Below are 40,533 nucleotides of genomic sequence, written 5' to 3' on the forward strand. Positions count from 1 at the left end.
GGGAAGTAAAGATTGCCGCCCACGTACATGTCGCCGTCGGTGCCGCAGTTGCTGTTCTTGAAGTGGACGTCGCCCTTGACGTAGATGCTGCCAGGCACCTTGGTGCCGGCGTCACACGCGAGGTTGCCCTTGGTGAAAATGGTCGCGTCGTCCTCCTCGGAGGCGATCGACTGGATGGCGTTGGTGCCCACGAAGGTATCCGCGCGCACGGCGTGGTTGAACGTGGGCGGGTCCTCCGGCTTGGTCCACAGGGCCGTGACTTCAGCCTGGTCACCGGCCTCGTAGCCGCCCACGCCGTTGCTCTGCGCGGTGCCGGTCGAGACGACCTTGACGAAGTCGGGCCAGTTGTCCTTGTCCTCGAGGTCCGGGCAACCCTCTGTCCACGATCCGGTGCCGTCCTGGTCGTAGAACACCTGGGCGTCGTAGGCGGGCACCGCGCTCGACTGAAAATGGCCGTCAAGCGCCACACAGGCCGCGGGATCGGAATCCATGGTCGCGTATGCCACGTCCACCCCGGCGTCGGCAGCGGACTGCGACTCGACCGAGGCACGACTCTGCGTGGTGAAGTACGAGCCGAATACCGTAGTGCTGGCCACCACCATGAGGACCCCGGCCATCACGATGACCATGCCAAGCACCAGCACCAGGGCCTGGCCCTCCTCGCTACGGCCCTCGATGCGGTTACGAAGAATGCGCACTACCAACATGTCACCCCTGCCTCATCTGCCTGCGGCCGCTGCAACACCGTGGTGTCGATGCGCGTGCCATGACCCCAGACATCGGGATCGCCATCGATGAACACCTTGACGGTGCCCGCTGATTCGTCGCGTACAAATGCCTTTGTCCCGGTGGGCACCACGACGTCACTCACCGCGATGGTCCACGACGAGGAACTCGACGCCGTGGCCGCCACGACCTTCGCAGTATCCGTGGTCCGCCTCAGTTCGCCTTTGGCTGCGTCGTAAATCCAGGCGCGGCAGGTGTATGCCCCCGCGTCGGGGTCCCCCACCCAGGTTTTGGTGCGCAGCAGCGTGCCGTCGGTCGACACCTTGACGTCCTTGGCGTAGCGCACGTCGTAGGCGATGCCAGACGCGGCGTTCTGCATCTCGCCGGTGTTCTTCACGGTGCTGGTCACGACCGCCTGCGAGCGAAGCCCGTTGATGACCAGGACGGCGACCATGCCTCCGAGGATCAACAGGAGAAACATGTAGACCATGAGGCTCGACGAGGGTGAATCCTCCCTCGGAGTCTCGGTCCTGGAGCCTTGAATGCAAGGCGCGCATCATCACAGTCACCCCAGTCCGGGCACGGCGATCATGGTGGACACGTCGGCAACGTCGGGGTTGTCCGTGTCGAGAGACGTGACCTCCACGCGATAGGTCACCAACACGGTGGCCGCGTCCGGGTCTGACTCGTCCTTGCACCACGAGGTGTCAGCCTCGGTCTCGGCGACTGTCAGCCCCGGGACCTGGAAAGACTCGGTCAGCGAGTAGCGCGCCCCACGGGTATCCGTGTAGTCGTCGGCGGGTTCGCCCGCGATAAAGATGCGGAAGTCCGCGCACAAGGCCGCGGCGACGCGGGCCTGTTCAACCCGCTCCTGCGCGACCTCCTGGGCCGATGCGATGGTGGTGGTCTTCGCGGTCACCTGGAGCGCCAGCAGGATGGGCGGCACCATCGCGACGGCAAGGATGCCGAACAGCAGCATCGCGACGATGACCTCGATGATGCCGAGTCCATCGTCGTCGGTGGTGCGCAACCTGTTCGCCACGTGACCGGGCCCCTTTCCGCGGTGGTGAGTCTGATACAGCGACGCGGAGCCGCGGGTGGGCGCGAAGGTCCGAGGACCGTGCGGCCCACCCGCAGCCCGCGAGTGGAGAGACTTAGGCTCTCGGTGATCGCGCCGTTGGCGTCCATCGTGAACACGGTGCCGGTGGGCGAGGTGATGGTGATCTCGACGGTGTCGGGGGCGGACATGTCAACCTCACCCTCGGCGAGGATGTTGCCGTCCGAAACCGCAACGGTCGAGGTCTCGGTGCCAGCGGTGATGGTGCTGGTCGAAGGGCCGGTCGCCGCGGTCCAGGACACGGCGTCCGCCTGCGGGTTCTCGGTCATGGCCGAGACCACGGCGGTACGCACGGTGTTCAGGTCGGCCTTGGCCGCCGAGTCCTTCGCCTTGTTCTGCTGGTTCAGGTACAGCGGGATGGCGATGGCGGCGAGGATGCCGATGATGATGATGACGACGAGGAGCTCGACGAGCGTGAAGCCCTTCTCAGCGCCCTCAGCCTTCTCCTGCATACGCTTCTGGATCATCTTGATCATTCTGATTCCCTCATATTTCTCATGTGATGTGTCAAGATCCCGGTCTCCCGGGATCCCCCGGCGCCTGTGGCGGCGCCGAAGCCTATGTCAGCCAATCAGGTCGAAGACCTTGAAGATCGGCATGTAGAGCGCGATGACCATGCCTCCGATGACCGAGCCGAGCACGGCAATCATGAGAGGCTCGATCAGGCTCGTGAGCCTGTTCGGTGGTGGACTCCACCTCTTGGTCGTAGAAGTCCGCGATCTTGTCCAGCATGGAGTCCAGCGCACCGGTGTCCTCACCGACCGCGATCATCTGCACCACCATGGGCGGGAAGACCGTGTGCTGGGCCAGCGGCTTCGAGAGCGAGTCGCCGCGGCGCACGGACGACTGCACGTCCTTGACTGCGTCCTCGACCACCACATTGCCCGAGGACTGGCCCACGATGTCCAGCGCCTGGAGGATCGGCACACCCGAGCGGACCATCGACCCGAAGTTGCGGCTGAAGCGCGACACAGCGATCTTCTGGATCAGGCCGCCGAACACCGGCGCCTTGAGCAGTAGCGGCTGGTACCTCCGCCGCACCGACTCCTTGTGCTTGTTCTTGCGCCACCACACCACGAACACGATGATGCCGACGATGAGCGGACCCACCGCGATCTTGAGGATCGCGGACATGGTCACCAGGATTTGCGTGGGAAGCGGAAGGCTCGCCGCCGAGGCCCTCGAACATGGTCGCGAACACCGGCACGATGAAGATCAGCATGGCCGCCACACCAAGGATGGCGATGAACAGCACCACCACGGGGTAGGTCATGGCGGACTTGATCTTGCCGCGCAGGCTTCACTTCTTCCTCGAAGTTCGCCGCGATGGAGACCAGCACCTCGTCGAGGAAACCGCCGACCTCGCCGGCCTTCACCATGTTGATCATGAGCGGCGGGAATGTCTCAGGGTGACGGCCAAGGGCTTTCGAGAAGGCCGAGCCGGTCTCCACGTCGCTACGGACCTCCATGACCACCTTCTGGAGAGCCTTGTTCTCCGTCTGGTCGGCCAGAATGGTCAACGCGCGCAGGAGCGACAGGCCGGAGGAGATCATCACGGCGAGCTGGCGCGACAGAATCGCGATGTCCTTGAGCCCGATGGTCTCGCCGAAACCGGGGATGGTGATGTCCGCGTTGAGGCCCTTGCCTCCCGCTTCCTCCACCATCAACGGCGTGAGTCCACGCTCCTGCAGGCGCGACGCCACCACCGAGGAGGACGGCGCCTCCATGGTGTTCTTATGAATCTTGCCCGAGGCATCGCGCGCGGTGAACGCGTACTTCTGGGTCTGAATCGCCATCGTTTACTCCCCTACGCGCGTCCGGCCCGGCCGCACAGGCGGTTGAACTCTTCGTAGGAGTGGCACATCTCTACCGCGTCGTCAAAACCGACGGTGCCGGCCTTGACGAGGCTCCGCGAGGTGCTGGTCCATGGACTGCATTCCCAGCGAGGCACCCGCTTGCATCGACGTGTGAATCTGGTGCGTCTTGCCCTCGCGCACCAGGTTCCTGATGGCAGGCGTCGCAACCATCAGTTCGACGGCGACCGCACGGCCGGGGCCATCGGCCCGCGGCAGAAGCGTCTGACAGACCACGCCCTGGATGGCGGCGGCGAGCCTGCGTACGCACCTGGCCCTGCTGCTCCGAGGGGAACACGTCGATCACGCGGTCCATGGTCTGCGCGGCATCCTGCGTGTGCAGGGTGGCGAACACCAGGTGACCGGTCTCTGCGGCGGTCAGCGCGACCTGGATGGTTTCCAGGTCACGGAGGCTCACCGATCAGGATGACGTCGGGGTCCTGACGCAGCACGTGCTTGAGCGCGTTGGCAAACGACTTGGTGTCGGTTCCCACCTCGCGCTGGTTCACGAGCGAACGCTTGTGGCGGTGCAGGAACTCGATGGGATCCTCGACCGTCATGATGTGACCACTGCGCGAGCGGTTCGCGAGGTCCACAAGCGACGCGAGGGTGGTCGATTTTCCCGAACCCGTGGGGCCCGTCACCAGGACGAGACCGCGCGGCAGGTAGGCAAACTTGGAGACGGCCTCGGGAACGCCCAAGGCCTCGAGCGCCTTGATCTCGTAGGGAATCACACGGAAGGCGGCACCGACGGCGTTGCGCTGACGGTAGATGTTCACACGGAAGCGCGCCTCGCCGATGAGCGAATAGGAGAAGTCCAATTCGAGGTGCTCGTCAAGGCTCTCGCGCTGCTTCTGCGTGATGATGCCGAAAATGGCCTTCTGGATGCCCTCAGGGGTGAGGCGATCGAAGCCTTCGACCGCCTTGAGTCCACCGTCGACGCGAATCATCGGAGCGGCGCCGGACGTGATGTGGAGGTCCGAGGCCTTGGCGGCGAGCATCGCGCGCAGCGCCGACTGGAGGTCGAAGTCGCCCTCCTGCTTCTCCTGGCCCATACCGAGGCGCGAGCCGCCCACGGGTGCGCTCGCCGCGGGACGTTGCGCCTGCGCGCCGGCGGGACGCTGCTGGCCCGCAGGGGCGGAAGGCTGCGCAGGCGCGGACTGCTGACCCATCATCGGCTGACGCTGGACGGGCTGCTGGCCAGACATCGGCTGACGCTGCACCGGCTGCTGACCGGACACGGGCTGCACGGCCGTCTGCTGCGCAAGGGCGGCACCGTACTGACCGGCCGCCGCCTGCGCCGTGGCCGCCTGCTGTGCGGCGCTCGGCTGGACGGCAGTCTGCTGGACACCGAACGGCTGACGCTGCACGGGCTGCTGGCCCGTGAGCGGCTGCGGGGGCGACGCGGGCTGCGGCGCCGAAAACTGCTGCGGGGCGGCCGCGGGCTGTCCGCCGGCAGGCGTCTGAGGAGTGAAGTGACCCATCGGCGGCTGCGCGGCGGAAGCCGACGAGGCTGCCTGACCCGGAACCTGCTGCTGACGCGCAGGCTGCACCGGGAAGTCCTCGGGCCGCTCAGGCAGGCCCTCGGGCATGAATGACGTCATCGTGTTTCCCTCGGCTTTTCGGCGGCACCCCTCGCACCACCGGTGGACACCTTATCGGCAGTTCTTTGCAGGGACGTTAACCGCAACGCCCTATTTCGCGACACGAAGCAGGCTCCTCAATCGAGGTGGTGCCATCCAGCACCTTGGCCCACCCATCCATGAGCAGCGTCTCCATGCCGTTGTCCTGTGCCGCACGGGCAATTTCGGCCGCCGAGGCCCGCGCCACGGCGAGACGTTCGATCTCCTCGTTCACGGACATCACCTCGTGCAGCGCGACACGTCCCCGGTAACCCGTGCCAGAGCAACGCTGGCAACCCGCCGGCCGCAGCACCGTCGGGAGCGGCGATCCGGACACAAAGCCCACATTGGCGGGAATCTCCGCCTCGTCTTCCACCACGTACTCGACGGCGCAGTGGGAGCACAAGCGGCGCGCCAGTCGCTGGGCCACCACGCAGTCCACCGCGGAGCCCACCAGGAACGGCTCGATGTCCATCTCGATCAGACGCGTGAGCGCCGACGGGGCATCGTTCGTGTGGAGCGTGGACAGCACGAGGTGACCCGTCAGTGCCGCCTCGATCGCGATCTGCGCCGTCTCGCCGTCACGGACCTCACCCAGCAGCACCACGTCGGGGTCCGCACGCAGAATCGACCGCAGCGCGGCGGCAAATGTCAGGCCCGCCTTCGGGTTCACCTGCACCTGGTTGATGCCGGGGATGCGGTACTCGACCGGGTCCTCGACCGTGATCACGTTGATCTCGGGGCGGGAAATCTGGTTCAGCGTCGCGTACAGCGTGGTGGACTTGCCCGAACCCGTGGGGCCCGTCACCAGGATCATCCCGTAGGGCTTGCGGAAGTTGACCGAGTACGCGGCGTAGTTCTTCTCGCGAATGCCCAGGTCCTCGAGTTCCAACGTCGCCGTCGAGTTGTCGAGGATACGCATGACGACCTTCTCGCCCCACACCGTCGGCAGGGTGGCCACACGGAGGTCCACCTTCTTGCCGTTGTGGGTGACGGACAGACGGCCGTCCTGCGGCTTGCGGCGCTCGGCGATGTCGATGTCCGCCATGATCTTGATGCGCGAGATCACGCCGCCCTGAATCGCCTTGGGGGCGTTCTGCATCTCGTGAAGCACGCCGTCGATGCGGTAGCGCACGCGGACGTCTCGCTCGGCGGGTTCGATGTGGATATCCGAGGCGCGGTCCTGAATGGCCTGCGTGATCAGCAGATTGACGAAGCGCACGATGGGCGCGTCGTCTTCCACGGCGGTCGACAGGTCGGCGAGGTCGGTGGCCTCCGCCTCGTCGTTGATCGCGCCCTGCAGGCTCGTCCAGTTCGGCGTCCGAACGGCAGTAGCGATCGATGGCGTTCAGCACGTCATCGTGCGCCGCCACCACCGGCAAAATCTGCATGCGGGTCAGCGTGCGGATGTCATCGACCGCGACCACGTTGCCAGGGTTGGACATGGCGATCTTCAGGATGTCGCCGTCGATCTGGATGGGCAGTGCGGCGTGACGCCTGCACACCGTGTCCGGCACCAGTGCCACCGCGGCACGGTCGACAGGGAAGTCACCGAGTTCGACGAACTCCATCCCCACCTGGCTGGCGAGCGCGCGCACCAACTGACCCTCGGAGATCATTCCCATCTCCACGAGGGTGCGTCCCAGCGACTGCCCACGACCGTGCTGCTCGTCGATCGCGTCCATCAGCTGGTCTTCTGTGAGGATGCCCTCCTCCATCAGAATGGTGCCCAGTTGCTTCACAAACGTCCCCTCATGCTGTCCAACCCCTGAGTAACGTATATCGGCTCGCCCTTGAGCCCCCTAGGGAGTGTGACAATTCCGACACACGGTCAGGCGTCGGGCAGGACCTTCGCCATGGCGTCGAGGGGCGCGGCCATGCCTGTCATGAGGCGGACCTGCTCTCCTGCCTGGTGCAACAGCATGCGCGTCCCGGGAACGAACGTTCCGCCCGCGGCGCGCCAAGCGGCCCCCAGCGGCGTCACCAGGGGCGAGTAGACCGCGTCCAGGAGCACCGCCTGGGGTCGCACAGGCCCCAGCGCCGGTACCAGCGCGGCTCCCGCCTCGGCCGGCACCGTGGACACCACGGCCTCGGCATCGGCCAGGTAGTGCGGCGCATCCTCGAGGGCCACGAAGCGCGGCTCCACGCCCATCTTGGTGGCGGCCCGCATCAGCCCACCGGCGCGGGCGCGGTTGCGCACCACGACCACGGGCCTGGTGACGCCGAGGCGTCCCAACGCTGCGAGCGCGGACGTCGCCGTCGCTCCCCCGCCGATCACGACTCCCTCGGTCGCCGCGCTCACCCCGCCCTCGGCCAGAGCCGCGACCACACCGTGAACGTCGGTGTTCGCGCCCACGAGTTGGAGGCGCGTGCCCACGGGTTGCACGAGCACGGTGTTGATGGCCCCGACCAGGCTTCGCCATGGGCTCGATGAACTCCACCAGCGGCATCGCGGCCACCTTGAGCGGCATCGTCAGCGACAGGCCGCCCCACGTGCCGTCCAGCGCCGCCACGAAGTCGGGCAGCGACTCCTCGGTCACGTCATACGCGTCGTACGTCCACGCGAGCCCGAGCGCCTTATACGCGGCACCGTGCAGCGCAGGCGACAGCGAGTGGGTGATGGGGTGCCCCAGCACCCCCGCCCGCCGAGAGGCGCCGGCCCCCGAAGGGCCGGCCACCGCATCGGGCATCGCTACTCCTCGTCGTCGGACGACTGGTTCTCCGCCACCCACTGGTTGAGGATCTCCACGTTGGCGAGGTGGTCCTCAAGGTTGGTCGCGTAGGCCGTCTCACCCGTCTCCAGGTTCACCGTGACGAAGTACGTGTAGTCGTGGTCGGCCGGGTTGACCGCCGCCTCGATGGAGGCCTCGCCCGGCGCCGCGATGGGCGTCGGCGGAAGGCCGGTGTACATGTACGTGTTGTACGGCGAGTCGATGAGGCGATCCTCCTCGGACGTCCACACGCCCTCGGATGGAGCGATGTACTTCACCGTGGAGTCGAACTGCAGCATCATGTCGATGTCGAGGCGGTTCATGATGACGCCCGCGATCATGGGGCGGTCCTCATCCTTCTTCGCCTCCTTCTCGACGAGCGACGCGATGGTGAGGATCCGCTCACGGTCCTCCTCCGCCACGTCGTACTTGTCGAGCATCTTGATGGTGGTGCTCACCATCGTCGACAGCATCTCCGCGGGCTCGACATCGGGGTTGAAGGTGTAGGTCGAGGGGAACAGCCAGCCCTCGAGATTGCCCTCCGCCTCGGCGGGAAGACCGAGCGCGTCGGTGTCCTCCGCGATCTCCGCCACCTCGTCCGCCGTATAACCGGTGAGGTTCGCGATGGCCTGGAAGTACGCGTCGACGGCCTTGCCCTCGGGAATCGTGATCTTCAGGCTCGTCGCGGTTGGAGGGCTCGAGCAACGCGTCCATCGCGTACTCCGCCTTCATCTCCTTCTGCATGAAGTAGTAGCCAGCGGTAATCGACAGCGACTCATCGGGGCGCGAGTTGAACTCCTGGATGAACGCCTCCGGCGACGCGATCACGCCCGCCTCGTACAGCGTCTGCGCCATGTCCGCACCGGCGTCGCCCTGCTCGATGATGACCTGCACCACGCCCTGGCCAGCGCCGTCGTAGTCAGCGACGGACGACTCGTCGCCACCGCCGGCGAAGGACTTGATGAAGTTCCAGCCGAGGGACACGCCCACGGCCACCAACACCAGTCCTACGGCCGACACGATGGCCGTCCACTTCCGGCGCGCAGCGCGCCGCTTCTGACGCTGCAAGCGCCTCAGGTCCAGCGACGTCGTCGTGTCGTCGGCCTCGAAAAAATCAGTCATCTCCACCCTCACGCGGGATCGTCTCAGTCACCTTACTCAGATTCCCCCGGCGTTCAATGTCCAACGCGCTCTCCAGGATCACCACTGCGGCGGCCTGGTCGATCACCTGACGCTGCTGCTTGGCGTTGCGTCCCGCCTGCCTCATCGAGGCTGATGCGGTGGCGGTCGAGAATCGCTCGTCGACCAAACGGACGACCGCCTCGCAACGTTCCGCGACCGCGGTCGCGATCGCCCGCGCGTCCTCCGCGGACGCACCCTGCGCGCCCGACAGGCTTGCGCGGCAGGCCCACGTAGACGGCCGTTGCCTCACGTTCGGCGACGATACCGACCAGGGCGTCGACCGCATCGGCCGTCGCGGTGTCGCCCTTGCCGCGCTGCACGGTGGTGACGGGGAACGCCATGAGGCCGTCGGGGTCGGATGCCGCGACGCCGATGCGGACCGAGCCCACATCGACGCCGAGGCGTACTCCTCTATCCACGCAGGCGCCTAGCCACGGGCCTCGATGGCATCGCGCACAGCGACGAGCGCATCGGCCACCTTGGCCGGGTCCTGGCCACCGCCCTGGGCGAGGTCCGGCTTGCCGCCGCCACCGCCACCGAGCGTCTGGGCCGCCACCTTGACCAGGTCACCGGCACGCACCCCCAGGTCACGGGCGGGACCGTTGGTCGCGATGACCACCTGGGGACGGCCACCGACCACGGCCGATGCCGCGACCACCACGGGCTTCGCGTCGCCAAGGCGGGTGCGGACGTCCGTCACGAGCGTGCGCAGGTCGTCTCCGTCGGCCGCGGTCGCCGACTCGTGCGCCACCAGGCGCACCCCGTTGACCTCGGTTGCGGTCTCCACCAGTTGGCCCGCCACCTGCTGCATCGCCTGCTGGCGGTACTGGGCGAGTTGCTTCTCCGCGTCGGACAGGCGCGTGAGCAGTCCGCCGATGCGGTCGCTCAGGCTCCTCGGGACGCGCCTTCAGCGTGCTTGTGAGCTCCGCCACGATGGAACGCTCGGCGGCAAGGTGGCTGAACGCATCGGCGCCCACGAGCGCCTCAATGCGGCGTGCGCCGGAGCCCACGGAGCCTTCGCTCGTGACGGTCAGCAGGCCGATCTGGCTCGAGTTCGCGACGTGCGTACCGGCGCACAGTTCGCGCGAGAACGGGCCACCGATCTCGACCACGCGCACGCGGTCGCCGTACTTCTCGCCAAACAGCGCCATGGCGCCAAGGTTCTTCGCCTCATCGAGGTTCATGACGTTGGTGCTGACCGGGAGTTCCTCGCGGATCGCACGGTTCGCGATGCCCTCGATCTCCTCACGGGCCATGGCGGTGACCGGGTTCCTCCACGAGAAGTCCAGGCGCATGTAGCCGGGCTTGTTGTACGAGCCGGCCTGGTTCGCGTCCGTGCCGAGCGTCTCGTGCAGCGCGGCGTGAATGAGGTGCGTCGCCGAGTGCGCCTTCGACGCCTGGTGACGGTTCACGCGGTCCACCTCGGCCGAGACCTGGTCGCCCGCGGCCACCTCACCCTCGGTGACGGTGACGGTGTGGACGATCACGTCGGCAACGGGCTTCTGCACGTCGATCACGTGCAGCGTCGCGTTTGCGCCGCGAATCTCGCCGGTGTCCGCGTCCTGGCCGCCGGACTCCGCATAGAACGGGGTCTCGGCAAGGATCACCTCGACGGTGTCGCCAGCGGTCGCCACGGGCACCGCGACGCCATCCTTGATGACAGCGGCGACGGACGTGGTCAGGGCAAGGCTCGTCGTAACCACGGAAGACGGTGGGCTGGAGGGCCTGGTAGACGCCCACATCGGCGTGGCCACCCTTCTTGGCCTTGGCGTCCGCGCGGGCGCGCTCCTTCTGCTCCGTCATGAGCGAACGGAAGCCCGCCTCGTCGACGGTCACGCCCTGCTCGGCCGCCATCTCCAGCGTGAGGTCAATGGGGAAGCCGAGGGTGTCGTGGAGGCTTGAAGGCATCGGCGCCGGACAGGCTGGTGCGGCCCGCCTTCTTCGCGCTGGCCACGGCCATGTCCAGCACCGTAGTGCCCTGCACCAGAGTGCGGCGGAACGCGTCCTCTTCGGTGGCGGCCACGTTGACGATCTTCTCGATGCTCGCGTCCAGGTCCGCGTACGAGGGCCGCATGGCCTCATACGAGGTGCGCACCAGCGACTCGATCGCGGGGTCCTCGACGCCCATGAGGCGCAGCGAGCGGACGGTGCGACGAATCAGGCGACGCAGCACGTAGCCGCGGCCCTCGTTGCCGGGGACGACACCATCGTGAATGAGCATCATCGACGAGCGCACGTGGTCCGCGACCACGCGCATGCGGACGTCGTCTTCCTCGTTGGCCTTGTACTGACGGCCCGAAAGGCTCCTGCGTGCGCGCGATGACGGGGAACACCTCGTCGATCTCGTACATGTTGCCCACGCCCTGCTTGAGGTACGCAATGCGCTCCAGACCCGCGCCGGTGTCGATCGCCTTCTGGTCGAGTTCGCGAATGAGCGGGTAGTCCTTGCCCGAGCCCTCGCCGCGCAGGTACTGGTCGAAGACCAGGTTCCAGATCTCGAGGTAACGGTCGCCTCCGGGGTCAACGATGCCGCCCACGGCGTCAGGACCGAACTCAGGGCCACGGTCGTAGTGCCACTCGGCACACGGACCCGCGGGACCGGGCTGGCCCGTGTCCCAGAAGATCTCCTCGCGCGTCAAGCGCACAATGTGCTCGGGGTCCACACCCACATTGGTGAGCGCGCTGAACGCCTCGTCGTCCTCGTTCCAGATGGTCACCCAGAAGCGCTCGGGGTCAAAGCCGTACTTGCCCTCGGACTCGGGTCCCGTCAGCAGGTCCCACGCGAAGTCGATCGCGCCTTCCTTGAAGTAGTCGCCGAAGGAGAAGTTGCCCAGCATCTGGAAGAACGTGCCGTGACGGGTGGTCTTGCCGACCTCTTCGATGTCCTTGGTGCGGATGCACTTCTGGACAGAGGCGATGCGGGGGTGCGGCGAGGTCTCCGTACCGATGATGTACGGGATGAACGGCACCATGCCTGCGACGGTGAACAGCAGCGACGGGTCGGGCGAGACCAACGAGGCGCTGGGCTCGATGTGGTGGTCCTTCGACTCGAAGTAGTCGATCCAGCGCTGCCTAATGTCAGCGGTGCGCATCTCAGTCCTCCGTCGCGGGGGTGCGGGCGGTCTCGCCCGGGTGAGGGAAGCATCGGCCATATGCCCGATGCCGGGAGTCAAGTCCCAAGTATGACAAAGCCGCTGGGCCCGGAAGGACCGGGACCCAGCGGCAAAGTGTGTCTTGCTGGTACTGCGCTCGCTTAGCGGGCGTAGTACTCGACGACGAGCCTGAACCTCGCAGGTCACGGGGACCTCGGCACGCTCGGGACGGCGGACCAGGCGGCGGTCAGGCTTCTCGAGGGTGACGTCGAGGTAGTCCGGGACCTCGGGGAGCACGTCACGGTGCGCGCCAGCGGCGGCAGCCATGTAGGGCTCCATGGTGACAGCCTTGGGCTTGACCTGGATGGTCTGGCCGGGCTTCACGCGGAACGAGGGGCGGTCGACGATCTGACCGTCCACGAGGATGTGGCGGTGCAGAACGGCCTGACGGGCCTGCAGGATCGTGCGGCCGAAACCGGCACGCAGGACCAGCGCGTCGAGACGCATCTCGAGCAGGCTCGACGAACGCGTCACCGGTACGGCGCGAGTCCTTGCGAGCCTCCTCGAAGACGCGGGTCATCTGCTTCTCACGCAGGCCGTACTGGGCGCGAAGACGCTGCTTCTCGCGCAGACGAACGGCGTAGTCGCTTTCCTTGCGGCGGGCGGTACGACCGTGCTCGCCGGGCGGGTAGGGACGCTTCTCGAAGTGCTTCACGGCCTTCGGCGTCAGGGCGAGGCCGAGGGCACGCGAGAGCCGCACCTGGCGGCGTGCCTTCTGAACTGAAGTCATTCTTGGTGTTCCTTGCTTGATTGCCTCTGAGTGCGGGCGCGGTCGCCCGAACTCAGATCACGAGAGATGTCGCGGCGACAGCAGCCAACCGTCCGCGAGGGCTCGACAATCCTAGCAGGTCAGGCGGGGGCGCGGCGGAGAAGCACGGGGTGTCGCTGCGGTCAGGAACCGTCGCGTCCGAGCATGTCCCTGATTCGCGCCATGCGGTCCGTCACGGTGCGTTCAAAGCCGTACTCGGTGGGCTGGTAGTAGCGGCTGCCGCGCAGCGAGTCCGGGAGGTACTCCTGGTGCGCCACGCCGCCGGGGGCATCGTGACTGTAGACGTAGGACTTCCCGTGGCCGATGCGCTCGGCACCCGCGTAGTGCGCGTCACGAAGATGCTGGGGCACCACGCCCGCCTTGCCCGCGCGCACGTCCGCGATCGCGGCGTCGATGGCGCGGTAGGAACGGTTGGACTTGGGGGCCGTCGCAAGATACGTCGTCGCCTCGGCGAGCGGGATACGCCCCTCGGGCATGCCAATGAACGTCACGGCGTCCGCCGCTGCTTGCGCGATCACGAGCCCCTGAGGGTCAGCCATGCCGATGTCCTCACTCGCGAGGATCACGAGGCGCCGCGCAATGAACCGGGGTCCTCCCCGCGACCACCATGCGCGCCAAGTAGTGCAGCGCGGCATCGACGTCCGAGCCGCGCACCGACTTGATGAAGGCGCTGATGACGTCGTAGTGCTGGTCGCCCGACTTGTCGTAGGCGACAAGAGCGGCGTCCATGGTGCGCTCGGTGATCTCCCCCGTGATCTCCGGCAGCGCGTCCTGTGTGCTGGAGCCCAGGCCCAGGGCGGCATCGGCCACCGCTTCGAGGAGGGTGAGTGCCTTGCGTGCGTCGGCGCCGGCAACCCGCAGGATGTGTTCGCGGGCCTGGGGCGCGAGGTTCACCCTGCCGTCGAGTCCTCGTGGGTCCGCCACGGCGCGGTCGAGGAGCGCGCCGACGTCCTCGCTGGCAAGCGGCTGCAGGGTGAGCAGCAGGGAGCGCGACAGGAGCGGCCCCACCACGGAGAAGGCGGGGTTCTCGGTGGTCGCGCCGATGAGCGTGACCCAGCGGTTCTCGACGGCGGGAAGCAATGCATCCTGCTGGGTGCGCGTGAAGCGGTGGATCTCGTCGACGAAGAGGACGGTCTCGCGCTCCCCCGTGGCGATGCGACGTTTGGAGTCGTCGATCACCGCACGCACGTCCTTGATGCCCGCAGTCACTGCGGACAGTTCGACGAAGCGCCTGTTGCCCGCGACCAGGTACGCGAGGGTGGTCTTGCCGGTGCCCGGCGGACCCCACAGGATGACCGAGGTGGCAGGAGCGGCCTCCCCCACGAGCCGGCGTAGCGGCGCGCCGTCGTGGAGCAGGTGCGCCTGACCCACGACCTCGTCGAGCACGCGAGGCCGCATGCGCACTGCGAGCGGCGCGGTGGGTCCGGGCTCTGGAACGCCGCTTCCCGTGCGCTCGGTCGACTCGAACAGGTCCATGTGGCCCACCCTAGTTGCCCGGGGTGACATTCTGGTTCGCTATTGAAAGATTCCTTTCGAAAGGATACTTTCAAAGCATGACAGACTCACCGGCCCCGCAGCAGACGGCCCCCACCACCCCTGACGCGCCGTGGCCCACCCGGGAGATCACGGACCCGAGCGAACTGCGCGCCCTCGCGCACCCCGTACGGTTCGCGCTCCTCGACCTGCTCGCCGCCGGTCCCCTCACCGCCACCCAGTGCGGTGAGCGCCTAGGCCAGACCCCCGCTAACTGCTCGTACCACCTGCGTCAGGCTCGAGCGCTTCGGGCACGTCACCCGCGCCGAGGGCGGCGTGGGGCGTGAGAGACCGTGGAAGATCCGCTCCGAGGGGATCACCTGGGACACGTCAGGCCAGCCGGGAGCCGCGCAGGACCGCGCCGCCGACGCGCTATCCGACGTGATCGAGGACTACCGCTTCGGCGCCTGGAGGTCATACCGCGCGCGCCGACGCGACGAGCCCGAACAGTGGCGCGCCGCGGACATGTCTACCGACGTTGTCGCATGGATGACGGCCGCAGAACTGACCGAGGCTCAAGGGGCAGATGATGGCGCTCTTCGCCCCCTTCGTGGACCGCGACCAGGCCCCCGAACGCCGCCCGGACGGCGCCCGCGCGGTGCGCTACTTCGGCTACGCCTACCCAGGCGACGAACGATGACCTCCCCCACCACAGTGGTGCGCCGCCGCTTCGTCACCCTCACCGCCCTGCGCTGGCTCCCTACGGGTCTCGTCGCCCCCACCTTCGTGCTGCTCCTGAGCGCACGTGGGCTGTCGCTGGCCACCATCGGTCTCCTCACTGCGCTCTACAGCGCCACCACCGTGCTGAGCGAACTTCCCACCGGCGGCCTCGCCGACGTGCTGGGACGCCGCCCCGTCATCGTCGCCGCCGCACTCGTCAGTGCTGCATCGGCCATCATGCTGGCCGTATCGACGACGCTGCCGTGGCTGATCGCCGCCGCCGTGGTGATGGGGTTGGCGCGCGCCCTCGACTCGGGCCCCCTCGAGGCCTGGTACGTGGACGCGGTGCATGCGGTCGAGCCAGGGGCAGACCTCACGCCTGGCCTCGCGCGCGCCGCGATGGCGGAGTCGGTGGCGTTGTCCGCGGGCGCACTCGCCTCTGGCGCGGTCGTGGCCTGGGCGCCGATGCCGACATCGGACGCGCTCGTCATCGCACTCTCACTGCCCTTCCTTCTGAAGGCCGCTCTCACCCTCGTGCAGTTGGTGTTCGTCGCACGCTGGGTGCACGACGACGTGGCCGCCACCACCGCCAGCGAAGCGGCCGACGCGACCGCGGGTGGTCGCGTCGCACGCATCGTGGCGAACGCCACCGCCACCTCGCGGGACGTGCCCCACGCCATCGGACGCGGCGTACGGCTCGCGGTGGCGCGCCACACGCTACGCCGGCTCCTCCTCCTGACCGCAGCCTTCGGCGCCGCTCTCGCCGGCATCGAACTCCTGGCGCCGTCCCACGCCGCCAACCTGCTCGGCGGCACAGCCAACGCCGCCGGTCCCTACGCCGTCCTCGTCACTGCGGGCTTCCTGGGCTCCGCCGCCGGGTCGGCGCTCGCGCCCCTGGCAGGTCGACTCGCGCGGCGCTCGTCCCGTGCCGCCGCGCTGGCGGTCGCGGGCGCCGCCGTCTCCCTTGCCGTGGTCGCTGCGCCGTTCGCGGGCATCGCCGCCGCGGCTTTCATCGGGTTCTACGTGCTGCTGGGAGTCGCCTTCCCGCTGACGCAGACGCTGATGCATGCCGAGGTCACCGCGACCGAACGCGCCACGATGCTGTCACTGAACTCGATGGCCCTCCAGTCCACCGCCATCGTCATCACCGCGACACTCGGGGCGCTCGCGGTCGCCACGTCGACCGCCCTTGCGTTCGCGGTGATCGCGGTGGTGCTCGGGCTGGGCTCTCTCACCCTGGTGCGGTGGCCGCACGACCCGGCCCCGGCATCGGCCGGGACCACGTCGGCGACTACCGCCGAGGCATCGGCCTAGTAGACGGCGTCGTAGTAGTCGCGCGGGTCGAACACCGCATCCATGTAGTAGAGCGAACGCCACCGGTGGAAGACACCGCGGTCGGAATTGGTGCCCGTGCCGTCCGACGTGTTGCCCTCGTAGAACCAGGCTCCGGAGGCTCGTGACGCGGTCCACGATGGCCGCGTGGCTGGTGCCGTCTCCGGCATGCCAGTTCATGAGCACCACGTCGCCGGGATCCAGGTCCGAGAGGCTGACGTTCCAGTCGAGCACGCCCTCGGACTGCAGGCTGCTGACGAAGGACGGCGAACCGTAGGCTCGAGTCGAAGTACTTCTCCTTCGGCACGTAGCCCGGGTAGCCCGCGGCCTCAAAGACCCACGACACGTACACGGAGCACCACGCGCTGCTGCCGCCGATCCAGTCGTTGTACTTGTTGTTGCGGAAGGACGGCTCGCGGTAACCGACCTGCGAGCGGGCGGTCGCGAGAATCTCGCTCGGCTTCCACGTCACCTTTGGCGGCACGTAGGTGGGCGCCTTGTACGAGGACTTTCCGTAGCCGCGGAAGAGGAACGCGGCGGTCGCCGCACGCGAGGTGCCGTCGTAGGGACGGAACGTGCCGTCAGCGAAGCCGGTGGTCATACCGGTGGAGGCGAGCCACGAGACCTCCTTGTAGAACTTCGACGACGTACGCATGTCCTTGAACCGAGACGACGACGGCGGCGAGTAGGACGGCGAACCCTTGAAGCGATAGAGGAACGCGGCCATCGCCGAACGTGAGATGGGCTCGTCGGGGCGGAACGTGCCATCCGACCAACCCCGAGAGATCCCCTTGCGGTCCAGCCACACGATCTCCCGGTAGAACTTGTCGCTCTTACTGACGTCCTTGAAGGGCGACGAGCCGGGCAGGGAAACCGACGGCTTACCCGCCAGACGGTAGAGGAACGCCGCGAAGGCCTCGCGTGAGACCTCCCAGTTGGGGCGGAACGACTTGTCCGCGAATCCGGTGGTGATGCCCTTGGAGGTCAGCCACGAGATCTCGCGATAGAACTGATGCGAGCCGGTCACATCCCTGAAGCCCGTGGTCGCGGCCTGCGAGGGTTGAGGGGTCACCGTCACGAGGGCCACCGCCATGGTGGTGATGACTGCCCAGACGGCTACTTTTCTGCTGGCGCTTCGCTGCACGTCGACTCCTTGCATGGTGCTCCTGCCTGCACCCCGGGGCGAGCGCATTCCGCCCACCGTAACCCGCCACATATGAGAATGCCCCTCAGAAGCGCGGGCCCGCCCTCAGGAGGTGCGCGTGGGTGCCGTGGACGTACGGGCCGGCCGAACGCGCTCCTCGAGAGTTGCCCCCACCTCGGCCAGAAGGTCCACCACGGCACTCACGGCGCGGCGCTGCGCACGGTCTCGCCGCGCCAGCGCCACGATGCTCCTGGTTGCGCGCACCCCGGTGAGCGGCAGCAACACCAGTCCGGCGCTCGCAGGCGTTGAGAAGCGAGGGAGAAGCCCGACCCCGTGGCCCGCCTCCACCAGAGACTCCACCAGGCGGTTGTCCCGCACCCGCGCGATGCGGTTCAGGGGCACCCCGCTCGCCGCCTCGATCGACTCGTGAATGGTGCCGAAGGGATACCCGGGCGGTACCGCCACCCAGGGCTCATGACAGACGTCCGCAGGCCCGACGGCATCCCTCGAGGCGAGGCGGTGGTGTGAGGGGACGGCGACGTCGATGGGCTCGCGCAACACCACCCGGGACACGAGCCCGTGCGCGCCCGCGGGAACATCGGCGCTCAGACTGTGCGCGATGACGAGGTCGGCGTCCGCGGTGCGTGCGGCGTAGTCAGCCTCGGCGAGATCGAAGTCATCGAGGACTACGTCGATCAGGGTGTCGGCAAGCCGCGTGAACAGGCCCGGCATGAGGGCGGCGCCCGCGCTGGGAAGGGTCCCGATCTTGACCGTGCCCGCGGGCGCTCCCCTGCCGGCGTCCAGCCTCCCCTGGACTCGCGCGACAGCGGTCAAGACATCGTCGGCGCCATCGGCGAGGATCTGACCGGCCCACGTGAGTCGTAGCCCCCGCGAGTAGGGCTCCACCAGCGCCACCCCCAGTTCGCGCTCCGCGGTCTTCAACTGCTGCGACAGCGCCGAGGGCGTACGAAAGGCTCGCCTCTGCGACGGCCGCCAACGTGCCCCTGTCTCGCAGGTCCCGCAGCAGTTCCAGGTGGCGCACTTCCATGAAGGCTCCCTACATAGTTAAGGCCTTCATTATTGCTGGTGCATTCACACTCCACCAGCGAGACTCGGGCCATGCCCACCCGCCACGTCCTCCTCGCCTTGACCGTCGCCGTGCTCTGGGGCCTCAATTTCCTCGCCATCCACGCCTCGCTTGAACAGTTCCCGCCGCTCTTCCTCGTGGCGCTACGGTTCGGGATCATCGCCATCCCCACCGTGCTCTTCGTCCCGCGCCCCCGTGTCCCGTGGAAGTGGCTCATCGCCTACGGGCTCGGCTTTGGCACCCTGCAGTTCCTGTTCCTGTATGCGGGCATGACCGCAGGGTTCCCCACGGGACTCGCATCGCTCGTCCTCCAAGCATCGGCCCCCTTCACCGTGCTCCTCGGCGCAGCCTTCCTCGGCGAGCGCCTCGGGCGCCGAGCCCTGACCGGCATCGGCGCCGCCAGCGCGGGCCTCGTGGTGGTGGGCCTTTCGTACGGCGATGCGGCACCGCTCGGGCCCTTCTTGCTCGTACTGTGCGGGGCGCTTGGATGGGCCTTAGGCAACATCGCCAGCAGGCAGGCCCGTGCCGACAAGCCTCTGAATCTCGTGCTGTGGATGAGCATCGTGCCGCCGCTGCCGATGCTCGCACTGTCGCTTGGCGTCGAGGGTCCAGCCCGCATCGGGGACGCTATCGCTACCTCGCTGAGCCCGGCCGCGATTCCGGCGTGGATCGGCCTCGCCTACACGATTGCGCTGGGCACGCTGCTCGGGTCAGGGATCTGGGTGTGGCTGATGGCACGTCACCCCGCGGGGTCGGTCGCACCGTTCTCGATGCTGGTTCCGGTCGTCGGCATCGCCGCCGCATGGATCGTCCTCGACGAACGCCCCGCGTGGCTCGAGGCTCGCGGGCGGCGTGCTCATCGTGGGCGGGGTGCTGTGGGCCTCACGGCAGCAAGGCTCGGGACTCCAGCCAGCCGCACCCTGGGCAGCCCGCCACCGCATCGGCGCTCCCCTAGATGCACCAAATGGATCCATTTGTCTCATGTCAGCGCTTAGACGAGACAAATGGATCCATTTGACGGAAAGACGGTGGGTGCTGCGGAAGGGTTAGGCGGTGGGAGCCTCCGCGGCCTCGTCGTCCACCTCGGCGACATAGTCCACGCCAGCCTCCGCGCGCTGCTCGTCCGTAATGGGAGCGGGCGCCGAGGTCAGCGGGTCGTAGCCGCCACCCGACTTCGGGAACGCGATGACGTCGCGGATCGAGTCCGCGCCCGTCAGCAACGCCACGATGCGGTCCCAACCGAACGCGATGCCGCCGTGCGGAGGCGCGCCGAACGAGAAAGCCTCGAGCAGGAAGCCGAACTTTTCCTGAGCCTCCTCCTCGCCGATGCCCATGACCTTGAACACGCGCTCCTGCACGTCCTGGCGGTGGATACGAATCGAACCGCCACCAATCTCGTTGCCGTTGCAGACGATGTCATACGCGTAGGCGAGCGCGTTGCCGGGGTCGGACTCGAACGAGTCGAGCCACTCGGGCTTGGGAGAGGTGAATGCGTGGTGCACGGCGGTCCACGACGAGTGGCCGAGCGCCACGTCGTCATCGTCCGCGTCGACAGCCTTGAACAGCGGCGCGTCGACCACCCAGCAGAACTCGAAGCGGTCGGGGTCCATCAGGCCCAGACGGCGTCCGATCTCCAGACGTGCGGCGCCGAGCAGGGCGCGTGACGCACCCGGCTTGCCGGCCGCGAAGAACACGCAGTCGCCGGGGTTCGCACCCGTGGCCTCGGCCAGTCCCGCGAGTTCTGCCTCGGAGAGGTTCTTGGCCACCGGCCCGGTCAGGGTGCCGTCCTCCTGCACCAAGACATACGCGAGGCCCTTGGCACCGCGCTGCTTGGCCCATTCCTGCCACGCGTCGAGGGTCTTGCGCGGCTGCGACGCGCCTCCGGGCATGACGACCGCACCGACGTACTCGTTCTGGAACACCCGGAACGGGGTGTCCTTGAAGTACGCGGTGAGTTCGGTGAGTTCGAGGCCGAAGCGCAGGTCGGGCTTGTCCGAACCGAAGCGAGCCATAGCGTCGTTGAACGTGATGCGCGGGATCGGCGTCGAGATCTCGACACCGATGAGGCTCCACAGTTCCTTGACGATTTCCTCGCCAAGGGCGATGACGTCGTCCTGGTCGACGAAGGCTCATCTCGATGTCGAGCCTGAGTGAACTCGGGCTGGCGGTCTGCGCGGAAGTCTTCATCGCGGTAGCAGCGAGCGATCTGGTAGTAGCGCTCCATGCCGGCCACCATGAGCAGGCTGCTTGAACAGGCTGCGGCGATTGCGGCAGCGCGTACCAGGACCCCGGCGCAAGGCGCGCGGGCACCAGGAAGTCGCGAGCACCCTCGGGCGTCGAACGCGTCAGCGTCGGCGTCTCGATCTCGAGGAACTCGTGGCGGTCGAGCACGCGGCGTGCCGCCTGGTTCGCCTTGGAGCGCAGCACCAGGTTGGCGCGCGGCTGCGGACGGCGCAGGTCGATGTAGCGGTACTTGAGGCGAGCCTCCTCGCCGACGGTGACGTGCTCATCCACGGGCATCGGCAGCGGCGCGGCCTCGTTGAGGATGGTCACCTCGGAGACGACCACCTCAATCTCACCGGACGGGAGGTTGGGGTTCGCGGAACCTGCGGGGCGCTCGCGCACTTCGCCCGTCACCTGCAAGACGTACTCGTTGCGGAGGCTGTGGGCCACCTCCTCGCGGATGACGACCTGGGCGAAACCCGAGGCGTCACGCAGATCAATGAACGCCACGCCGCCGTGATCGCGGCGACGCCCGACCCATCCGGCCAGAGTGACGGTGGTGCCCGCGTCGGTGGCGCGGAGGTTTCCTGCGAGGTGGGTGCGAAGCACGATCAACCTTTCTGGGCACGCTAGACGGGCGTGCCGGTTCGCTTGAGGGTTGCGGTCAAGTCTAGGGCCCACGCTGTGGGCCGGTGGCGTCAGCCTTACGGGCGGACGATGCCGGGACGGGCGTCCTCGGCGGGCGGCACCCAGGCATCGGCATCAGCAGGCGCCTGGTCACCCGAGCGGATGTCCTTCACCTCGCCGTCGCCGTCCGCACCTGGGAACCACACGAAGGGAATCGCGCGACGGTCCGCGAACTGAATCTGCTTGCCGAACTTCGCGGCGGTGGGCGACACCTCACAGGCGATGCCACGGGCTCGCAGGCGGTCGGCGATGGTCGCGGACTGCGCTCGCGAGTCCTCGTCGATCACGGCGACGAGGACGGCGCTCGGGACACCACGATTGGCCCTCGCGAGGCCCGCGCCCAGCATGCGGCTGAGCAGACGCGAGACGCCGATCGACATACCGACGCCGGGGAAGCCCCCACCGGCGACGAGCGAGTCATACCGGCCGCCCGAACAGATGGACCCCAGGTCTTCGTGCCCCTGCAGGAACGTCTCATAGACCGAGCCCGTGTAGTAGTCGAGTCCGCGTGCGATCCGCAGGTCCGCCACCGCGGTACCCGGCACGGCCGCGTTCACACCCTCGACCAGCGCCACCAGGGCCGCGATGCCTGCGCTGAGCCTGCTCCTGCGCATCGGCCACATCCTCGATGGTGGTGGTCGTCGCCCACAGGTCCTCGATCGCAGTGGCGAACGAGCCGTCGGTCGCGCTGATGCGCGCAAGGCTCCAGGATTGCATCGGTCGCCGTGACGGCGATGCCCTTCTCGGTGAGGCTCAGCGCGCACCCCGTCGGGGCCGATCTTGTCGAGCCTTGTCGACGCTTCGGAGCGCACCAGCGACGTCCTCGATGCCCACGCCGCGGTAGAAACCGTCGACGAGCCGGCGGTTATTGACGTGCATCGTCACCGCGGGCAAGGGCAGCGATGCGAGCGCGCGCGCCATGACGACGGCCACCTCGACCTCGAGGTGCGCGGGCAGGTTGTCCCGGCCCACGATGTCGATGTCGGCCTGATAGAACTCGCGGTAACGACCCTCTTGCGGCCGCTCACCGCGCCACACCTTCTGAATCTGGAAGCGACGGAACGGGAACGCCAGGTCGTTCTGGAACTCCTCCGTGTAGCGCGCGAACGGCACCGTCAGGTCGAAGTGAAGCCCCGGCTTCGCCTCGGAGTCCTGCTCCGCCCCCAGCCGGCCAAGCGTGTAAATCTCCTTGGCGGCATCGGACTTGCCTGCGAGGCGGTCCAGAGTCTCGACCACTCGCGTCTCGATCTCGGCGAAACCGTGAAGGCGGAAGACCTCCTTCAAGGAGTCGATCACCTGCGCCTCCACCACGCGGTCGGCAGGGGTCCACTCGGGGAATCCGGACAGGGGTCGCACTCGGGCCATGACGGCCATTGTTCCATCCTGACTGGTGGAACCCTGTCCACTCACGACCCCACCCCTAGACTGACGCGCGAACAGCCACTGAGACGTTGAGGTGACATGACCACCAAGAAGCAGGCCAAGGCCAACGCCAAGCGCCAGCACTCCAAGGCTCGAAGCGCGTCAGGCCGCGAAACGAGCCGCGCACGAGCGCCGCATCAGGATCGTCGCAGCGATCACGGTCGCCGCGCTCGTCCTCGGTGCCGCCTCCACCCTCATCGTGATGGCCGTCATCAACAGCGGGAACGACGACGTGGCCGCGACGCCCACGCAGACGGCCGATGCCTCGGCGAGCGACGACGCCATCAGCACTTCCTCAGGATGGGCCAACTCCCCCGAACCCCCGGACCCCTCGACGGCCGAGTCCAGGCAATGGTCCGCGACCATCGCGACCAACCTCGGTGACATCACCGTGACTCTTGACGGCGAGAACGCTCCCCAGGCCACCGCAAGGCTTCATCGCGTTGGCCCAGGACGGCTACTTCGACCAGACTGAATGCCACCGCATCACCACTAGCGGCATCTACGTGCTCCAGTGCGGCGACCCGACGGCCACAGGAACGGGCGGTCCCGCCTACTCGTACGGACCCATTGAGAACGCTCCCGCGGACGACGTTTACCCGGCTGGCACCCTCGCGATGGCACGGGTGGGCGGCGACGGCGAATCCATGGGAAGCCAGTTCTTCATCGTCTACGACGACTCCACCATCCCCTCCGACTCGGCCGGCGGCTACACAGTGTTCGGGCAGGTCACGGAGGGTTTGAGTATTGTTGAGGGCGTTGCCAGTGCCGGAACCATCACAGGCGAGTCCGACGGACAGCCGGCACAGTCCGTCATCCTGAACGAGGTGTCTGTATCGTGACCACCCCCAAGCCCAAGCCGACCCCCAAGCCCGGCCCCCGTCCCGGAACCCCCAGCCCCGTCGTGCTCGCCCAGCACGCGACCCACCCCGTGAAGGTTCCGGTGGTTGCTGAGGTCACCGACGAGCAGGTCGAGACTGCGAAGGGCTTTGGTGCCATCGAGGGCGAGTCCGTTGTCGTCACCATCGGCGACGAGAAGGTGACCGTGGGAGCCGCCACCGGCGACGACCCGCTGGCCCCGTACGCGAAGGCGTTCTACGAGCTCTCGGCGTCGATCGAGCGCTTCCACGCACGCCTCGCGTCCGCGGAGGCTCAGCCCCAAGGACATCGACGACTCGATCGGCGCGCTCTCGCCGCAGTTGGAGACCCCGGCCGTGGTGGGCGACGTCGCCGCGTTGCGTACCCGGTTCGCGGAGGTCGAGAAGGAAGCGCTGGAGACGCGCGAGCGGATTCAGGCCGAACGTGACGCCGCACGCGCCGAGGCGCTCGCTGCCCGCGAGGAGATCGTGGTGAAGGCCGAGGCCATCGCCGCGAAGCCCGAGTCCCAGGTGCACTGGAAGAACGACACCGCCGAACTGCGTGCCCTGCTTGACACGTGGAAGGAAGCGCAGCGCAGCAACGCGCGCATCGCGAAGGATGCCGAGCGCGAACTGTGGAAGCGTTTCACCGCCGCCCGCTCGGGATTCGAGAAGGCACGCAAGCACCACTTCGCGCAGGCTCGACAAGGACAACGCTCAGGTCGCCGGCCGCAAGGAGGACCTTGTCGCCCAGGCCGAACGCCTCGCAGAGTCCTCCGATTGGGACCGCACGGCGCGCGCCTTCAAGGACCTCATGGGCGAGTGGAAGACCGCTGGCCGTGGTCGCCGTAGCGTCGACGACGCGCTGTGGAAGCGGTTCCAGACGGCCCAGGACGCGTTCTTCGACGCGCGCCGCTCCGCCTCGGACGCCGAAGACGAGGCCCTCGCGGGCAACGTCGAGGCGAAGGAGGCCGCGGTGGTCGAGGCCGAGGCTCTGCTGCCCCTGACCGACCTCGACAACGCGAAGCGACAGTTGCGTGCGATCCAGGACCGCTTCGAGGACGCCGGCCGGGTGCCGCGTGCCGACGTGGCTCGCCTCAACAAGCGCATGGGCGTGGTCGAGAAGGCCGTCCGCGACGCCGAGGACGCCCAGTGGAACTCCCGCAACCCCGAGCAGAGCGTCGCGCCACGGGTGCCGCCGCCCAGGCTCGAGGCCGCGATCGGCGAACTCGAGGCCGATCTCGCCGCCGCGAAGGAGGCCGGAGACAAGCGCAAGGTGAAGGAGGCCGAGGAGGCCCTCGCCGCCCGCCGCGCCTGGCTTGAGCAGATCCAGGGAGTGGTGTCCTAAGACACCCACCCAGCCACCAGGGGCCGGGGATGCCGCACTGGCGTCCCCGGCCCCTGTGCTGTCTCCCGTGCTGCTTGTCCACAGCGTTGCGGCCCGCAGCACAGCGGGCGCGCTCGCTGAGCACAATGGAGTGATGTGGCTCGTCGACTCCTCCCAGGTAGGCCAGGTCGCGTTCCAGCGCATGGTGCGTGACGGCGACCTGATCGCCCTGATGGGGACCGGGGCACGGCCGGTCGACATCCCGGACAGCGCACCGCTGCGCACCGCGGCCCTCGCGCCCCTGGTGAGGCCGGGGCTCACGCTGACAGGCTTGGGAGCGCTGTGGGCACACTTCGGCGGCACACCGCCGACCTCACTCGACGTCCTGGCGTACGAGCATCGCCACTGGAGGTCATGGTCGCCGCCGATGCCCACCAGGATGCACACCACGCCGGTGCGCCACGGCGCCGTCGCCACACCAGGTGTCGCGCTCGCGGATGCGTTGCGGTGGGCCGACCTGCGCCGGGCGATCCCCGTCGCCTACGCGCTCCTCAGCAGTGGCCGAGTAGCAGCGGCCGATGCGCTCGGCGCGCTCGACGCCATTGCGGCGCAGGACAACTCGTGGCGTCGCGCGTGGTCCGCGTGGGCTGCGGTGCGCGACGCCCAGGGAGCGGCGCGACGGGTCACAGCGGCCGCTTCGCCCCGGTAATGCGGCGGGCGTCGTAGACGCCGTCGATGCGGCGAATGGCGGAAAGCACCGCACCGAGGTGGGACGGGTCGGCCATCTCGAACGTAAAGGTGTTGAGCGCGACGCGGTCGCGGTTGGTCGAGACGTTCGCGCCCAGGATGTTCACGTGATAGTCCGAGAGCGCCTTCACCACGTCGGACAGGAGACGGTTGCGGTCGAGCGCCTCCACCTCGATCTGCACCAGGAAGGTCGCATCCGACTGACCGGTCCACTGGACGTCGATGAAGCGTTCGGCCTGCGTATCGAGGAGGCGAGATTCGCGCAGTCCGCGCGATGCACCGAGACGCCATTGCCGCGGGTCACGAACCCACGGATGGGGTCGCCGGGCACCGGCGTACAACACTTCGCGAGCCTTGACCACCACATCAGACAGCCCGTGGACGGACACGCCCACGTCCCCACGGCGTGCACGCTGGGCGGACGTGCCGGGACGCGTGATCTCGGTGACGTCCTCGTCCGCACCCTCGTCACCGCCGACGGCCTCCACCATGCGACTCACCACATCGGAGGCCTGCTCCTTGTGCTCGCCGATCGCGGCATAGAGCCCGTCAACGTCCTCGTAGTGCATCTCCTTGGCCAAGGCCAGGAGCGTCGACTTGGACATGAGGCGCTGCATCGGAAGGTGCTGGCGGCGAATCGCCCGCGCAAGCATGTCCCGACCGGTCTCGATCGACTCCTCGCGGCGCTCACGGGTGAACCACTGACGGATCTTGTTGCGGGCACGCGTGGACTGCGCAAAATCCAACCAGTCGCGCTTCGGGTGTGCGTTCTGGTCGGACGTGGTGAGGACCTCGACGGTGTCGCCGTTCTCCAGCGTCGAGTCCAGGGGCACCAGCCGCCCATTCACCTTGGCGCCGATGGTCTTGTGGCCCACCTCGGTGTGCACGGCGTAGGCGAAATCGATGGGGGTGGCGCCCTGCGGCAGGGCAAGCAACCTGCCACGCGGCGTGAAGACGTACACCTCGGCGCGGGAGATCTCACCGCGTAGCGAGTCGAGGAACTCGGTGGGATCGGCGGTCTCCTGCTGCCAGTCGGCGATCTGACGAAGCCAGCCCATGTCATCGGACTTACCGCCGCCGGCGCCCTTGACCGTCTCCTTGTAGCGCCAGTGGGATGCGAGGCCGTACTCGGCTCGTCTGTGCATCTCCTGCGTGCGGATCTGGAGCTCGACGGGCTTGCCCGACGGACCGATGACGGTGGTGTGAAGCGACTGATAGAGGTTGAACTTGGGCATCGCGATGTAGTCCTTGAAGCGACCGGGCACCGGCTGGTACCTCGCGTGCATCGCTCCCAGCACCGCGTAACAGTCGCGCACCGTCTCGACCAGGATCCGGACCCCGACCAGGTCGTAGATGTCCGCAAGGTCGCGACCTCGCACAATCATCTTCTGATAGACCGAGTAATAGTGCTTGGGCCGGCCGGTGATCTCGCCCTTGATCTTCATCTGCCGCAACTCCGCGGCGATCTCCGTACGAATCTCGGTCAGATACTTCTCGCGCTCCGGTGCGCGCTCCGCGACCACGTCGACGATCTCGCCGTAGATCTTCGGATACAGCGTCTTGAAGGACAGGTCCTCAAGTTCCCACTTGATCGCGTTGAGCCCCATGCGGTGCGCGAGCGGCGCGTAGATCTCGAGGGTTTCCTGCGCCTTGCGGCGGGCCGACTCGACGGGCACATGCTCCCAGGTGCGGGCGTTGTGAAGGCGGTCGGCAAGGCGAGGAGCAGGACTCGGATGTCCTTCGCCATCGCGACGACCATCTTGCGGACCGTCTCGGCCTGCGCCGCATCGCCGTACTTGACCTTGTCGAGCCTTGGTGACGCCGTCGACGAACTCGGCGACCTCGTCGCCAAACTCCTCGCGGAGCGTCTCGAGCGGATACGAGGTGTCCTCGACTACGTCGTGCAGCAGCGCCGCACAGATCACCGACTCTGGTAGCCCCATCTCTGCAATGATCTGCGCGACCGCGATGGGGTGGATGATGTACGGCTCACCGCTCTTACGCTGCTGGCCGCGATGGGCCTTCTCCGCGACCTGATAGGCGCGCTCGATGAGCGTGGTCTTGCCCTTGGGGTACATCCGTCGATACGTGTCGAGGATGCCGTCAATCGCGGTGACCTCGCGCGGCGCGCGGCGCAAGAACGCCAGCGGCCCGAGCGCGGACGACGTGGGTCGAGTGTCCGTCATGTCGCCTCCTCGGGTGGAACCGCTAGAAACACCAGTCTACGGGCCATGACAGTCACGCAAGCACGCCCTTCGACCCACGCTCACGCCCCAAGGAACGGGACGCGGATGGCCGCATGTGCGGCGTGTCGCGCCTCCAAGTGCCGCACATGGGGCAATCTGCGGCACTGAGCGGGGTCATGCGGGAGTGCGGACCTGGGAAGGTGCAGGGTTGCGGGCACGCGGGACCGCGCTGGGCCCAGGGCCGGATCGAGACGATGCCGGCCCTACGCCGCTACTTGCGGCGCTTGCGCTTGGGCTGCGACGACTGACCGAGGTGCTCCCCCGGAGTCAGCGCGCCCACGTGAACGGTGCCGTCCTCGCGCACCACGTCGCTCGAACCGCCTGCACGCAGCGCCAGCACCTTCGCGGTGTGCTCCTGGATGCGCGGCTCACGGCCCCGCAGCGCCACCTCGAGGGGTGTCGCCACGAAGATCGACGAGTACGTGCCAACCGCCATACCGACGAACAGCGACAGCGAGATATCCATCAGCGTTCCCGCACCGAGCACGAACGTGCCGATGAACAGAATGGCCGCCACGGGCAGCAACGCCACGATCGACGTGTTGATGGAGCGCACCAACGTCTGGTTCACGGCGAGGTTCGCGAGTTCCTCGTAGGTGTAGCGCGTCTGCTCCGTGAGGTGAGCGGTGTTCTCCTTGACCTTGTCGAACACCACGACCGTGTCATACAGCGAGTAACCGAGGATCGTGAGGAATCCGATGACCGCCGCGGGTGTCACTTCGAAACCGATGAGCGCGTAGACACCCACCGTGAGCAGGAGGTCGTGAATCAGCGCGAGGATTGCCGCCGCCGCCATGCGCCAGGCACGGAAGTACAGCGCGATGACCGCGAACACCAACAGGATGAAGATCACCAGCGCCTGGACGGCCTGCTTGCCGAGCCTGTGCACCCCAGGTGGGACCGATCTGGTCGAAGGCGACCGCATCGACCGAGACGTCGTACGCCTCCGCCAGCGCCTCGGTCATTGCCTGCTGGTCGGCATCGGAGAGGTCACCCAGCCTGGATGCGGATGTCGTCCTCACCGAGCACCGTGATGCGGGGCTCCTGGGTGGAGTCGATCTCGTTGACGACATCCTCCGCCGGACCCGCCGAGGGGTTTGCGACGTTGGTGATGATGTACTGCGAGCCGCCGGTGAAGTCGAGGCCGAGCGTGAGGCCCTTGCCGAACAGCAGCACGAGCGACGCGACCACCAGGATGATCGACACCAGGAACCAGCGCTTGCGCTGCTGAACGATCGGGTAGGTGATCTCACCCGAGTGGAGCCTTGTTTCCCCAGGTAGCAAGGCTCATGTCTCAGCCCTCCGACTTCGTGGTGTCATCGTGGTCGGCATTCTTGGAGCCCGAGGCCTCGGCCTCGTCGGTCGCGGCGCCTGTCTCGTCCGTGGTGGGCTCGCCCGCCACCTCACTTGACTGAGCGGCCTTGCGGCGCGCCGCCTTACGCTCGGCGAGGGTCAGGCCTTCGCCAGCGTCGTCATCGGACTCGGCCGATGCCGCGGTCACAGCCTTCGGTGCAGAGGATCCGGTGCGCACGCGGCCACGGCCCTTGTACATCTGCTCACGACCCAGGCGGCGGGGGTCAAGCCCGGACCACTTGTGGCCCTCGCCCCAGAACTTCGTCTTGGCGAGTAGCACCATCACGGGGTGGGTGAACAGCATCACGATGACGATGTCGATCACGGTGGTGAGCCCCAGCGTGAACGCGAAGCCACGCACACCGCCGACGGCCAGCATGTACAGCGTCACCGCGGCAAGCAGCGAGATCGCGTCGGAAGCCAGAATGGTACGCCGTGCACGTTTCCACGCATGGTCGACGGCGCTGGGCAGGGAACGTCCCTCACGCAGTTCGTCCTTGATGCGTTCGAAGTACACGATGAACGAGTCAGCCGTAATACCGATCGACACGATCAGACCGGCAACACCGGCGAGTGAGAGTCGATAGTCGAGGCCCCAGGACAGCAGCGTGATGACGCCGTAGGTCCCCACACCGGCGAGGATCAACGAGCCCATGGTCACGAGGGCGAGGGCGCGGTACTGGAACACCGAGTACACGATGACCAGCAGCAGGCCGATGGCGCCTGCGATGAGGCCCTTCTCGAGCCTGCTCTGCGCCGAGCGTCGCGGACATCTGCTGGTTGGACTGCACCTCAAGGCTCATGGGCAGGGCACCGAACTTCAGCCTGGTTGGCGAGGCTCTCCGCCTGCTCCTGGGTGAAGTTTCCGGTGATCGATGCCTGGCCGCCGGAAATGCGGGCGGAGACGGACGGGGCCGAGATGACCGCACCGTCCAGAACCATCGCGAACTGGTTGCGCGGGCTTTCGAGCGGGAGATGCGCTGCGTGATCTCGTCGAACTTCTGGGCGCCCTCGTCGGTGAACGTGAGGCGAACCTCGTACGCACCGGTCAGGTTGCCCGCCTGCGTGCTCTCGGGGCCGGAGGCCGCGGTCTCCAGGTCATCGCCGGACAGGCTCGACGGGACCCATCGCGTACTTCACGATGTCGGCGGAACCACACGCGACGTAGCCGGCCTCCGGGTCGCCCATGGAACGACCCGAGTAGTTCTCGGCATCGAGGCAGTCGAGAGCGGCGAAGTCGGCCTGGACGTCAGCAGTCAGCCACTCGAAGGACGAGGGATCGGTGGTGCCGTACACGGGCCCGGTGGACGCGTCCGTGGTCGCCTCAGGGCTGGCCGATGCCGTGGGCTCCGGGGTCGCGGAAGCGGACGTCGCCGTCGCGTCGGTCTCGGCGGACGTCACCTCGGGAGTCACGGTCGCGTCGTCGGTCTCACCCACGACGTTGGCCATCTCGCTGGCGCTGACCTCGGGTTCTGGCGACGTCGAGGCATCGGCCGAAGCCGAAGGCTCCGCGGAGGCCGAAGCGGACGCGCTGGGCTCGGGGGTGGCCGACGTGGACGTCGTGGGGCTCGGGTCTCCGGTCATCAGCACGGGGCGGAACTGGAGCCTGCGCCGACTGCGCAACAAGGTCCACCGTCGCCTGGTCGGGGTTGCCGGGCAGCGCCACCACAATGTTGTTGCCCTGCGTGGTGATCTCCGCCTCGGCGACACCCGAGGCATCGACACGGCGACGAATGATCTCGACGGCCTGGTCAAGGTCCGACTGGTCGATCTGCTGGGTCGCCCCTCCTCCAGCACGGGCGCCAGAATGATCTGGCGGCCTCCTGCGAGGTCGAGAGCGAGCCCGGGGGTCCACGAGGTGACGCCCGTCGCGGCACCCACCGCAAGGCCTCCGTAGATGAGGGCGAGGATCGCCCCGAGCCAGATCAGCGCCTTGCGAGCGCCCTTGGTTGCTTGAGACACAGGATTCCTTCGTCTGACGCCTTCGTGTTTGCCCCCGAGGGAGCCCAGCCGATTCTAGGGGCATGAGGCGCCAGCGTCGAACAGGCCCCGCTACGAAGAGCAACAGTTCAGTCGAACAGCCGTCCGCCCACCTGGCCAGCCACAGCATCGGCCGGCGGGGTGAGGCCAAGGTGGACCCATGCGTCGGCCGTGGCGATTCTGCCTCGCGGGCTGCGACTCATGAGGCCCTCGCGTACCAGGAACGGCTCCGCGACAGTCTCGACGGTCTCGGGCTCCTCACCGACGGAGACCGCCAGGGTCGACAGGCCCACGGGACCGCCTCCAAAGCGGGTGCACAACGCGCGCAGCACGGCTCGGTCCAGGCGGTCGAGCCCCTTGTCGTCCACCTCGTACACCTGGAGAGCCTCACGCGCGTTCGCGAGGGTTCCCCGACCGCTGCCGTGGACCTCGGAGAAGTCGCGCACGCGGCGCAGGAGCCGGTTGGCGATTCGGGGCGTGCCGCGCGAGCGGCCCGCGATCTCGTGCGCCGCCGAGGTATCCATCGGGAAGTCGAGCAGGCGTGCCGAACGTCCCAGGATGCGCTGGAGTTCGGCGGGCTCGTAGAACTCCAGATGGCCCGTGAACCCAAAGCGATCCCTGAGCGGCGCCGGTAGAAGCCCCGCCCGCGTGGTCGCGCCCACCACCGTAAAACGAGGAAGTGTCAGCGGAATCGACGTGGCGCCAGCGCCCTTGCCGACCACCACATCGACACGGAAGTCCTCCATGGCGAGGTAGAGCATCTCCTCGGCGGGCCGTGCCAGGCGATGAATCTCGTCAAGGAACAGCACATCGCCCTCTTCAAGAGAGGACAGGATGGCGGCCAGGTCGCCCGCATGCTGGATGGCCGGTCCGGAGGTGAGGCGGAGGTTCGCTCCCATCTCCGTGGCGATGATCATCGCCAGCGTGGTCTTGCCCAGTCCTGGCGGCCCCGAGAGCAACACGTGATCGGCCGTCGTGCCGCGCGCCACCGCGGCGCGCAGCACCAGGCTGGTGATCTCGCAGGGTCTGTTGACCGACGAATTCGTCGAGGCTTCCGGGACGAAGCGCCGCCTCGGATGACCGTTCGATCGCGTCCGCGTCGGCGGAGACGAGCCGGGGATCGAGGTCGGCGTCAGACACGCGCCGCGCCCATCGTCCGCAGCGCGGCGCGCAGGGTCACCGCCACGTCCTCCTGCGCCACCGGTCCGTCAGCCACATCGTCCACGGCCTTCGCCGCGGCCTTCGGGTTCCAGCCCAGGCTGACAAGCGCGTCCTCGACCTGTCCCCTGGCGTCCGCGGGGCCCGCCGAGGGACGCGCCTCGCCGTCTGCGTCGTCGAGCACGGGGAGGCTGAGCTTGCCGCCCAGGCTCCAGCAGAAGGCGTGCCGCGACCTTCGCGCCGATGCCGGGCACCTGCTCGAGGGCCTTGCGATCCCCCGAGGCCACCGCCTGCGCAAGCGCATCGGGCGAATGCACCGCCAGCATGGCGAGCGCGAGCCGGGGCCCCACGCCCTGTACCGACTGCAGCGCCTCGAACGTGTCGCGCTCGTGCTCCGTACCAAAACCGAACAGCGTCAGGGAGTCCTCACGCACAACAAGGTGGGTGTGCACCCGCACGGTGGCGCCGTGACGGAGGTCGGCGAGCGTGGTGGGCGTCGACAGCACCTTCATGCCGACGCCGCCGGTCTCGATCACCGCCGCCGTCGCGCCGACGGACAGCACCGTGCCATGCAGCGTGGAGATCACGCATCCTCCTTCGAACGTATGTACGAATACGCTACGGGATGACGCTGACACCGACGGCCGCGACGCGCCGCGTGAGCGACGCGCGGGCAGGCAGCGCCGTCAGCGCCTGCGTTTGGCGGCCTGCTCAGCCTCGGCCCAGAGCCGCTGCGCCGCCGTCGTACCACCCGTACCCACGGGCGCGGCCGCGCCCCGCCAGGCGTGCGCGATGGCGATCGCGAGGGCATCGGCCGCATCGGCCGGCTTGGGCACCTCGGTGAGCCCCAAGACCTTGGCGACCATGTAACCCACCTGAGCCTTGCCTGCCCTGCCCTCGCCCGTGACCGCGGCCTTGACCTCGGACGGCGTGTAGAGCGTCACCGGCAGGCCCCTGCGCTGCGCGAGCAGCATCACCACGCCCGAGATCTGGGCCGTGCCCATCACCGTGGAGACATTCGCCTGAGCGAACACGCGCTCCAACGCGATCGCGTCGGGCCGATGCTCGTCGAGCACGCGCTCGATCGCGTCGGCAAGGCGTCCGATCCGCGCGGGAGTGTCCGCGGTCGACGGGCTCGTGGCCGCGCTCACGTGCACCAGCGACACTCGCCTGGCACCCGCGGCATCCACGATGCCGAGCCCGCAGCGCGTGAGCCCTGGGTCGACACCGAGGATGCGCACGGAGTTACTCTGCGGCGGCCTCGAGGACCTCGTCGGAGGCGTCCATGTTGGCGTAGACGTTCTGAACGTCGTCGCAGTCCTCAAGCGCGTCGATGAGACGCAGCATCTTGCGCGCGCCGTCGACGTCGAGGTCCACCTTCATGGACGGCACCCACGCGGCCTCGGCCGAGTCGTAGTCGATGCCCGCATCCTGGAGCGCGGTACGCACGGCCACGACGTCGGTGGCCTCCGAGGTGATCTCGAACACGTCGCCGCCGTCCTCGATCTCCTCGGCGCCGGCCTCGAGGGTTGCCTCCATGAGCGCGTCCTCGGTGGTGCCCAGGCTGGGAACGACCACCTGGCCCTTGCGGGAGAAGAGGTAAGCGACCGAACCGGGGTCGGCGAGCGTGCCGTTGTTGCGGGTCAGCGCGGTGCGGACCTCCATGGCGGCGCGGTTGCGGTTGTCGGTGAGGCACTCGATCAGCATGGCCACGCCGTTGGGTCCGTAGCCCTCGTACATGATGGTTTCGTACTGCGCGCCACCGGCCTCCAGGCCAGAGCCACGCTTGACGGCGCGGTCGATGTTGTCGTTGGGGACCGACGACTTCTTCGCCTTCTGGATCGCGTCAAACAGCGTGGGGTTTCCGGCGGGGTCTCCACCACCCGTGCGGGCCGCGACTTCGATGTTCTTGATCGGCTTGGCAAACAGGCTTGCCGCGCTTGGCATCGATAACGGCCTTCTTGTGCTTGGTGGTGGCCCACTTGGAGTGACCGGACACGTGTGCTCCTCGAATGACGGGTTCAGGACTGCCGACCAGTGTACTCAGGGCGAGGGGATGACCCTACGAGCCGATCAGCAGGATGGCCCAGCGGCCGATCGCGCCGAGCGCGCCCGCCCAGAGCAGGCTCGCAAGCGTGCCGATGATGAAACGCTCCGAGGCCTCCGACCGTGCCATGGGGTCCGTGTCCCGCAGGCTCTGGATAGCGGCCGAGACCCTTGATCGCCACCACGATGGCCACCCCTTCCGGCATCCCCACGAGGATGCACCCCGCCACCAGAAGTCTCTCCATGACGCCGACCCACATCCCGCCGCGCAGCAGGCCGGGCGTGGGGGCGATGGGTTCGATGCGCCTGAGTGCCCACGCCACCAGCGGCGCTCCGAGCCCCGCGGCGAGCGCGAGAGTGGCAACGCCGATGGCGACGGTGAGAGCGACGGTCATGATGACGGCACCGTACCCGAAGGGTCCGACTCGACGCCGGCGTCCGTGACAAGCCGGGCCGCCAGCGGCCGCGCGGCCGCCTCCTCGTCGAGCATCGCCACGGCCGCGCGCTGGCTGACTGCCTGGGGCGAGATTGCCAGCGCCCTCGCCGCCTCGCGTCGCGTTGCTCCCCCGGCGAGCGCATCGGCCACCTGCCAGCCCGCCTCGGAACGGCGCCTCACCACGGCGCCGAGCAGTTGGAGGATCGCCGTGGCCTCGGCCGCGGCCGCCGGGCTTCCCCGGCGACCACCAACGGCACCGACTCTCCCCTGCCCCTGGCGCGCTCAACGGCGTCGCGGGCATGGACAAAGACGGGGCCTGAGCTCGCGCGCGACGACGGCCCGAGCGGGAGTTGGGCTCGTCCCACCCCGATGCCGACGGACCAGTCGCCCTCGCGCATGAGGCGCAGCGCGAGGTCCACAGCGGCATCGGCCGCGGTGAGCACGATCTGGACTTCATCGCCGACCGTGCGCTCAAGTGGCAGCGCGATCGCCTCGCGCCACTGCTGGCTCCAGGGAGTCAGCGCAGTCAGGAGTTCCTCGACGCGCTCACCCGAGACGGTACTGGCGCGCTGATCGGCGGTGATGACGAACATGCAACAAGGCTAGAGCCTTGAAGCGCACGTATCAAGGCTCCGTGCTTGATTCTCCGCGATCAAGGTCCGCCGCGTACCGCACGAGAGCCGCCGAGTACTGGGTAGACGCCACGGCACCGAGCGCCGCCTGCAGCGCCTCGGTGTGACGCCCCAGGTCATGCCGCGCGAGGGCAAGGAAGCCCGCCGCGGCGGGTGCAAGCGCCTCGCTGACGGACGTCGACTCGAGCAACGCCACCGCATCGGCCGGACGCCCCACGTTCCGCAGCGAACTCGCGAGCTGAATGACCGCTTCATCCGCCCGGCGCCCGCCAAGACCCGCCGCCAGAGCCCGCTCGTACAGGACGACGGCCTCCGCCTCGCGCCCCACGTAGTCGTGAGCGGACGCGACCTCGTACAGCGCCGCGGCGTCGCCTGCCGGCCGGGCCTCGGCCAGCGCGTGCGCTCCGGCGATCACGCCCGCGACGTCGTCACGCTGCACGCCATCCCAGAAGGCCTCGACGCGCACCTCCCACACATCATCGGAAGGCTCCGCGCGCGTCGGTTGCTCCCATGTCAGATCAGGTCGAGCAGGTGCTGGTGTACGCGGAGCCTCGTCGGAGATCTCCGGGTGGAACGCCGTCGCGAGGCGCGAGCCGTACTGCACCGCCACCGCATGCTCCACACCGTCGCCTGCGACCGCAGTGGCGAGCACCTCCACCTCATCCGCGTAGGACTCGACCCAGGGCGCCCTGATGAACGTGGCGCGCATCGAGGAACCATCGGGCAGCCACGTCAACGACGCCTCGGCCGAGTCCACCTGCCGTCCAAACGCGTTGCGGCGCACCGTCATGGGAATCGCCTCGAGCGTCTGCTGGCCCTCGATGCCGTCCACCAGATCGGTGGCGAGCAGGATCATCCCGGCGCACGATCCCAGCACGGGAAGGCCAGCCTGGATCCGTTCCATCAGAAGGTCGCGCAAGTCAAAGGCGCGCAGCAACTTGTCGATGGTGGTCGACTCGCCCCGGGCAAGATGATCGCGTCGACCTGCTCGCTCGCGCGCCCTGCGCACCAGCGTCACGTCCGCGCCCAGGCTCGTCACCGCCGCGGCGTGCTCCCGCACGTCGCCCTGCAGCGCCAGCACTCCTACCGTCGTCACTCGTTTGCCTCTCCCAAATCCATGGTCACGCCGTCCCACTCTAGAAACGGCGCCCAGTCCTCACGCAACTGCACGGGGAACACCTCGATCTGCGCAGCCGCGAGCCTCGGCGCGGGTCATCCATACCGTGTCGTCGATCGTGTCGAGCTCTGTCTCGGTCCAGGCAATGCCCGCGGTGGACTGCGCGTCCGCAAGGCGTGCCACGAAGTACACCTCGTGCTGAATGTACGGCCGCGACTGGAAGTCAAACAGCGCGGTGCGATCCCAGACGGGGCCGCGCAGCGCCTCCACGGGGACCACCAGGCCGGTCTCCTCCGTCAGGCTCGCGTGCGGCGGCCTCGGCGGCGCTCTCCCCCGGCTCAATGCCACCCCCGGGGGTGAACCACCAGGACCGCTCAGGCCGATGCGAGTCGTGAGCCCGCATCACCAGCAGCCGACCCTCGTCGTCAAGCAGCAGCACCCTGGCGCCCTCGCGCCTGATCACCTGCGGCTCGCCCCCGGAGAAGAGGAGACGGCCGATGCAGAGGCTCTCCCCCGCATCGGCCGTCATCTCTGTCCTCGCTGACTTACCAGCCGCGCTCGGCGAGGCGGTGCGGCTCGGGAACCTCGTCAACGTTGATGCCGACCATGGCCTCACCGAGGCCGCGCGACACGTCGGCGATCACGGCGGGGTCGTCGTAGAACGTGGTGGCCTTGACGATGGCCGCGGCACGCGACGCCGGGTCACCGGACTTGAAGATGCCGGAGCCCACGAACACGCCCTCGGCGCCGAGCCTGCATCATCATCGCGGCGTCCGCGGGGTGGCGATGCCGCCGGCGGTGAACGTCACGACGGGCGGCTTGCCGGTCTCGGCGACCTCCTGCACGAGCGGCAGCGGCGCCTGCAGTTCCTTGGCGGCGACGTACAGCCTCGTCCTTGGGAAGCGAGGTGAGGCGAGCGATCTCCGCGCGCAGGGTGCGCATGTGCGTGGTGGCGTTCGACACGTCACCGGTGCCGGCCTCACCCTTCGAGCGGATCATGGCCGCGCCCTCGGAGATGCGACGCAGCGCCTCGCCAAGGTTGGTGGCACCGCACACGAACGGCACGGTGAACTGCCACTTGTCGATGTGGTGCGCGTAGTCGGCGGGGGTCAGAACCTCGGACTCGTCGATGTAGTCCACGCCAAGGCTCTGGAGCACCTGCGCCTCGACGAAGTGACCGATGCGGGCCTTCGCCATGACGGGAATCGAGACGGCGTCGATGATGCCGGCGATGAGGTCCGGGTCAGACATCCGGGCCACGCCACCCTGCGCGCGGATGTCTGCGGGGACACGCTCGAGGGCCATGACGGCCACGGCGCCCGCGTCCTCGGCGATCTTCGCCTGCTCCGGGGTGACGACGTCCATGATCACGCCGCCCTTGAGCATCTCGGCCATGCCGCGCTTGACGAGGTCGGTTCCGACCTTGGGGGTGGTCTCGGCGGTGTCGCTCATGCCTGATGCTTCCTTAGGCTTCTCGAGGTGCGGAGGTGTGCTGAACCCTCCCGCGGGAACAGGCTCCGCGTCCAGTCTAATGGCGTCGCGGTACGTCTCTTCGATCCTGGGTGCCACCTGCTGCCAGTCGAACGTCAGGGCTCGCTGCTGGCCGCGTTCGGCGAGCGCCGCGCGCGCCTGAGGGTCGTCGAGCAGGGCCGTGACACGGGCCGCCAGTTCCACCGAATCCCCCACGGTGTGCAGGGCGGCACCCACCTCGCCGTCGGCGTCCGTGGCGACGTCGCGGAACGCGACGAGGTCGCTGGCCACTACGGCAGCGCCCGCCGCCATCGCCTCGACCAGGACGATGCCGAAGGCTCTCTCCGCCGGTGTTGGGCGCGCAGTACACGTCGACCGACGCCATGAAGCGTGCCTTCATGCCCTCGTCGAGTTCGCCGACCACCTCGGCGCCCGCGCGCGCCGCTCGCGCGGCAACGCGGTCGGAGAAGCGGCCTGCGACCAGGAATCGGGCACGCGGGTAACGGGCGCGCACATGCGGGATGGCGCCGAGGTACTCCTCGAGTCCCTTGCGCGGCTCGTCCATCCTGCCCAGGATGCCGATGGTCGGCGCGGCGCGTACCCGTCCATTCGCCACGGGGCTCGGCGACCACGTACTCCTCGGTGTCGACGCCGTTGGGGATGATGTGCGTCGCCGCCACCCCCAGGTGCTCCTTGACAGTGCGGTCCGCCGACGGGGACACCGCAATGCGCGCATCGAGTTCCTCGTAGCCGGGCTTGATGAAGGGCTTCGCGATGCGCATCATGCGCGAATGGTCGTTCGAGGTGTGAAAGGTCGCGACGGTGGGGCCGAGGCGCGCCCACATCGCGATCACCGACAGTGACATGGTGCCGGGCTCGTGCAGGTGGACCACGTCGAAATTGCCGTCGCGCAGCCAGATGCGGACGCGTGCCGCGGCGATGGGGCCGAACTTCACGCGCGCGACCGAGCCGTTGTAGTGCACGGGAATCGACTTGCCTGCGATGGAGACATAGTCGGGAACCGCGGTGTCCGGGGATCCGGGGGCGATGACGGAGACCTCATGCCCTCGCTCCATCAGGATTTCTGCGAGGTCCATGATGTGCAGTTGCACTCCGCCGGGACGGTCAAAGCTATACGGACAGACGATGCCGATTCTCATGATGTCCACCCGAACCTCTGCAGCATGTGCCAGTCGGCCGGATGAGCGGCAATCATGTCTCCCATCCAGGTGGCCCACTGCTGACTCAGGGCAGCGACGCGTTCATCGCGCGGCACGTCAAGATCGCTGGCATCCAGCGCGGCGCCGAAGCTCAGCACCACGCCCCAAGGCGACCCTGCCGCACGGCGGCGGGCGCCGTGCAAGGGTTCGTAGCGCACGTGCACGGGAACGAGAGGTGCACCCGTGGCGACCGAGAGCGCGGCCGGTCCCGGTGCCACCTTGACCCCGTGACCCCACATCGTGACCTCGACGCCCGAGCCGGAGAGGTCACGATCAGCCAGCAAGCAAATCAGGGTGCGCTCGTTCTTAGCGATGCGGATCAGTTCACGGAACGTCGCGCCGCCCTCATGCCCCAGCACCCGGATTCCGACGTCCTCACGCATCGCCACGAACCGGTCATACATCTCGCGCGGCTTGAGCACCTCTGCCACCGCCGTGACGGGGATGATGCGGGGCGACGCGTAGGCGCCCACAAGGTCCCAGTTGCCGCTGTGCGACAGGACGGCCACCACGCCCGTGGGCGAGGTCGTCAGGAGTTCCTGAACCGGCTCGTAGCCCTCAAGCCGCACCCGGGCGTCCACCTGGGAGGCGCTGAAGCGATCGAGGGTCAGCGCCTCCGCGTAGTAGCGCGAGACCGACTGCAACGACTCCTTGGACAGATCACGCAGGGCGGACCCCGTCAGCCCGGTGACCCGGTGGAGGTTGTCCTCGAGCCGACGCACCG

Annotated in this window: 41 protein-coding genes and 14 pseudogenes (1 of these 55 only partly in view); 10 read left to right on the top strand and 45 right to left on the bottom strand. The window is 68.0% G+C overall.

What is annotated here, in order from left to right:
• The 18 genes and pseudogenes from QQK48_RS17275 to QQK48_RS17345 form a co-directional block, all read right to left on the bottom strand.
• Positions 1-698, bottom strand: partial view of a TadE/TadG family type IV pilus assembly protein gene (locus tag QQK48_RS17275; protein WP_284329236.1) — the 5' portion only. It extends 619 nt beyond the left edge of the window; 698 of the gene's 1,317 nt are visible here — the first part of the coding sequence; its start codon is at positions 696-698; the stop codon falls past the left edge of the window.
• Complete coding sequence (locus QQK48_RS17280; protein WP_284327066.1) at positions 698-1,207, bottom strand: hypothetical protein; 510 nt, start codon at positions 1,205-1,207, stop codon at positions 698-700. Before QQK48_RS17280 ends, QQK48_RS17275 begins: the two co-directional genes overlap by 1 nt.
• Before the next feature lie 84 nt (positions 1,208-1,291).
• On the bottom strand, positions 1,292-1,705 hold the full coding sequence (locus tag QQK48_RS17285) for a hypothetical protein (protein WP_284329237.1): 414 nt from the start codon (positions 1,703-1,705) through the stop codon (positions 1,292-1,294).
• Positions 1,642-2,310 carry a prepilin-type N-terminal cleavage/methylation domain-containing protein gene (locus QQK48_RS17290; RefSeq protein WP_284329238.1) on the bottom strand — a complete coding sequence of 223 codons (669 nt, stop codon included), beginning with the start codon at positions 2,308-2,310 and terminating at the stop codon, positions 1,642-1,644. The genes QQK48_RS17285 and QQK48_RS17290 overlap by 64 nt, the downstream gene beginning before the upstream one ends.
• Before the next feature lie 91 nt (positions 2,311-2,401).
• The gene (locus QQK48_RS20760) at positions 2,402-2,977 is read right to left on the bottom strand and encodes a type II secretion system F family protein (RefSeq protein ID WP_348523727.1); all 576 of its coding nucleotides are present in this window, start codon (positions 2,975-2,977) and stop codon (positions 2,402-2,404) included.
• A 2-nt stretch (positions 2,978-2,979) separates the two neighbouring features.
• Positions 2,980-3,639, bottom strand: coding sequence for a type II secretion system F family protein (locus QQK48_RS20765; RefSeq protein ID WP_348523721.1), 660 nt, complete (start codon positions 3,637-3,639; stop codon positions 2,980-2,982).
• A gap of 81 nt (positions 3,640-3,720) precedes the next feature.
• The gene (locus QQK48_RS17300) at positions 3,721-3,933 is read right to left on the bottom strand and encodes a hypothetical protein (protein WP_284329239.1); all 213 of its coding nucleotides are present in this window, start codon (positions 3,931-3,933) and stop codon (positions 3,721-3,723) included.
• Between the two features lie 115 nt (positions 3,934-4,048).
• A pseudogene (locus QQK48_RS20770) lies at positions 4,049-4,114 on the bottom strand (hypothetical protein); the annotation flags it as partial.
• Positions 4,101-5,300, bottom strand: coding sequence for a type IV pilus twitching motility protein PilT (locus QQK48_RS17305; RefSeq protein ID WP_284329240.1), 1,200 nt, complete (start codon positions 5,298-5,300; stop codon positions 4,101-4,103). The gene QQK48_RS17305 and the pseudogene QQK48_RS20770, both read right to left, overlap by 14 nt.
• 76 nt (positions 5,301-5,376) lie before the next feature.
• Positions 5,377-7,060, bottom strand: a pseudogene (locus tag QQK48_RS17310) (GspE/PulE family protein).
• Between the two features lie 89 nt (positions 7,061-7,149).
• On the bottom strand, positions 7,150-7,695 hold the full coding sequence (locus QQK48_RS20775; RefSeq protein WP_348523722.1) for a shikimate dehydrogenase family protein: 546 nt from the start codon (positions 7,693-7,695) through the stop codon (positions 7,150-7,152).
• 97 nt (positions 7,696-7,792) lie between these two features.
• Positions 7,793-8,008, bottom strand: a pseudogene (locus tag QQK48_RS20780) (shikimate dehydrogenase); the annotation flags it as partial.
• Positions 8,009-8,010: 2 nt separating this feature from the next.
• Positions 8,011-8,706, bottom strand: a complete 696-nt coding sequence (mltG, locus tag QQK48_RS17325; RefSeq protein ID WP_348523728.1) for an endolytic transglycosylase MltG — start codon at positions 8,704-8,706, stop codon at positions 8,011-8,013.
• Between the two features lie 437 nt (positions 8,707-9,143).
• A complete protein-coding gene (gene ruvX / locus QQK48_RS17330) occupies positions 9,144-9,497 on the bottom strand; it encodes a Holliday junction resolvase RuvX (protein ID WP_348523814.1) in 354 nt (117 codons plus the stop codon).
• A pseudogene (gene ruvX / locus QQK48_RS20785) lies at positions 9,472-9,630 on the bottom strand (Holliday junction resolvase RuvX); the annotation flags it as partial. The gene ruvX (QQK48_RS17330) and the pseudogene ruvX (QQK48_RS20785), both read right to left, overlap by 26 nt.
• An 8-nt stretch (positions 9,631-9,638) precedes the next feature.
• Positions 9,639-12,303, bottom strand: a pseudogene (gene alaS / locus QQK48_RS17335) (alanine--tRNA ligase).
• A 161-nt stretch (positions 12,304-12,464) separates the two neighbouring features.
• Positions 12,465-13,093: pseudogene (rpsD, locus tag QQK48_RS17340) on the bottom strand (30S ribosomal protein S4).
• A gap of 161 nt (positions 13,094-13,254) precedes the next feature.
• Positions 13,255-14,608: pseudogene (locus QQK48_RS17345) on the bottom strand (replication-associated recombination protein A).
• Between the two features lie 77 nt (positions 14,609-14,685).
• On the opposite strand from QQK48_RS17345, the gene QQK48_RS17350 reads away from it, so the two are divergent.
• Together QQK48_RS17350 and QQK48_RS17355 are read left to right on the top strand one after the other, a co-directional pair.
• On the top strand, positions 14,686-14,952 hold the full coding sequence (locus tag QQK48_RS17350; RefSeq protein ID WP_284327074.1) for an ArsR/SmtB family transcription factor: 267 nt from the start codon (positions 14,686-14,688) through the stop codon (positions 14,950-14,952).
• The gene (locus QQK48_RS17355; protein WP_284329241.1) at positions 14,942-16,639 is read left to right on the top strand and encodes an MFS transporter; all 1,698 of its coding nucleotides are present in this window, start codon (positions 14,942-14,944) and stop codon (positions 16,637-16,639) included. The genes QQK48_RS17350 and QQK48_RS17355 overlap by 11 nt, the downstream gene beginning before the upstream one ends.
• On the opposite strand, the gene QQK48_RS17360 is transcribed toward QQK48_RS17355, so the two are convergent.
• Both QQK48_RS17360 and QQK48_RS17365 read right to left on the bottom strand, forming a co-directional pair.
• A complete protein-coding gene (locus QQK48_RS17360; protein WP_284329242.1) occupies positions 16,617-17,801 on the bottom strand; it encodes an S-layer homology domain-containing protein in 1,185 nt (394 codons plus the stop codon). The genes QQK48_RS17355 and QQK48_RS17360 overlap by 23 nt on opposite strands.
• Before the next feature lie 105 nt (positions 17,802-17,906).
• Positions 17,907-18,743, bottom strand: a complete 837-nt coding sequence (locus QQK48_RS17365; protein WP_284329243.1) for a LysR substrate-binding domain-containing protein — start codon at positions 18,741-18,743, stop codon at positions 17,907-17,909.
• 177 nt (positions 18,744-18,920) lie between these two features.
• Between QQK48_RS17365 and QQK48_RS17370 the strand changes: the two genes are divergently transcribed.
• Positions 18,921-19,883 (top strand): EamA family transporter, encoded by a 963-nt coding sequence (locus QQK48_RS17370; RefSeq protein ID WP_348523723.1) that lies wholly within the window; start codon positions 18,921-18,923, stop codon positions 19,881-19,883.
• Positions 19,884-19,934: 51 nt separating this feature from the next.
• Here the strand turns inward: QQK48_RS17370 and aspS are convergent.
• From aspS to QQK48_RS20795, 3 genes and pseudogenes are all read right to left on the bottom strand, one after another.
• Positions 19,935-21,720: pseudogene (gene aspS, locus QQK48_RS17375) on the bottom strand (aspartate--tRNA ligase).
• 95 nt (positions 21,721-21,815) lie between these two features.
• Positions 21,816-22,412, bottom strand: a complete 597-nt coding sequence (locus tag QQK48_RS20790; RefSeq protein ID WP_348523724.1) for an ATP phosphoribosyltransferase regulatory subunit — start codon at positions 22,410-22,412, stop codon at positions 21,816-21,818.
• Positions 22,413-22,551: 139 nt separating this feature from the next.
• Positions 22,552-23,163 (bottom strand): ATP phosphoribosyltransferase regulatory subunit, encoded by a 612-nt coding sequence (locus QQK48_RS20795; RefSeq protein WP_348523725.1) that lies wholly within the window; start codon positions 23,161-23,163, stop codon positions 22,552-22,554.
• A 259-nt stretch (positions 23,164-23,422) separates the two neighbouring features.
• Between QQK48_RS20795 and QQK48_RS17385 the strand changes: the two genes are divergently transcribed.
• From QQK48_RS17385 to QQK48_RS17410, 6 genes and pseudogenes are all read left to right on the top strand, one after another.
• A complete protein-coding gene (locus tag QQK48_RS17385; protein WP_284329244.1) occupies positions 23,423-23,695 on the top strand; it encodes a hypothetical protein in 273 nt (90 codons plus the stop codon).
• Complete coding sequence (locus QQK48_RS17390) at positions 23,664-24,062, top strand: peptidylprolyl isomerase (protein ID WP_284327079.1); 399 nt, start codon at positions 23,664-23,666, stop codon at positions 24,060-24,062. Before QQK48_RS17385 ends, QQK48_RS17390 begins: the two co-directional genes overlap by 32 nt.
• Positions 24,059-24,526 (top strand): hypothetical protein, encoded by a 468-nt coding sequence (locus QQK48_RS17395; protein WP_284329245.1) that lies wholly within the window; start codon positions 24,059-24,061, stop codon positions 24,524-24,526. Before QQK48_RS17390 ends, QQK48_RS17395 begins: the two co-directional genes overlap by 4 nt.
• Entirely contained in the window at positions 24,438-24,929 is a 492-nt protein-coding gene (locus QQK48_RS17400) for a DUF349 domain-containing protein (RefSeq protein WP_431308385.1), read from the top strand. Before QQK48_RS17395 ends, QQK48_RS17400 begins: the two co-directional genes overlap by 89 nt.
• Positions 24,832-25,425, top strand: a pseudogene (locus QQK48_RS17405) (DUF349 domain-containing protein); the annotation flags it as partial. The gene QQK48_RS17400 and the pseudogene QQK48_RS17405, both read left to right, overlap by 98 nt.
• Before the next feature lie 67 nt (positions 25,426-25,492).
• A complete protein-coding gene (locus tag QQK48_RS17410) occupies positions 25,493-26,113 on the top strand; it encodes a hypothetical protein (RefSeq protein WP_284327083.1) in 621 nt (206 codons plus the stop codon).
• Here the strand turns inward: QQK48_RS17410 and QQK48_RS17415 are convergent.
• The 18 genes and pseudogenes from QQK48_RS17415 to QQK48_RS22375 form a co-directional block, all read right to left on the bottom strand.
• Entirely contained in the window at positions 26,088-28,337 is a 2,250-nt protein-coding gene (locus tag QQK48_RS17415; protein ID WP_284329247.1) for a RelA/SpoT family protein, read from the bottom strand. The two genes, QQK48_RS17410 and QQK48_RS17415, sit on opposite strands and share 26 nt — an antisense overlap.
• Positions 28,338-28,608: 271 nt before the next feature.
• Positions 28,609-29,286, bottom strand: a complete 678-nt coding sequence (secF, locus tag QQK48_RS20800) for a protein translocase subunit SecF (RefSeq protein WP_348523343.1) — start codon at positions 29,284-29,286, stop codon at positions 28,609-28,611.
• 101 nt (positions 29,287-29,387) lie between these two features.
• Positions 29,388-29,681, bottom strand: a complete 294-nt coding sequence (locus QQK48_RS20805) for a hypothetical protein (RefSeq protein ID WP_348523344.1) — start codon at positions 29,679-29,681, stop codon at positions 29,388-29,390.
• A gap of 10 nt (positions 29,682-29,691) precedes the next feature.
• Positions 29,692-30,546 carry a preprotein translocase subunit SecD gene (locus QQK48_RS17425; RefSeq protein ID WP_284329248.1) on the bottom strand — a complete coding sequence of 285 codons (855 nt, stop codon included), beginning with the start codon at positions 30,544-30,546 and terminating at the stop codon, positions 29,692-29,694.
• Complete coding sequence (locus tag QQK48_RS17430; protein WP_284329249.1) at positions 30,543-30,692, bottom strand: SecDF P1 head subdomain-containing protein; 150 nt, start codon at positions 30,690-30,692, stop codon at positions 30,543-30,545. Before QQK48_RS17430 ends, QQK48_RS17425 begins: the two co-directional genes overlap by 4 nt.
• 156 nt (positions 30,693-30,848) lie before the next feature.
• Positions 30,849-31,187 (bottom strand): hypothetical protein, encoded by a 339-nt coding sequence (locus QQK48_RS17435; protein ID WP_284329250.1) that lies wholly within the window; start codon positions 31,185-31,187, stop codon positions 30,849-30,851.
• On the bottom strand, positions 31,180-31,605 hold the full coding sequence (locus tag QQK48_RS17440) for a hypothetical protein (RefSeq protein WP_284329251.1): 426 nt from the start codon (positions 31,603-31,605) through the stop codon (positions 31,180-31,182). The genes QQK48_RS17435 and QQK48_RS17440 overlap by 8 nt, the downstream gene beginning before the upstream one ends.
• A gap of 214 nt (positions 31,606-31,819) precedes the next feature.
• Positions 31,820-32,870: pseudogene (gene ruvB / locus QQK48_RS17445) on the bottom strand (Holliday junction branch migration DNA helicase RuvB).
• Positions 32,863-32,988, bottom strand: a complete 126-nt coding sequence (locus QQK48_RS17450) for a hypothetical protein (RefSeq protein WP_284329451.1) — start codon at positions 32,986-32,988, stop codon at positions 32,863-32,865. The pseudogene ruvB and the gene QQK48_RS17450 overlap by 8 nt, the downstream one beginning before the upstream one ends.
• Positions 32,939-33,475 (bottom strand): Holliday junction branch migration protein RuvA, encoded by a 537-nt coding sequence (gene ruvA / locus QQK48_RS17455; RefSeq protein ID WP_284329252.1) that lies wholly within the window; start codon positions 33,473-33,475, stop codon positions 32,939-32,941. Before ruvA ends, QQK48_RS17450 begins: the two co-directional genes overlap by 50 nt.
• Before the next feature lie 99 nt (positions 33,476-33,574).
• Positions 33,575-34,129 carry a crossover junction endodeoxyribonuclease RuvC gene (gene ruvC, locus QQK48_RS17460; RefSeq protein WP_284327085.1) on the bottom strand — a complete coding sequence of 185 codons (555 nt, stop codon included), beginning with the start codon at positions 34,127-34,129 and terminating at the stop codon, positions 33,575-33,577.
• Positions 34,130-34,133: 4 nt separating this feature from the next.
• Positions 34,134-34,887 (bottom strand): annotated as a pseudogene (locus QQK48_RS17465) (YebC/PmpR family DNA-binding transcriptional regulator).
• 22 nt (positions 34,888-34,909) lie between these two features.
• Entirely contained in the window at positions 34,910-35,329 is a 420-nt protein-coding gene (locus tag QQK48_RS17470) for a hypothetical protein (RefSeq protein WP_284327086.1), read from the bottom strand.
• The gene (locus tag QQK48_RS17475; protein WP_284327087.1) at positions 35,326-35,553 is read right to left on the bottom strand and encodes a hypothetical protein; all 228 of its coding nucleotides are present in this window, start codon (positions 35,551-35,553) and stop codon (positions 35,326-35,328) included. The genes QQK48_RS17470 and QQK48_RS17475 overlap by 4 nt, the downstream gene beginning before the upstream one ends.
• Positions 35,547-35,963 carry a hypothetical protein gene (locus QQK48_RS17480; RefSeq protein WP_284327088.1) on the bottom strand — a complete coding sequence of 139 codons (417 nt, stop codon included), beginning with the start codon at positions 35,961-35,963 and terminating at the stop codon, positions 35,547-35,549. The genes QQK48_RS17475 and QQK48_RS17480 overlap by 7 nt, the downstream gene beginning before the upstream one ends.
• 31 nt (positions 35,964-35,994) lie before the next feature.
• Entirely contained in the window at positions 35,995-37,083 is a 1,089-nt protein-coding gene (gene pdxT / locus QQK48_RS20810; RefSeq protein ID WP_348523726.1) for a pyridoxal 5'-phosphate synthase glutaminase subunit PdxT, read from the bottom strand.
• Positions 37,084-37,158: 75 nt separating this feature from the next.
• Entirely contained in the window at positions 37,159-37,398 is a 240-nt protein-coding gene (locus QQK48_RS17495) for an NUDIX hydrolase (protein WP_284329254.1), read from the bottom strand.
• A complete protein-coding gene (locus tag QQK48_RS22375; RefSeq protein ID WP_431308444.1) occupies positions 37,343-37,522 on the bottom strand; it encodes an NUDIX domain-containing protein in 180 nt (59 codons plus the stop codon). Before QQK48_RS22375 ends, QQK48_RS17495 begins: the two co-directional genes overlap by 56 nt.
• Here QQK48_RS22375 and QQK48_RS17500 point away from each other — a divergent pair.
• Positions 37,502-37,663 carry a hypothetical protein gene (locus QQK48_RS17500; protein ID WP_284329255.1) on the top strand — a complete coding sequence of 54 codons (162 nt, stop codon included), beginning with the start codon at positions 37,502-37,504 and terminating at the stop codon, positions 37,661-37,663. The genes QQK48_RS22375 and QQK48_RS17500 overlap by 21 nt on opposite strands.
• A gap of 1 nt (position 37,664) precedes the next feature.
• On the opposite strand, the pseudogene pdxS reads toward QQK48_RS17500, so the two are convergent.
• The 4 genes and pseudogenes from pdxS to QQK48_RS17520 form a co-directional block, all read right to left on the bottom strand.
• Positions 37,665-38,571 (bottom strand): annotated as a pseudogene (gene pdxS, locus QQK48_RS17505) (pyridoxal 5'-phosphate synthase lyase subunit PdxS).
• A gap of 201 nt (positions 38,572-38,772) precedes the next feature.
• Positions 38,773-39,325: pseudogene (locus QQK48_RS22380) on the bottom strand (glycosyltransferase family 4 protein); the annotation flags it as partial.
• Positions 39,285-39,749: pseudogene (locus tag QQK48_RS22385) on the bottom strand (glycosyltransferase family 4 protein); the annotation flags it as partial. The pseudogenes QQK48_RS22380 and QQK48_RS22385, both read right to left, overlap by 41 nt.
• On the bottom strand, positions 39,746-40,533 hold a 788-nt coding region (locus QQK48_RS17520), incomplete at its 5' end, for a phosphatidylinositol mannoside acyltransferase (RefSeq protein WP_284329257.1). The gene QQK48_RS17520 and the pseudogene QQK48_RS22385, both read right to left, overlap by 4 nt.

It is taken from the genome of Demequina litorisediminis, from assembly GCF_030161615.1.
Lineage (GTDB): Bacteria > Actinomycetota > Actinomycetes > Actinomycetales > Demequinaceae > Demequina > Demequina litorisediminis.

Excerpts from the sequence above, each read along its gene's own strand:
- QQK48_RS17285 (WP_284329237.1), bottom strand. The coding sequence starts at position 1,705 with ATGCTGCTGTTCGGCATCCTTGCCGTCGCGATGGTGCCGCCCATCCTG.
- QQK48_RS17480 (WP_284327088.1), bottom strand. The coding sequence starts at position 35,963 with ATGTTCGTCATCACCGCCGATCAGCGCGCCAGTACCGTCTCGGGTGAG.
- QQK48_RS17415 (WP_284329247.1), bottom strand. The coding sequence starts at position 28,337 with ATGACGGACACTCGACCCACGTCGTCCGCGCTCGGGCCGCTGGCGTTC.
- QQK48_RS17350 (WP_284327074.1), top strand. The coding sequence starts at position 14,686 with ATGACAGACTCACCGGCCCCGCAGCAGACGGCCCCCACCACCCCTGAC.
- QQK48_RS17470 (WP_284327086.1), bottom strand. The coding sequence starts at position 35,329 with ATGACCGTCGCTCTCACCGTCGCCATCGGCGTTGCCACTCTCGCGCTC.
- QQK48_RS20790 (WP_348523724.1), bottom strand. The coding sequence starts at position 22,412 with ATGCGCAGGAGCAGGCTCAGCGCAGGCATCGCGGCCCTGGTGGCGCTG.
- QQK48_RS17280 (WP_284327066.1), bottom strand. The coding sequence starts at position 1,207 with ATGTTTCTCCTGTTGATCCTCGGAGGCATGGTCGCCGTCCTGGTCATC.
- QQK48_RS17500 (WP_284329255.1), top strand. The coding sequence starts at position 37,502 with ATGCGAGTCGTGAGCCCGCATCACCAGCAGCCGACCCTCGTCGTCAAG.
- QQK48_RS17370 (WP_348523723.1), top strand. The coding sequence starts at position 18,921 with ATGCCCACCCGCCACGTCCTCCTCGCCTTGACCGTCGCCGTGCTCTGG.
- QQK48_RS22375 (WP_431308444.1), bottom strand. The coding sequence starts at position 37,522 with ATGCGGGCTCACGACTCGCATCGGCCTGAGCGGTCCTGGTGGTTCACC.
- QQK48_RS20765 (WP_348523721.1), bottom strand. The coding sequence starts at position 3,639 with ATGGCGATTCAGACCCAGAAGTACGCGTTCACCGCGCGCGATGCCTCG.
- QQK48_RS20760 (WP_348523727.1), bottom strand. The coding sequence starts at position 2,977 with ATGTCCGCGATCCTCAAGATCGCGGTGGGTCCGCTCATCGTCGGCATC.
- QQK48_RS17385 (WP_284329244.1), top strand. The coding sequence starts at position 23,423 with ATGGCCGTCATCAACAGCGGGAACGACGACGTGGCCGCGACGCCCACG.
- QQK48_RS17290 (WP_284329238.1), bottom strand. The coding sequence starts at position 2,310 with ATGATCCAGAAGCGTATGCAGGAGAAGGCTGAGGGCGCTGAGAAGGGC.
- QQK48_RS17430 (WP_284329249.1), bottom strand. The coding sequence starts at position 30,692 with ATGGTTCTGGACGGTGCGGTCATCTCGGCCCCGTCCGTCTCCGCCCGC.
- ruvX (WP_348523814.1), bottom strand. The coding sequence starts at position 9,497 with ATGCGGTCGACGCCCTGGTCGGTATCGTCGCCGAACGTGAGGCAACGG.
- QQK48_RS20795 (WP_348523725.1), bottom strand. The coding sequence starts at position 23,163 with ATGGCCCGAGTGCGACCCCTGTCCGGATTCCCCGAGTGGACCCCTGCC.
- QQK48_RS17305 (WP_284329240.1), bottom strand. The coding sequence starts at position 5,300 with ATGACGTCATTCATGCCCGAGGGCCTGCCTGAGCGGCCCGAGGACTTC.